At 58.6% G+C, this 57,671-nt stretch carries 47 protein-coding genes, 2 tRNA genes, 1 other RNA gene and 1 pseudogene (2 of these 51 only partly in view); 32 read left to right on the forward strand and 19 right to left on the reverse strand.

From position 1 onward, the window contains the following. Window positions 1-1,627, reverse strand: partial view of a DNA/RNA helicase domain-containing protein gene (locus ACF8K2_RS16160; protein ID WP_392465969.1) — the 5' portion only. It extends 242 nt beyond the left edge of the window; 1,627 of the gene's 1,869 nt are visible here — the first part of the coding sequence; it begins with the start codon at window positions 1,625-1,627; the stop codon falls past the left edge of the window. A gap of 24 nt (window positions 1,628-1,651) precedes the next feature. Beyond that, window positions 1,652-2,035 (reverse strand): nucleotide pyrophosphohydrolase, encoded by a 384-nt coding sequence (locus ACF8K2_RS16165; protein WP_392465971.1) that lies wholly within the window; start codon window positions 2,033-2,035, stop codon window positions 1,652-1,654. Window positions 2,036-2,806: 771 nt separating this feature from the next. Between ACF8K2_RS16165 and ACF8K2_RS16170 the strand changes: the two genes are divergently transcribed. Further along, window positions 2,807-4,102: an AAA family ATPase gene (locus ACF8K2_RS16170; RefSeq protein WP_392465972.1), complete on the forward strand. Its 1,296-nt coding sequence runs from the start codon at window positions 2,807-2,809 to the stop codon at window positions 4,100-4,102. Window position 4,103: 1 nt separating this feature from the next. Beyond that, complete coding sequence (locus tag ACF8K2_RS16175; RefSeq protein ID WP_392465974.1) at window positions 4,104-4,739, forward strand: HNH endonuclease; 636 nt, start codon at window positions 4,104-4,106, stop codon at window positions 4,737-4,739. Between the two features lie 100 nt (window positions 4,740-4,839). On the opposite strand, the gene ACF8K2_RS16180 is transcribed toward ACF8K2_RS16175, so the two are convergent. Both ACF8K2_RS16180 and ACF8K2_RS16185 read right to left on the reverse strand, forming a co-directional pair. Beyond that, window positions 4,840-8,112 carry a DEAD/DEAH box helicase gene (locus ACF8K2_RS16180; protein WP_392465976.1) on the reverse strand — a complete coding sequence of 1,091 codons (3,273 nt, stop codon included), beginning with the start codon at window positions 8,110-8,112 and terminating at the stop codon, window positions 4,840-4,842. A gap of 218 nt (window positions 8,113-8,330) precedes the next feature. Next, window positions 8,331-8,515 (reverse strand): annotated as a pseudogene (locus tag ACF8K2_RS16185) (hypothetical protein); the annotation flags it as partial. 502 nt (window positions 8,516-9,017) lie between these two features. Between ACF8K2_RS16185 and ACF8K2_RS16190 the strand changes: the two are divergent. Both ACF8K2_RS16190 and ACF8K2_RS16195 read left to right on the forward strand, forming a co-directional pair. Continuing rightward, window positions 9,018-9,410 carry a hypothetical protein gene (locus ACF8K2_RS16190; RefSeq protein WP_392465978.1) on the forward strand — a complete coding sequence of 131 codons (393 nt, stop codon included), beginning with the start codon at window positions 9,018-9,020 and terminating at the stop codon, window positions 9,408-9,410. Beyond that, window positions 9,411-10,010: a toll/interleukin-1 receptor domain-containing protein gene (locus ACF8K2_RS16195; RefSeq protein ID WP_392465980.1), complete on the forward strand. Its 600-nt coding sequence runs from the start codon at window positions 9,411-9,413 to the stop codon at window positions 10,008-10,010. It abuts the gene before it with no gap. 465 nt (window positions 10,011-10,475) lie between these two features. Here the strand turns inward: ACF8K2_RS16195 and ACF8K2_RS16200 are convergent, their stop codons facing one another. From ACF8K2_RS16200 to ACF8K2_RS16240, 9 genes are all read right to left on the reverse strand, one after another. After that, window positions 10,476-10,751 carry a hypothetical protein gene (locus ACF8K2_RS16200; protein WP_392465982.1) on the reverse strand — a complete coding sequence of 92 codons (276 nt, stop codon included), beginning with the start codon at window positions 10,749-10,751 and terminating at the stop codon, window positions 10,476-10,478. After that, the gene (locus tag ACF8K2_RS16205) at window positions 10,748-11,728 is read right to left on the reverse strand and encodes an integrase domain-containing protein (RefSeq protein ID WP_392465984.1); all 981 of its coding nucleotides are present in this window, start codon (window positions 11,726-11,728) and stop codon (window positions 10,748-10,750) included. The genes ACF8K2_RS16200 and ACF8K2_RS16205 overlap by 4 nt, the downstream gene beginning before the upstream one ends. 946 nt (window positions 11,729-12,674) lie before the next feature. Beyond that, window positions 12,675-13,931: an integrase domain-containing protein gene (locus tag ACF8K2_RS16210; RefSeq protein ID WP_392465987.1), complete on the reverse strand. Its 1,257-nt coding sequence runs from the start codon at window positions 13,929-13,931 to the stop codon at window positions 12,675-12,677. 187 nt (window positions 13,932-14,118) lie between these two features. Further along, window positions 14,119-14,510: a transfer-messenger RNA gene (gene ssrA, locus ACF8K2_RS16215) on the reverse strand. A 103-nt stretch (window positions 14,511-14,613) separates the two neighbouring features. Then, window positions 14,614-14,910, reverse strand: coding sequence for a hypothetical protein (locus tag ACF8K2_RS16220; RefSeq protein ID WP_186556518.1), 297 nt, complete (start codon window positions 14,908-14,910; stop codon window positions 14,614-14,616). A 105-nt stretch (window positions 14,911-15,015) separates the two neighbouring features. Then, the gene (locus ACF8K2_RS16225) at window positions 15,016-15,276 is read right to left on the reverse strand and encodes a DUF3077 domain-containing protein (RefSeq protein WP_264236898.1); all 261 of its coding nucleotides are present in this window, start codon (window positions 15,274-15,276) and stop codon (window positions 15,016-15,018) included. A gap of 948 nt (window positions 15,277-16,224) precedes the next feature. Continuing rightward, entirely contained in the window at window positions 16,225-19,035 is a 2,811-nt protein-coding gene (locus ACF8K2_RS16230) for an FAD-binding and (Fe-S)-binding domain-containing protein (protein ID WP_392465997.1), read from the reverse strand. Between the two features lie 77 nt (window positions 19,036-19,112). Continuing rightward, a complete protein-coding gene (lldD, locus tag ACF8K2_RS16235) occupies window positions 19,113-20,258 on the reverse strand; it encodes an FMN-dependent L-lactate dehydrogenase LldD (RefSeq protein ID WP_264236901.1) in 1,146 nt (381 codons plus the stop codon). 69 nt (window positions 20,259-20,327) lie between these two features. After that, window positions 20,328-21,998, reverse strand: coding sequence for a lactate permease LctP family transporter (locus ACF8K2_RS16240; RefSeq protein ID WP_186556514.1), 1,671 nt, complete (start codon window positions 21,996-21,998; stop codon window positions 20,328-20,330). A 255-nt stretch (window positions 21,999-22,253) separates the two neighbouring features. Here ACF8K2_RS16240 and ACF8K2_RS16245 point away from each other — a divergent pair, with 255 nt between their 5' ends. Continuing rightward, on the forward strand, window positions 22,254-23,021 hold the full coding sequence (locus tag ACF8K2_RS16245) for an FCD domain-containing protein (RefSeq protein WP_186556513.1): 768 nt from the start codon (window positions 22,254-22,256) through the stop codon (window positions 23,019-23,021). 120 nt (window positions 23,022-23,141) lie between these two features. Here ACF8K2_RS16245 and smpB read toward each other — a convergent pair whose 3' ends face one another. Further along, window positions 23,142-23,624 (reverse strand): SsrA-binding protein SmpB, encoded by a 483-nt coding sequence (gene smpB / locus ACF8K2_RS16250; protein WP_186556512.1) that lies wholly within the window; start codon window positions 23,622-23,624, stop codon window positions 23,142-23,144. 162 nt (window positions 23,625-23,786) lie between these two features. On the opposite strand from smpB, the gene ACF8K2_RS16255 reads away from it, so the two are divergent. Beyond that, window positions 23,787-24,221, forward strand: a complete 435-nt coding sequence (locus tag ACF8K2_RS16255) for a type II toxin-antitoxin system RatA family toxin (protein ID WP_186556511.1) — start codon at window positions 23,787-23,789, stop codon at window positions 24,219-24,221. 66 nt (window positions 24,222-24,287) lie between these two features. Here the strand turns inward: ACF8K2_RS16255 and ACF8K2_RS16260 are convergent, their stop codons facing one another. Beyond that, window positions 24,288-24,818 (reverse strand): outer membrane protein assembly factor BamE, encoded by a 531-nt coding sequence (locus tag ACF8K2_RS16260; protein WP_264236904.1) that lies wholly within the window; start codon window positions 24,816-24,818, stop codon window positions 24,288-24,290. Between the two features lie 97 nt (window positions 24,819-24,915). Between ACF8K2_RS16260 and fur the strand changes: the two genes are divergently transcribed. Beyond that, window positions 24,916-25,320, forward strand: coding sequence for a ferric iron uptake transcriptional regulator (gene fur, locus ACF8K2_RS16265; RefSeq protein ID WP_186556509.1), 405 nt, complete (start codon window positions 24,916-24,918; stop codon window positions 25,318-25,320). Between the two features lie 304 nt (window positions 25,321-25,624). Here the strand turns inward: fur and recN are convergent, their stop codons facing one another. Then, a complete protein-coding gene (gene recN / locus ACF8K2_RS16270; protein ID WP_392466006.1) occupies window positions 25,625-27,298 on the reverse strand; it encodes a DNA repair protein RecN in 1,674 nt (557 codons plus the stop codon). Between the two features lie 191 nt (window positions 27,299-27,489). Here recN and grpE point away from each other — a divergent pair, with 191 nt between their 5' ends. From grpE to ACF8K2_RS16310, 8 genes are all read left to right on the forward strand, one after another. Then, window positions 27,490-28,044 carry a nucleotide exchange factor GrpE gene (grpE, locus tag ACF8K2_RS16275; protein WP_186556507.1) on the forward strand — a complete coding sequence of 185 codons (555 nt, stop codon included), beginning with the start codon at window positions 27,490-27,492 and terminating at the stop codon, window positions 28,042-28,044. A 102-nt stretch (window positions 28,045-28,146) separates the two neighbouring features. Continuing rightward, complete coding sequence (gene dnaK, locus ACF8K2_RS16280) at window positions 28,147-30,075, forward strand: molecular chaperone DnaK (RefSeq protein ID WP_392466009.1); 1,929 nt, start codon at window positions 28,147-28,149, stop codon at window positions 30,073-30,075. A gap of 199 nt (window positions 30,076-30,274) precedes the next feature. Next, on the forward strand, window positions 30,275-31,399 hold the full coding sequence (gene dnaJ / locus ACF8K2_RS16285) for a molecular chaperone DnaJ (protein WP_392466012.1): 1,125 nt from the start codon (window positions 30,275-30,277) through the stop codon (window positions 31,397-31,399). Window positions 31,400-31,412: 13 nt separating this feature from the next. Then, complete coding sequence (dapB, locus tag ACF8K2_RS16290) at window positions 31,413-32,216, forward strand: 4-hydroxy-tetrahydrodipicolinate reductase (RefSeq protein WP_392466015.1); 804 nt, start codon at window positions 31,413-31,415, stop codon at window positions 32,214-32,216. A 331-nt stretch (window positions 32,217-32,547) separates the two neighbouring features. Then, on the forward strand, window positions 32,548-33,684 hold the full coding sequence (carA, locus tag ACF8K2_RS16295; protein WP_186556503.1) for a glutamine-hydrolyzing carbamoyl-phosphate synthase small subunit: 1,137 nt from the start codon (window positions 32,548-32,550) through the stop codon (window positions 33,682-33,684). A 105-nt stretch (window positions 33,685-33,789) separates the two neighbouring features. After that, on the forward strand, window positions 33,790-37,011 hold the full coding sequence (gene carB / locus ACF8K2_RS16300) for a carbamoyl-phosphate synthase large subunit (protein ID WP_186556502.1): 3,222 nt from the start codon (window positions 33,790-33,792) through the stop codon (window positions 37,009-37,011). Next, window positions 37,008-37,490, forward strand: coding sequence for a transcription elongation factor GreA (greA, locus tag ACF8K2_RS16305; RefSeq protein ID WP_186556501.1), 483 nt, complete (start codon window positions 37,008-37,010; stop codon window positions 37,488-37,490). The genes carB and greA overlap by 4 nt, the downstream gene beginning before the upstream one ends. Next, on the forward strand, window positions 37,468-37,917 hold the full coding sequence (locus ACF8K2_RS16310) for an MFS transporter (RefSeq protein ID WP_186556500.1): 450 nt from the start codon (window positions 37,468-37,470) through the stop codon (window positions 37,915-37,917). The genes greA and ACF8K2_RS16310 overlap by 23 nt, the downstream gene beginning before the upstream one ends. 12 nt (window positions 37,918-37,929) lie before the next feature. Here the strand turns inward: ACF8K2_RS16310 and yhbY are convergent, their stop codons facing one another. Further along, a complete protein-coding gene (gene yhbY, locus ACF8K2_RS16315) occupies window positions 37,930-38,238 on the reverse strand; it encodes a ribosome assembly RNA-binding protein YhbY (RefSeq protein ID WP_186556499.1) in 309 nt (102 codons plus the stop codon). 102 nt (window positions 38,239-38,340) lie between these two features. On the opposite strand from yhbY, the gene rlmE reads away from it, so the two are divergent. From rlmE to ACF8K2_RS16395, 16 genes are all read left to right on the forward strand, one after another. Then, window positions 38,341-38,967 (forward strand): 23S rRNA (uridine(2552)-2'-O)-methyltransferase RlmE, encoded by a 627-nt coding sequence (gene rlmE, locus ACF8K2_RS16320; RefSeq protein ID WP_186556498.1) that lies wholly within the window; start codon window positions 38,341-38,343, stop codon window positions 38,965-38,967. Window positions 38,968-39,171: 204 nt separating this feature from the next. Beyond that, on the forward strand, window positions 39,172-41,079 hold the full coding sequence (gene ftsH, locus ACF8K2_RS16325; protein ID WP_186556497.1) for an ATP-dependent zinc metalloprotease FtsH: 1,908 nt from the start codon (window positions 39,172-39,174) through the stop codon (window positions 41,077-41,079). An 8-nt stretch (window positions 41,080-41,087) separates the two neighbouring features. Further along, a complete protein-coding gene (gene folP, locus ACF8K2_RS16330) occupies window positions 41,088-41,939 on the forward strand; it encodes a dihydropteroate synthase (RefSeq protein WP_392466023.1) in 852 nt (283 codons plus the stop codon). Window positions 41,940-41,955: 16 nt separating this feature from the next. Continuing rightward, complete coding sequence (gene glmM, locus ACF8K2_RS16335) at window positions 41,956-43,296, forward strand: phosphoglucosamine mutase (RefSeq protein WP_186556495.1); 1,341 nt, start codon at window positions 41,956-41,958, stop codon at window positions 43,294-43,296. 66 nt (window positions 43,297-43,362) lie between these two features. Next, window positions 43,363-44,118, forward strand: a complete 756-nt coding sequence (tpiA, locus tag ACF8K2_RS16340) for a triose-phosphate isomerase (RefSeq protein WP_392466027.1) — start codon at window positions 43,363-43,365, stop codon at window positions 44,116-44,118. A gap of 4 nt (window positions 44,119-44,122) precedes the next feature. Further along, the gene (gene secG, locus ACF8K2_RS16345) at window positions 44,123-44,515 is read left to right on the forward strand and encodes a preprotein translocase subunit SecG (RefSeq protein WP_264236912.1); all 393 of its coding nucleotides are present in this window, start codon (window positions 44,123-44,125) and stop codon (window positions 44,513-44,515) included. A gap of 21 nt (window positions 44,516-44,536) precedes the next feature. After that, a tRNA-Leu gene (locus ACF8K2_RS16350) sits at window positions 44,537-44,622 on the forward strand. Window positions 44,623-44,720: 98 nt separating this feature from the next. Beyond that, window positions 44,721-44,797, forward strand: a tRNA-Met gene (locus ACF8K2_RS16355). 130 nt (window positions 44,798-44,927) lie between these two features. Further along, window positions 44,928-45,386 (forward strand): ribosome maturation factor RimP, encoded by a 459-nt coding sequence (gene rimP, locus ACF8K2_RS16360; RefSeq protein WP_186556492.1) that lies wholly within the window; start codon window positions 44,928-44,930, stop codon window positions 45,384-45,386. A gap of 59 nt (window positions 45,387-45,445) precedes the next feature. Then, complete coding sequence (gene nusA, locus ACF8K2_RS16365; protein WP_186556491.1) at window positions 45,446-46,927, forward strand: transcription termination factor NusA; 1,482 nt, start codon at window positions 45,446-45,448, stop codon at window positions 46,925-46,927. Between the two features lie 27 nt (window positions 46,928-46,954). Next, window positions 46,955-49,483, forward strand: a complete 2,529-nt coding sequence (gene infB / locus ACF8K2_RS16370) for a translation initiation factor IF-2 (RefSeq protein WP_186556490.1) — start codon at window positions 46,955-46,957, stop codon at window positions 49,481-49,483. A 117-nt stretch (window positions 49,484-49,600) separates the two neighbouring features. Continuing rightward, a complete protein-coding gene (rbfA, locus tag ACF8K2_RS16375) occupies window positions 49,601-50,002 on the forward strand; it encodes a 30S ribosome-binding factor RbfA (RefSeq protein WP_186556489.1) in 402 nt (133 codons plus the stop codon). Between the two features lie 3 nt (window positions 50,003-50,005). Then, window positions 50,006-50,923, forward strand: a complete 918-nt coding sequence (gene truB, locus ACF8K2_RS16380; RefSeq protein ID WP_392466033.1) for a tRNA pseudouridine(55) synthase TruB — start codon at window positions 50,006-50,008, stop codon at window positions 50,921-50,923. 148 nt (window positions 50,924-51,071) lie between these two features. After that, window positions 51,072-51,341 (forward strand): 30S ribosomal protein S15, encoded by a 270-nt coding sequence (rpsO, locus tag ACF8K2_RS16385; RefSeq protein WP_009404303.1) that lies wholly within the window; start codon window positions 51,072-51,074, stop codon window positions 51,339-51,341. A 249-nt stretch (window positions 51,342-51,590) separates the two neighbouring features. Beyond that, complete coding sequence (pnp, locus tag ACF8K2_RS16390; protein WP_392466036.1) at window positions 51,591-53,696, forward strand: polyribonucleotide nucleotidyltransferase; 2,106 nt, start codon at window positions 51,591-51,593, stop codon at window positions 53,694-53,696. Window positions 53,697-53,981: 285 nt separating this feature from the next. After that, window positions 53,982-54,332 (forward strand): BON domain-containing protein, encoded by a 351-nt coding sequence (locus ACF8K2_RS16395; RefSeq protein ID WP_186556486.1) that lies wholly within the window; start codon window positions 53,982-53,984, stop codon window positions 54,330-54,332. Window positions 54,333-54,416: 84 nt separating this feature from the next. Here the strand turns inward: ACF8K2_RS16395 and ACF8K2_RS16400 are convergent, their stop codons facing one another. Then, complete coding sequence (locus ACF8K2_RS16400) at window positions 54,417-54,719, reverse strand: putative quinol monooxygenase (RefSeq protein ID WP_392466038.1); 303 nt, start codon at window positions 54,717-54,719, stop codon at window positions 54,417-54,419. A 60-nt stretch (window positions 54,720-54,779) separates the two neighbouring features. Between ACF8K2_RS16400 and ACF8K2_RS16405 the strand changes: the two genes are divergently transcribed. Beyond that, window positions 54,780-55,193, forward strand: coding sequence for a VOC family protein (locus ACF8K2_RS16405; protein WP_312151264.1), 414 nt, complete (start codon window positions 54,780-54,782; stop codon window positions 55,191-55,193). A gap of 181 nt (window positions 55,194-55,374) precedes the next feature. Here ACF8K2_RS16405 and ACF8K2_RS16410 read toward each other — a convergent pair whose 3' ends face one another. Next, a protein-coding gene (locus tag ACF8K2_RS16410; RefSeq protein WP_392466042.1) for a DUF748 domain-containing protein crosses the window boundary here: on the reverse strand, window positions 55,375-57,671 show its 3' portion. The gene runs 640 nt beyond the window's last position; 2,297 of the gene's 2,937 nt are visible here — the last part of the coding sequence; the start codon falls outside the window, past its right edge; its stop codon occupies window positions 55,375-55,377.

The following is a 57,671-nucleotide window of genomic DNA, read 5'->3' on the forward strand; positions in this document are numbered from 1 at the left end:
CGACTAGGTCTGGCCCGATGATCACCCCGATGTAGTCGACTTCCAAACCTTGGCAGGTATGAATGCAGCCAACCTGCTCGATGGAGTTCTCAGCGATGATCCATAGGCTGCCATCCTGATCCAGGTTCCATTGGCGTTTGTAGTCACCAATGACGATATCAGCAGCGGTGGGGTCTTTCTTGCTCAACCAAGGCCAACAATAGCCCGCGACCACACGAGCTTTGTTTCCGTGGTTTTTCTCGTTGATTGCTTCATGCATCGCCTGAGGTGAGTCGAACACCTTAAACTCGTACTCTTGAGCCTCAAGCATCGGATTTGCCGTCGAGCGAATGCCTAGCGTGTCATCCAGCCATGCCAGGTAACCGTCAGAACCACTGCAGCGAAACTGCGAAGACAGCACGTGTTCTTCAACCACAGCACCCTTGGCTTTTGCAAAGGCGCGTATCGCCTGCTTGCTGCCGATATCGCTTAAGGTTACACGCTGGTCTTCATCAATGAAGAAAATTGAGCATTTCGCTGAGTCAATCAGCTCTTTGATTTGGTTCTCCCCAAGGTTTCCGTAAAGCCCGCTTTTCTCATTCAGCCGGTGAGCTTCGTCCACGATAAGCGCATCGAATGTGTTGGGCTCAGTGTCGATGAATGCCCCAGACCCTGAAAAGAAATTCGAGAAATGGCTGCGCTTGATGGTGCCAACCAGTTTGCTTTCGTAGACCTTGCGTGGGGCAGCATTCTTGGAGACGTATTTGCTCATCAGCTTCAATTCGGTGAGCTTCACCAGCAGATTGATAGCCAGAACAGTTTTCCCGGTGCCCGGTCCACCTTCGATGATCATCACCTTGGGGGCTTGGTCCGAGGCCTCGCTTGCCGCCGCCAGCGCCGACTCAAAAATTGCTTTCTGATCGTCAATCAATACGAACTCGGGTTTGCCTTTCATCAACCCCCCGAGCGCTTCGGCTAGTGCCTTGGAGGGGCGAATTTTTCCTTCGGACAGCTCGTAAAGAATCTCTTTGTTGTCGCCATGACTTATATGCTTTTTCAGAAAGCTTCTGAGTTTACTGAGCTCTTCCGGGCCTTTCAGAAACAGCGGAGCCTTGCTGATGTGGGGCTCGTAGTGAGCAGAATCTATGACGCCGTCGCTGACGTAGTTATGGAGGTAGGCACACGGACGGATTTCGATGCTTTTGTCATACACCGCCTCGTTGAAGCCTTCCAACAGCGCTGCATATGACCACACCTGATAGGACGGGTGAATGGTCTCAATGAGGCCACCACCCAATGCCGTTTTGACGATGGCATCCTTGGTTGTGGCGTTGGCCTTACTCCATTGCTTCAGCTCGATCAGTACGGCCTTTTTTGCCTGGTTTTCGTCGCGACCGGTGAGTAGAAAGTCGATTCGCTTCGACGACTGCGGAATGTGCAATTCAATGGCCAGGCCTGCATCGCTCGGCAGGCCCTCGTCTCTAAGGACCTTGGCCATGTACGTCAGGGATCCTTGCCACGACCTGATTTCCGAGGTGCCAACGTTCTTGCCGGTAGCTTCCTTGTAATGCCTGAGGATCACCTCCTCAATGTCATCGTTATCGTTGTCTTTGAGAAATTGCTGTTTGGTCGCAGCGTAAACGATCACGGGTTGTCCTTAGATGCGCGTTGGTCAGAGTCGGTCGTACTTTTTGCTGTTGCTTTTGGCTTTATCTACGGGGTACTTCTGGCCGTTCGAGGCGAGTTTCCGTGTCACCGCTTCGTTGAGATCAACGCCGAGTACGCTGCTCAGGCGAACCAGGTACATCAGTACGTCCGCCAGTTCATCCTTGACGGCTTGGCCGATTTCGGGATCTGTTGCAGCTGAGATCGAATCGGCATCGCTCATCCATTGGAAAATCTCGCACAGCTCGCCTACCTCGCCAGTGAGAGCAAGGATGAGATTCTTGGGGGAGTGGAACTGCTGCCAGTCGCGATCATCTGCGAACCGCTGTAGGGATGCGGCAAGCTTCACTACGTCAACCAGTGGCGCGGATGAGCTGTCTGAGTCACTCACGGAGTTATCTCTTGGGCGTCGGTGGGGGAAATCTGTAGGAAATCCGGCCTTGGATTGTAAGAGTTTTTGCTGTGTCCGCAGATTTTTTTGATTTTGACCTGATGGCTGCCGGCCAGATTGCTCAGCAGTGCTCGCTATCCGCCGTCTTGCTATGGCAGCAGCGTCGCAACGCCGTTTAATTGTTTACAGGGACTTGAGGGCTGACAGTGGCGCCTGGTTGTAGGCATTCCGGCACGACCTGGGCCTTGAAAGATATGGGGTAAGAGCTTCGTTGGCCCATGGCACTCCTTGCGATAAGGAGGATCGCGTCCACTTTAAATAGGCGGACACCACCGCCCTTAATGCAGGAGTTTGGAAGGAGTGTTCACTGGACGCTTACGCATTTGGGATGGGTCTCATCGCGATATCCAGCTCTTTCGTTGGACTCAGCTTTACGGCGCGATCACCCTCAGTCGAATGGTTGCCCAACCGTGGTCACAAACCGCGCGTGAATCCACGTTAGCGCTCGGCTGGCCTGACGGTCGCTTCTCACCGATCAAAGTCCTGGCCGGCTCTGCATTGCGCCTGGTTTCGAGCAGATACCTCGCGCGCCGAGGAGAGGAATCTTGGGCGCTATCCAAGGGGCCGATGATCAAGCGGTGATGTCATGTTGACATCGATGGCGCGCTAACCATAAATTCCGCTGACGAGCTGTCCCCATAGCCCAGCACTAAATTAAGCAAATTGTGATCGTTCTGCTCGCAGGAGCATATTGATTTATAGGGATGTAGTATGAAGTTCCAGGTTGAGGCAGTTAATGTCGGTAGAGAATTTGTTCAGATTAGCTCTGAAACATATAATTATCACAATGTATACACCTTATTGGTTGGTCGAAATGCGGTAGGTAAGACCAGGGCGTTGAGTAAAATCGCAAACGCATATATTTTTTCAGATAGACGAGAAAACTCAGCTCATGAAGTGGTCGAGTCGCCTAGGTCTGTTTCGCAGCCATCACAAGTGATTGCTGTTTCGAATAGCAGGTTTGACCGGTTCCCAAAGCCGAATCCATATTTTATTAAAGAGCGTGAGCTGAAGGGATATCATTATCTTGGCCTCTCAGGCTTTCGATCATCACCTGGCTCAGTGATATCAAAATCGATAGCTAATTTGATTTCAAGATTTGAAATCGAAAGGGATCGGTCTGTTAGGTTTGACTATATTTTAGATTACATTGGATTCCTTCCGCGCGTTATTCTAGAGCTGAGAATCAATTCAGCGCTTTTGCCACAAAGAAACGGAAACTCGCGAGCGTACTTGGAGGATGCAATTCGTCGTACAGAGAGTGGCTTTAAATACGATTTTGAAAAGGAAATTTTGCCAGCGATTTCGTTTTTTTCTAATGGATTCAAAACAAGTCGAGCTTCGACAGTTAGGTACGATTTCGATACAGGTATGTGGGGTCAAGATGGTGTGGGCGAGTACATGCATATTTTGCCTGTGCTAATTGAGTGCGGGCTTCTCAAGGTTTTCCGAATACATCTCTATGACAAGAAAACAAAAGATAGAGTGCTGCTGGATCATGCTAGCTCAGGCCAGCAATGTATGTTTTTAATGTTCTTGGGAATGTCCTCTTTGATCAAGGATGGCTCACTGATTTGTATAGATGAGCCAGAGATAAGTTTGCATCCAAAATGGCAGTCTGAGTTTATTGGGATCCTTCAGGGGGCGTTTTCAAACTATCGAGGGTGTCATTTCATTATTGCGACACACTCTCCTCAACTAGTTGCGGGCTTGACATCGGAGAATGGGTTCGTCGCAGATTTAGAAACCAGTAATCTTTTGCGCCCAGAGGATTATGCAAAAAAATCAGCTGACTATCAGCTGAGCGAAGTTTTTCATGAGCCCGGCTATAAAAACGAATATCTCATCAGGACTCTTCTCGTTATCCTGTCCAAAGTTAATAAGGGGCAGCCTCTTTCAAGGTTGGATAGGTCAAAGCTTAGGGAGTTGGAATATGTGAGAGACCGTCTAGATGAATCGGATCCAGTGCTTCATCTTCTTGATCAAGTAAAAGTTATGGCTGGTTAACATGATCAAGGTGAATTATGAAGGCGCTATCAAAGACTTTGTTGATGCATATGACAAAGTTGATCATGATCTCTGGAATGGCACTGCTGGGCCAATTTTGGCAGTTCGGAAGTACATTCGTGATCACTACTTGATACAGCAAGGCTATCGGTGTGCATATTGCAAGATTGAGAAAAAAGAAGAGCATGGTTATACATGGGATATCGAGCATATACTAGCCAAGTCTATTTATCCTGAGTTTCTATTTCATCCTGAGAATCTCGCGATCGCTTGTAAGGAGTGCAATAATCCTAAAGATGATCACGATATTTTAGTTGGGGTGAGGTCAGTCTCTTATCCGCGGGGTGTTGGGCGCTATAAAATCATTCATCCTCATTTTGATATTTATGAGGATCATATTGAGATTGCTGTGGTGGATGGAAGGCGTATTTACAGGGTTCTCAATAACGGCAAAGGAAAAGCTACATATGCGCTGTGCAATTTGAGTAGGTTTGACTATAAATATGCCGGTTGGGATTCATTTGATTCGGCAATGGTTGCGGAGTTTTCGCGCTTCCTCGACAATTGCCCGGCTGACGCAAATCCGGCCGAGATCAAGAGAATGCTCGGTCATCTGAGTTTCGTTGAGCGCCACTAGTGGTTCGCAGTTAAATAGGTTCCAGTGTTCAAGGGAACCTATTTGCTAAAACCTGGCACTATCTTGATGTGAGGGATACCTTGGGTACCACCACCGCGGCCTACCCACTGCAAACGATGTCCATATCACACCCAATCGTTTCCTTGAGATATGCCACAGCGGCGGCCAGCACGAGGTTTTGATCAGCAGTACGATTACCAGCAGATAGACCCGGCTGAACAATCAGAATTTCGGCTTCAATGGGTTTGAAGCGTGCTGTCTTGATCAAGTCATTGAGCCTCACCCCATTTCCAGCAAGGTAGCGCGTTGGACGGTGCAGGGAGCGCAGCCGATCCTCACGTCTTTGCATGTGCTTACCGAGTTCAGAAAAGCGCCATTTCCATTTGGCCGACCTGACCGCTTGGGAGCAGACCTCCACGACATCTTTCACGCGTTCGCCTGGGGTGTCTCCTCCGGCATATTTGCAGTGGATCAGCGCAAGTCGTATACGATTATCTTCCTCCTTGAGACAGACAAGATCCGCGGCCTCACCGGCTCCGTCGTCGTCGAAAACGATCTCAAAATCACCCTGGATGAAGTGCTGGGCGGCTTTCCACTGAACAGAGTCAGCACGTGCAATGCCGTCTTTCCAGTAGGATTCTTTTGTGATGTCGACCCCTGCCCAGTCCCAAGCCTCGAAGCGCTCTTCTCCGATTTCAAGATGCCTAGGGTCTTTAGGCTCGATAAGCATGTTGCCGTCCAGCTCACTCAGGTCGACGAACCGTACCAGCGGTGGGTATGAACTCAGATATTGGCTGAGCGCCCCTGACGCTTTCCCTATGGTAAGTTCGACTGCCTCACCGCTTGTCTGTGCGACGACGAAGCCGGTCTCTTCGCCTACCGTTAAGGTGAAATCTGCGAACTGGCCGGCCTCGTCACAGTTCAGGGCAAACCTCATGCTGTTATCTCGCACATCAAGGTATTTCAGATCGACGAACGTGATAGGAAGGCCGTTTGGAAACGCCCGCGTGGTGAGCACGACCCTGTCTTCCGCAATACTCATGATTTCAGCCGGCCACTCGACAGCAAGCACATTCCTGTCGCTTGGAAACGCTGTCACTTCCTTAGGAATGAGGACGTTTGCAATGATGTCATCGACAACGATACTGTCATCGAGAAGTTTGGCGCCAGCCGCAGCGCACCAGTGAACGAACTCCGGTATGGAGCCTTGCTCTCTCGACCAGACCCTCCCTTTGTACGAGCAGCCAACAGAAACGCGCTCTCCATTTTCCCAACCGGTACCACTGACATTGTTCTTAACGGAGCCGCTACGCTCGGCTACACCGAGTGCTACCGCAACGTCGGCGCCTGTGTACATGGCGTAGCTCAAATTACGCCGACCGTGTTTCTTGACGCCCATGTTCTGAAACACCAAGCGGTTTATATGGCCGAGTATCCGAAACATCTGTTCGCCATGGATTAGGTCTGCTTGCCCAGTGACTTCTTCCGCTAGCTCTGGGAACAAAGAACTATGATCAGTTGAAGACAGGAATAGCAGTTCAAGCTCCGGATTGTGGTGGAGGACGAAGAGTGTCCACTCACGGTCGAGAACGCCTTTGGTATTAGTCCAGCGAACCCTGCCTTCGGCGCGGGTGACGAAGTAAAGCGTACGCATTTCTCGGTTGAGCCAGACCCCTTCAATGTGAAGTTGTGGGGAAAGCCCGTGGTGGAACCGCTCGGGAAAAAACTGTTGAGCCCTGTAAGCGGCAGTGCTGAAAACTGGGCGGAGTAATTGAGGCGATAGAGAAATTTTCGAGTCGCCTTCCTCATCCAGACGTTCGGACGCCTGCAGGAACTCAATCAACTCCCTGTGCTCCCGGACAGCATTGGAACTCAGCTCGCTCAGTACCTGATTCCAGTCGGCGTCTTCGCTATATAGGCGCTCCAGTGAGTGGGCGACATCTTGGTCGCCAATGTTGGCCACCACCGTCGCCTCGCCGATGTTCCTTCCTGCCACGCGGGTGAACCGCCCGATAAACTGGAGCGTGATAGCCAAACTCCGATGACTGTCATGGAGCGCAGCCACTTTCAGCTCGGGCAGATCAAACCCTTCGCCCAGCATGTCGACGCAGATCACGACCCGGGACACCCCTGAGCGCAGATCGGCCAGCCTAGCTTCAGTGTCGTTGACCTTTGAATGAATCAGGATTGGCTGAAACTCAGGCGCGAGGTGTCGGTAAAGACGTTCTACGTAGGTTGCACGGACAATACTGCTGCATCGGGCTAAGAGCAGGTGATTAAGCCCCGCGTTCAAGTCACGTCGTAGCGTAGCCAGGGCTGTCACGGCGATCGCTTGGTCGGCTTGGGTGCCACCACTCGGCTGGTGAACAGGCTCGAAATGTATTGGCTTGAAATATCCGTCACGCTGCGCGGCGGCAAGTGAGTAGTTGAAAATCACTTTCCCGTCGACGAGTTCACCGTCTCTGCGAAAAGGCGTCGCAGTAAACTGCAAAATGGGCAGCGAGTGAAACGCTGATCTTAGCCCGCTCCAGGTTTTGGCGGGGACATGATGGGCTTCATCCAGTATCAGTGATTTGCACCGTTGAGCCATCTCAGCAGCGAGCGGGCTACTAGCTTCGAATGCCAGTGAACTAATGGTGGAAACCACCACATTGCATTGGGTGAAGATGTCCAAATCTGCCAGCGTCTTGGGTTTGGATGTGATCAGCCCGACTACTGGATTTTCCACTTCGTTTGGCAGCACCCCCAGAGCGCGCAGCAGTCCCAGACTCTGAAACTTGTTCGCAGTCTGTTGGCGTAGAAGATCCCAAGGAACGACCACAAGTGTGGGCGAATGGCCGTACGCCGTCAGCGTAGCCAGCATCGTTTCAGTCTTTCCGGTGCCGGTGGGCATCACAATCGTTGCAGGCTGTGTATTGAGGCTCCAGTGAGCCCCGATGGCAAAGAGAGCGCCTAACTGGGGCGGTCGCAATCCCTCCTGTCCTGTTGGGACTTGCCCATTGGCGTCACGTTGTTCCGCTCGATATGATAGTTGATTTTGCCAGCTCCCCGCCGCATCGCTGGCTACATCGGCCCACCCAGATTCGAGGACTCGGGCTTTGAGATCGATAAGGAGGCGATGAGTCCTCCAGACGACTTTGTCCTCTCGCAGATGAATGATCCCATCCACTCCGTCGGGCAAAGTCACATTGGGCCGGTTGGTGAGTAGGACGCGGCTACCACACTCAAGCAGCCACAAGCGTTCTCTGATGCGGGGCGACACGTTCACCAAGGTCTCATTGATGACTCGGGTCGTGATAGCTGGCTGTAGCTGATGCCGGATCTTTCCTACAGAGCAGCGTTGCTCGTAAACCACTGGTGGGAGCACAACCATCAGAATCCTCCTTGAATGACCTATCGTTGAGCGCTGCTTTAGGGGAGGATTATAATCTAGATGGCTGAATGATGGCGCGGGTGGCACGCATTCATGTTAACAAGGCTCGTTATTGTAGTGACGGTTATCTCTGAATCCGGGGATTGTTGACAACTTAAACTCTCACCTGCGCTGATTTCAGATTTTCAGATACTTTCTCTGTAAGCACGAGGCTTGGCTCAGGTTGGAATCCTGACACCAGGCTCTGTACGAAATAGATGTCGCAAGCACCGCATAGAACAAGCTAGTGAGAGCATAGCGGCGTAGCTTTTCGCGAATTTGTCTGGCGTGCCACGATATTACGGTTCTCTTTCAGCCAGCCAGACATATGCTTGATGATATTGCGCTGTCGGTGGTTTCGCCGATAAACATGCGAATGATTTAAAAATCACAGTTACCGACCTCCATAATCTTGGTTGAAAGGCATGCGAAAAATCGGCCATCCATAATATTTTAACTGTGGTTTGCACAAAGGTAGAAGTTTTTCCGAAGCATTATAGCCGTACGTTCAAAGATCTCCGAACTTTTACGCCTAATAACTCGATCCAATCACTTGAGTAAGCTAGCTATCTTGTGCCAACTTAAAACAACCTCTGCGTCACCGTAGTGAAAGGTATAGCGCCGGAACAGCGGTTAGAAGGTCGCCGTCAAATTGCCAGTCAAAAATTATCGTTTCCTTTTGATTGCTAGGGGCTTCCGAATAAGTCGCAATCAGTTGCAATTGACCTGAAAGTGTGGCAAATTACCACCCTTAAAAATACGGTTCTTGGAAATCTCGTAGTATATTAAAAAGGACAGAAGCTACCGTGAGTGACTTAAATATTCTTCTCATCACAAGCCTCGCAACCCCCAAAAAAGAAAATTAAATGCTCAATAATCCTTATGTAATAGCTTTGGGCATTCCATTAATACTATTGCTATGTGGTGCGGTAGCCAAAAAACTAGTCCGAGGCGGCGGATGGCGGCAGTCCGATTTCTATTTAGGAGTAGAGCTTGCATTAGCCTCACTAGGCTCAGCAATGGTGTATTTCTATGATTTGCAAAAAATTGTTGAAACTGCTCCGTCTGACAAAATAACTGCAACAGCAACCTTTCTTGCTATCTCTTTCTTTCTTCTGCTCTGGATACTTTCCACACATCAGGACTGGGAAGGAAGAACAGCCAATCCCACTGGGCAGATTATTTGGCTAGGATTGATTTGTAACTTGGTTGGAGTCTCTCTCTTTGCAGCCTTTATCATCATGGTCAAGGGGACTTAAATGAAGCGCAACGAACTTGAAAAAATAGTTCCAGCAGCTATTGCTTTAGGCGCATTAATAGCGCTTATGGTGTATTTCGTTGAGCCTTGGAATGGTATCGATGGGTCGCTGGTTACAATAGTTGCTTTAATGGCATCAGTCTACGCAGCTATATCATCCATATACCTGTCTCGCACCATGCAGAGGAAGAATAAACTTCGCCGGGTTTTTATAATTCATGCAATGGAAGACTCCGGGGAAGCTCAGAAACTTGCCAGCGGTTTAAAAGCGTTAGGGTATAATCCATGGGTTGATGTTGAAGATATTACGCCCGGGCAACGAATTGAGGAGGCTATTAAAAATGGTCTTTCCGAAAGTTCTGCCGCGATATTGATTGTTTCAAGTAATCTTGATTACGACAGTAGGTGGGTGACGCAACAGTTAAAAGCCGCACTTAGTACAATGAGCTCCAAGGATAAGTTTTCAAGTCCAGTAATTCCAGTGCGGCTTGATGACTCAAATCTACCTAATGTTTTATCTGGTATTCATGCAGTGGATTTGCGGGATGAAAAAAGTTTAGAGAGCCTTGATAAAGGATTGAGGCGCGTACTTGGAGCATAATAAGGTATTACTTGAAATGCTCTGAATGCTAATTCAAGAGGATAGCCTGTTGGGCTATTCTCTTTATTTTCTCATGCGTACTTAAATTTTTAATTATCGTTCATGACTCAACCGAACATGAGTGCTCAAAAAGTGAAGCTTAGGCTCTGCATGGAAAACCTAGATGCATCGATGATGCTGCGTTGAAAGCCGTCTCGGAGTTCCTATATGTATACGTAAGCTCCGCTTTCTCGGCTGTTCTCGTCTCGTCTGAACTTGGTTTTAAAGCTCTTAATGCAAACTCTAGTGCTGGAGCACAAAAGCTCGGATCAAAGACTAAAAAGACAAGAATTGATCTAGTTGTCCCATTGCCACAAAAGGAAGAAATAAAGGCTCTTGGCTCTCGCAGGGATCCTGTGTTGGAAGTCTGATGCGCCGCTGACGGTGTCGACGTCGCCCATGTGGCGCGATAGCAGCCGGTCTCACTCAGAGATCGAAAACCCATTTTTTTTGTAAACGACGAGCGAGCAACCTCACCGTCAGCAAGTAGTAATACCGCGTCGCTTCACCGCGTAATTTTAAGCGATGCTTAAGAAACCAAACCACATGCTTTTTTTGCCACGCCCAAGGTACTTCTCGCTGCCAGCGCGCTGCAATTTCGGCCTGGATGATTTTTGCCTGTCGCACGTGGCGCTGCCGGGTTGCGTGCGACCCGCTTAACACGCCAACCAAGAACAACTCCATATCGAACGGCTTGCTCATGCCCGTCCCCCAATGTAGGCCGCAACCACATCGATCCGACTGTGCCCCAGTTCATAGCTGATTTGTCTCCGGGCATCATGATCAAGGTTCCGATCTAACGGGCAACATTGGCCGCCGTTGATAGGCGCGCGGTGTTGAGTGATTTGCTCATAGCGCTCACAGGCATATGCCGCCCGTAGCTCATGGAAGCCCTTGAAGTTGTGTGCATGCAGGACCTCCCGCGCAGGGCGGATGATTTGATGCAGGACATTTAGGTAGCTTTCGTGTGGCGCAATCAGGTTGCGGCTACCCGCAGGTGACACCTGCCGTGCAAACCCAAGTGCGCCTCGAACATGGTCGTCCACCGCAATCCAACGTGGCGCCGAGGCGCCGGCGCGGCCGCCTTTGGTGCCGTCCTGAATGTTTATCCTGCCTACGTCATCAGCCTCGCGGCTTAGCCGTGGCAGATCAGCCAAGATGGCCTCACGCAAGCGCATGCCGGTAGCTCGCGCCAACAAAACAATCGCGGCAGCTCGTAGCTGATGTTGGCTGCACAACGTATTGACGATCTGTTTAACCTGTTCGCGGTCTTGGCCCTGCGGCACCGACTGTCGAACCCCGCTGCGCTGCATACCCAATGCCTTGCTCGGACTGGGCAATTTCACACACTGATCACCGCGCAGCGCCGCCATTGTCCTGTTAACGCTGGATAGGCGGTTTTGTGCGGTGCTGATGGCGAGGCTACCGCACTCAACCGCATTGCGCAGATACGCCGCATAGTCCGCCAATACCTTGCGATCAATTTGCCGCGCATCATTGATACCTGGCCCCTGTCCGGAGCGGCACCACTTCACGAATGCCTGCCAGCGATCACAGTGCGCCTTGACCGTGCCGTAGTGGCCACCGCCAAACATGTCTTTCAGCGCCTGCGGTCCTGCGTAGCTCAATTGCCTGCCGTAGCCGAAATTGCGGCCATTGCGTTTGCCCACCAATGCCATGTCGAATCACCTCATCGTTCGCTCTCCGATCCTCGCCCCACGTCATCCCGCCAAGAATGTTGAGTGTTATCAGGGATCAAGGCCCCTGCGACCTGTGGGGAATGTCCACTACGCGGGACTGGCGGCTCCTTACGTCCGGGAGCAAGGGCATCTCATGATCTGGCCTCCTGAACACCGTTACCGGTGGGCGGGTGGAGGCAGCATTGGCTGACGAGACCAGCGCCTGAAGATCCTGAGCCAAGTGCAAGCAGCAATGCGATGACCGGGGCATGCCTGACTGTCAGTCAGGTGCAGTCCATTCCTTGGTCTGCGGCACCATCATCTACATGGCTGTTGCTGGTGACATCGGCGTTTGTCACGCCGATTGTCACGAGGGGGAATGCCGCAAAGCCATGTGCGATCAGGGCTGCAGCAGTGGTAGAAGTGCCCGTCTCTTTCCAGAGAAAGAGACGGGCACAGGTTGGCGCAAGATTCGGCCAAGCGGATAGGTTGCTGCAGGGCAGCGAGGTATGGTGTATCTGGCGCACGAGCGCAATACGTGTAAGAGCATCCATCACATGGGTAGTGACCGGGCGAGCTGCCGGATGCGAATCGCCCTTGGGGAGAACCACCGCGGGAGCGGCGTGACCTTTAAGGTTCGGGTCACCTGGGGTGCTGTCATCGACAGCCTTTGCACGGCCAGTTCTACGCCTGTGGATAAACCCGGTCAAGGGCCGAAATTCAGCGCTCTTGGGGTCGTGAAAAGCGGTTATCCATTGGTGGAATTCCGTGGTAAATCCCGGACAACGTCGTGGCTTTTAGCTCTTCAAAGTGAGGTCCATCCAAACAGGGCGGCTTTGCAGCCCTGTTTGGATGGACCCGCGCTGAGAAGCGGATAAGCGAGGCTGCTTACCCTGAATCTTGAGCGCTCAGTTGCTGTCGCCGCCGTTATTGCGCCTGTACAGCGCTAGCGGATCGGCACCACGTTCTTGTCTCTGACTTGGCCATACGCTGAGGCAAGCAAGCTACCGGTCGCGGCTTTCTGGATGTAGTCACTCCACCAGGCCATCATCGGGCGCCGTCGCTCAATGTAGTCGGCTCGGTTGTAGGCGCTGCGCACCTCATCCTTGTCGACGTGCGCCAGTGCGACCTCAATGAGTTCCGGATCCCACCCATGTTCATTCAAGATGGTGCTGGCCATCGAACGCATGCCGTGGCTGACCAACCGATCTTGGAAGCCCATACGTTTCAACGCCATGTTGGCGGTCTGGCTATTGGCGTGGGTGCGTGGATTTCTATCGGCCGGAAAGACGTATTCGCGATGGCCGCTGTGAGTCTTCAGTGACTCCAACAACGCGACAGCGTGATCACTCAACGGAATGCTGTGTGGGCGGCGCTTCTTCATACGCTCCGCAGGGATAGTCCAGACACGCCTTTCAAAATCGATGTCTGCCCAGCGAGTAGTCGCCGCCTCGGCGGGGCGAGTCATCGTGTGCAATTGCCATTCGATCAAGCAGCGGGTGGTGCGTTTGATGCTGGCGTTCGCGATCTCCAGCATGAGCTCGGGGAGTTCTTCGGGTGGCAGCGCAGCCATGTTCTCTTTCTTGGGCTTCTTGAATACTGCCCGGATGCCGGTCAGCGGGTTGGCGAAGATCAGGCCGGAGTTTACGCCGTAGGTCATGATCTCGTTTAGCCGCTGGCTAAGACGCTTGACCGTCTCCAGGCTGCCTTTCGCTTCGATTGGACGAAGCAATGCGATCACCATCGGCGCGGTGATTTTTGTGAGTGGTGTCGTCTTCAAATCGGGGAACACGTGCAGCGTGAGCGACCGCCAAATGTCCTCGGCGTAGGCCGGGGTCACCGAGTCTTTTTTGAGCTCGAACCAGGCGGTGGCCACGTTCTCGAAGGTATGTTCCGTTTCTGCGCGCTTGGCTTCATTCAGTGTATTGCGCTGCACCTTCGGATCGATACCTTGGGCGAGCAGCTCGCGCGCTTCGACTGCCTTCTTTCGTGCGTTCGCCAGTGACAGTTCGGGGTAGGTCCCGAAGCCGATGTTGATGCGCTTCTTGGTCACCGGTTCGCGGTAGTTGAAATTCCACAACAACGAGCCGTTGTTGCGTACCCGGAGCTGCAAACCGTTACCGTCCGTGAGGACATAATCCTTGGACGCGGGTTTGACTCCCTTGAGCTGTCGATCGGAGAGGCGGAGGTTTTGAGCAGGCATGAGATTGTCCTCAAGCACTGATTCGGTATTCCAAAGATTAGCACCGGGTGAGGTGGAATACCGCCTGGAATACCCGAACGGCTGGAACTCAAAAACTCTCAAAAGACCGCAAAAGCGCTGGAAGCCGCGTATTTACTGGATCGCAGGCACAAAAAAAGACGTCCGTGGACGTCTTTGATTGATCATTTGGTGGAGCCGGGGGGATTTGAACCCCCGTCCGCCAGTACTCCGCTGTCGGTACTACATGCTTAGCCGTCTCTACTGAGTTAATCCGCAGCCGCCCGAGTGGCAGGGTGCTTTGGACGAGTTGGGTAAGTTTTAGTCGCTTTGCCCCCAACGTGCTACACGACGATCCTGTTCTGTATGACAATCACTTCGGGTTTACAGGCATCCCCTAGTGATTGCTGGAGCCGAAGCTACCAGGAGAGCGGGCTCAGCTGCTTACGCAGCGAGAGCGTAACCCTCGTAGTTTTCGTCATTGGCAACTATAGAAAGTTGCAACAGTGGATTTACGAGTTCTGTTACCAACTCGGCATGCACCTAGAGTTTCGTGACCGGCGTCGAATCCTAATCGGCCCCACACTCAGCTCTAGCTGAACGTGCTTTTCAGCACGCAAGGCGGAGTATACGCCTTTGCGCGGGCGACGTCGACAACTGGTCCTGTCGTCGCCCGTGCCGGGCCTCACGCGCCGCCGCTACCGCCGCTGGTGCCGCTGCCTTTGTCGGTTTTCTCCAGGCGTTCGAGCACTTTGCTGGTAATGGCGATGCATTCTTTGGTGTCGCCGGAGGCCTGGGCGGCCTTGGCTTTGTCGACGTGCTCGGTGAGGGCTTTGTCGAGGCCTTCGGAGGTGGCGCCGGCGGTGGCCATGCTGTCGTCGATTTTCTGCAGGTTCAGGGCGCACAGGTCGTCGGCGGCGAACACGGGGGAAGCCAGCAGGGTGGCCGCCGCGAACAGGGCTGAGAGAGCAGTACCTTTCATGGGTGTCTCCTTCTGCAAGGCCTCTGGAAGGTGGGCCTGAAGGGTGGACTGTGGCGTTTGGGCGTGGGTTCAATCCAAGTGCTGGCTGGCAGATAGGGCGCGCTGTCAGGGCTGGGCGTTGGGGTAGAGTTTGCCCAGTTCGATGTCATCGGCCACGGCCTTGGCGAAGGCGCTGAGGTAGCGGGCTGCGCCGAGGGCCATGTGATCGCCGTTGATCTCGGCTTCGAGGGTGAGGTGGCGGATCAGGCCGAGCATGGTCGAGAGTTCTTCGAAGGCGCGTTCGGCGGGGACGCCGGGCAGGATGCGGTAGAGGTCGAGGAAGGTTTCGCTACCGGCGGTTTTCCAGTTTCTGAGGTCGTGGGTCATCTGATCATTCCTTGATAGCTGCGGGGGAGGGGGTGTTCGGGTTGGGGGTGGCCCGGGTGCAGGTGTCAGAGGGGGTGAGCAGTTTGAGGTGGGGTGGGTCGGGGACGAGTTTTTTCATGGTGCAGTTCCTATATTTCCAACGGGAGCTACCTCCAGAATCCCTCTCACAGGATAAGGGTGGCGGCCATGCGTGGGGTGAGAGACCGGCAAATATAGGAAACCCGGCCAGGCCGAAGCCTGCCCACGCACGACTGCCATAGCAGTACTGCTGTTGGAACCTATAGCCGGGCTCTCACACCCGTTCGCCAAATATGACGACCCGAGGAAATTAGCCCTGATGCTCGTGCTCAACAACAGCGAAACGGCTGTAGCGGTCGTAGGGTAATTCCCAAGCGTGGTTGAGCTGAAGTATTTGGTTGCAGGTTCGGAAATGTCTTACGGCTGGAGGCCGTAGGCGAGGGCTTTGCCCTCGATCGCAGGCAAGCCAGCTCCTACAGGGTTCGCGGCGGCTATGGATGAAGTGTTCATTCAGATTCACGGGGTTCGCGGCGGCTATGGATGAAGTGTTCATTCAGATCCCCGGGGTTCGCGGCGGCTATGGATGAAGTGTTCATTCAGATTCACGGGGTTCGCGGCGGCTATGGATGAAGTGTTCATTCAGATTCACGGGGTTCGCGGCGGCTATGGATGAAGTGTTCATTCAGATCCACGGGGTTCGCGGCGGCTATGGATGAAGTGTTCATTCAGATTCATGGGGTTCGCGGCGGCTATGGATGAAGTGTTCATTCAGATTCATGGGGTTCGCGGCGGCTATGGATGAAGTGTTCATTCAGATTCACGGGGTTCGCGGCGGCTATGGATGAAGTGGTCATTCATAGGCCCGCAAAGGGCCCGGGGCGATCATGGATGATGTGATCATTCAGATCGCCCCACAAACACCGCGCTCGATCAGATACTCCGCGCCCGGGTCACGCGGTCTACCAGATACACCAGCCCGTGATAGTCGATCCCACTGTGGCTCGACAGGCCAATCTCGCAGGTGCGGCTGGTCGAGATGCCTTCGCTGCAATACTGAACCGCATCCTTGAGGCTGCGCAGCGAGTGGGCGTTGAGCTCTGGGGTGGTGAAGCCTTTGTCGCCGGCGAAGCCGCAGCAGTGAATGCCTTCGGGGATCACCACCTGTTTGCTGCAGCGCCGCGCCAGGTCGATCAGCGCCTGGCTTTCGCCCAGGTGCTGGGTGCTGCAGGTGACATGCACGGCCACCGGCTCCTCCTGGGGGGTGAACTCCAGGCGCTCAAGCAGGTGGGTGCGGATGAAGCGCACCGGGTCGTACAGGTCCAGGCGGGTTTCGCCCAGGTCTTGCACCAGGCGCAAGGTGCAGGGGCTGGTGTCGCAGTAGATCGGGTCAAGCCCGCCGCGGCTGGCATGCAGCAGGGCGTTGATCAGCTCCTGGCGCTTGTGCTCGGCCTGCTCGGCGTAGCCTTTGGAGGCGAACGGCTGGCCGCAGCACAGGCTGTCGGCGTTGTCGGGGAACACCACCTGGTAACCGGCTTTCTCCAGTAGGGCGCGGGTCTTGTCGAGCAGCGAACTTTGCTCGCGGTCGGCGTAGGCCGGGCCCATGACACGCGATACGCAGGCGGCCAGGTACACCACCCGTGGCCGGGCGTCGTTGCTTGCCGGGCCGAAGTCGATGGCGCGCAGTGGCTGCGGCATCGCTGGGGTCCACTGCGGCAGGCGGCCGTTGCTGGCTTTGCTCAACGAGGCGCTGATCCGCCCCAGACGTGGCGCGCCGAGCAGCTTGCGTGCGCCGTTGGCGGCGGCCAGGGTAAAGCGCGCGCCGCGCAGGGCGGTGTGGAAGTGCTCGGCCAGCCAGTCAGCGGTCTTCTCGTGCTCGGCGGCCTGGCCGCGCAGTTTCTTCACCAGTTCGCCGGTGTTGATGCCGACCGGGCAGCGCTGGGCGCACAGGCCGGTGGCGGCACAGGTGTCGATGCCTTGGTATTGATAGCTGCGCAGCAGCTCGCGCACGTCTTCGCCGGCGCGCTTCTTGGCCTGGATGTCGCGCCACATGACGATGCGTTGGCGTGGGCTGAGGGTCAGGCCTTTGGACGGGCAGACCGGTTCGCAGAAGCCGCACTCAATGCACTTGTCGACGATCTCGTCGGCCGCCGGCAGGGGCTTGAGGTGCTTGAGGTGGATGGCTGGGTCTTCGCTCAGGACCACGTCCGGGTTGAGGATGCCGTTGGGGTCGAGCAGGCGTTTGAGCTGCCACATCAGTTGGTAGGCGTCATGCCCCCATTCCAGCTCGACGAAGGGCGCCATGTTGCGTCCGGTGCCGTGCTCGGCCTTGAGCGAGCCGCCAAATTCGACTGCCACCAGCTGCGCGACGTCGTCCATGAACGCTTGGTAGCGCGCCACTTCCTGTGCGCTATTGAAGCCTTGGGTAAAGACGAAGTGCAGGTTGCCTTCCAGCGCGTGGCCGAAAATGATCGCCTCGTCATAGTGGTGCTTGTCGAACAGCTGGATCAGCCGGTTGACGCCTTCGGCCAGTTGCTCGACTGGGAAGGTCACGTCTTCGATGATCACCGTGGTGCCGGTTTGGCGTACTGCGCCGACGGCGGGGAAGGTGTCTTTGCGGATCTTCCACAGCAGGTTGTACACGGCCGGGTCTTCGCTGAAGTCGACTTTCTGCTCCAGCGGGAAGTCGGCGATCGAGGCCATGATCAGTTCGAGTTGCTCGTGCAGCAGGCTCTGGCTGGCGGCGCGCGACTCGATCAGCAGGGCGCAGGCGTTGTCCGACAGCGCCTTGACCCACACCGGCATGCCGGGCTTGTCCTGCACCGAGCGCAGGCTGCGGCGGTCGAGCAATTCGACGGCGGACACCGGTTGGCGCTTGAGTACCGTCACCGCCTTGCAGCAGCTTTCCACGGTCGGGAAGACGATCAGTGCCGAGGCCTTGTGCGGGTGGTCGAGCACGGTGTCGTAGGTCACCGCGCTGATAAAGCCCAGGGTGCCTTCGGAACCGACCAGCAGGTGCTGCAGGATATCCAGCGGTTGGTCGTAGTCCACCAGTGCGTTGAGCGACAGACCTGTGGTGTTCTTCAGGCGGTATTTGTGGCGGATCTTGGCCGCCAGTTCGCTGTTGGCGCGGGTCTCGCGGCCGAGCCGGGCGAGTTCGCCGAGCAGCTCGGCGTGGCTCTGTTCGAAGGCGGCGACGCTGGCCGGATCTTCACTGTCCAGGCGGGTGCCGTCGGCCAGTACCAGGCGCAGGCCGGCGAGGGTGTGATAGGTGTTTTGCGCAGTGCCGCAGCACATGCCGCTGGCGTTGTTGGCGACGATGCCGCCGATCTTGCAGGCGTTGATCGAGGCCGGGTCGGGGCCGATCTTGCGCCCGAACGGGGCCAGCCAGGCGTTGGCCTGGGCGCCGATCACGCCGGGTTGCAGGCGGATCTGCTCGCCTTGGCGACGAATCTCCTTACCGTTCCAGTTATCCCCCAGCACGATCAACACCGAGTCGCTGATGGCCTGGCCAGACAGGCTGGTGCCGGCGGCGCGGAAGGTCACTGGCACGCGCTCGCGCTGGGCCAGGTGCAGCAGGCCGACCACTTCGTCCTCAGACTCGACGCGCACTACCAGCTTGGGGATCAGCCTATAGAAGCTGGCATCGGTGCCAAAGGCCAGGGTCGAGGTCGGGTCGTCAAAACGGCGGTCTGCGGGGATCAGGCGCTCGGCATCTCTGAGGAACGCGGCAGGCAAGCTCATGCAATCTCCTCGCGGGGCCGTCGCGTCTGTTGCGCGAGGTGCCCCGGTGATTATCAGGCGGTATTGGGTGCAGGCGTTCAGGCGCCCAGTTCGCGCACCAGCGAATCGCGAGTGATCTCGCTGATCGACTTGGCGCCAGTGAGCACCATGGCGACGCGCATTTCTTTTTCGAACAGCTCGAGCAGGTTCTTCACCCCGGCTTCGCCATGGGTGGCCAGGGCCCAGAGGAAGGCGCGGCCGATCAGCACGCTGTCGGCGCCGAGGGCGATCATGCGCACGACGTCGAGGCCGCTGCGGATGCCGGAGTCGGCGAGGATCTTGATCTCGCCTTTGACCGCATCGGCAATCGCCGGCAGGGCGCGGGCGCTCGACAGCACGCCGTCGAGCTGGCGGCCACCGTGGTTGGACACGACGATGCCGTCGGCGCCGAACTTGACGGCGTCACGGGCGTCTTCCGGGTCGAGAATGCCCTTGATGATCATCGGGCCGTCCCAGAACTCGCGGATCCACTCCAGGTCTTTCCAGGAGATCGACGGGTCGAAGTTGTTGCCCAGCCAGCCGATGTAGTCGGCCAGGCCCGTGGGGTTGCCTCGATAAGTGGAGATGTTGCCTAAGTCGTGCGGGCGGCCCATCACGCCGACATCCCAGGCCCACTCGGGGTGGGTCATGGCTTGCAGCACGCGGCGCAGCGGGCCGTTCTTGCCGCTCATGCCGGAGTGGGCATCGCGATAGCGCGCGCCGGGTACGGGCATGTCGACGGTGAACACCAGCGTCTTGACCCCAGCGGCCTTGGCCCGCTCCAGGGCGTTGCGCATGAAGCCGCGGTCCTTGAGCACGTACAGCTGGAACCACATCGGCCGGTTGATGGCCGGGGCGACTTCTTCGATCGGGCACACCGACACCGTCGACATGGTGAACGGAATGCCGTGGGCGGCTGCCGCACGCGCCGCCTGCACTTCGCCGCGGCGGGCGTACATGCCGGTCAGGCCGACCGGAGCCAGGGCGACCGGCATGCTCAGGGTCTCGCCGAACAGCTGCGTCTGAAGGCTCAGCTCGGACATGTTCTTCAGCACCCGCTGACGCAGGGCGATGCTGGCCAGGTCTTCGACGTTATGGCGCAGGGTGTACTCGGCGTAGGCGCCACCGTCGGCGTAGTGGAACAGGAACGGCGGCAGCTTGCGCTGGGCCGCGGCGCGATAGTCGGTGGAGGCAGAAATGATCATGGAATCTCGCTGCAAAGGTTGAAAGGGGCGGCTGCCGGATGCGCCGTGACGCATCCGGCCCCTGTCACTTTAGTGGTGAACCAGCATGCCGGTGAGCCAGTACGCCTGGACCAGGGTGATCAGGCCGACGATGGTGGCGAAGAACAGGCTGTGCTTGACGGTGAAGCGGAACAGGTCCGATTCCTTGCCGACCAGGCCAGTCGCGGCGCAGGCCACGGCGATCGATTGCGGCGAGATCATCTTGCCGGTCACGCCGCCGCTGGTGTTGGCCGCTACCAGCAGGGTGTCGCTGACCCCGATCTGGTGCGCAGTGGTGGCCTGCAGCGAGCCGAACAGGGCGTTGGACGAGGTGTCCGAGCCGGTCAGGAATACGCCCAGCCAGCCCAGGAACGGCGAGAAGAACGGGAACGCAGCGCCGGTGCCAGCCAGAACCAGGGCCATGGTCGAAGACATGCCCGAGTAGTTGGTGACGAAGGCGAAGGCCAGCACCATGCCGATCGACAGGATCGGCCAGCGCAGCTCCCAGAAGGTCTCTTTAAAAGTGGTCAGACCAGTTTTGAAGTTGATCTTCAGCACTGCCATGGAAATCAGTGCGGAGAGGAAGATCGCCGTGCCGGTGGCCGAGATCGGGTCGAGCTTGAACACCGCTGGCATTGCAGTGGGTGCGGCGACGATCGGGGCGGTCTTAATCACCAGCTGGTCGAGGTGCGGGATGGCGAAGTTGAACACGAAGTTGTACATCGCGCCGCCCGGGGCGAAGGCGGCCTTGAACGGCTTCAGGGTCCAGATGGTCACCAGCACGGTGAGGATCAGGAACGGCGACCAGGCCTTGAAGATTTCACCCAGGCTGTACGGCGAAGGCTGGCTGCCGCTGGACTGGACCACGGCGGCGCCGACGCTGCCCTTGGCTTCGGCGAACGAGCGCTTGGGCTGCCACACTTTCAGGAACAGGGTCAGCGATACCAGGCTGGCCAGGGCCGAGGTGATGTCCGGCAGCTCTGGGCCGATGAAGTTCGAGGTGAAGTACTGGGTCACGGCGAAGCTCAGGCCGGCGACCAGGGCGGCAGGCCAGGTTTCTTTGACGCCGCGCAGGCCGTCCATCATGAACACCAGCCAGAACGGCACGAACAGCGACAGCAGCGGCAGCTGGCGGCCGGTCATGGCGCCGATGTGGAAGGCGTCGATGCCAGTCACTTGGCCGGCGACGATGATCGGGATGCCGAGCGCGCCGAACGCCACGGGCGCGGTGTTGGCGATCAGGCACAGGCCGGCGGCATACAGTGGGTTGAAGCCCAGGCCCACCAGCAGCGCGGCCGTGATGGCCACCGGGGCGCCGAAGCCGGCGGCGCCTTCGAGGAAGGCACCGAAGCAGAAGCCGATCAGCAGCACTTGCAGGCGTTGGTCGTCGGTAATCGACAGCACCGAGCTGCGGATCACTTCGAACTGGCCGCTCTTGACCGTCAGTTTGTACAGGAACACCGCGGCAACGATGATCCAGGCAATTGGCCAGAGGCCGTAGAGGAAGCCATAACCAGCGGCGGCCAGGGCCATGTCCACTGGCATGTTGAAGGCGAAGATCGCTACCAGGATCGACAGCCCGAGCGTGATGCTACCGGCCACGTGGCCTTTGAGGCGGAACACGGCGAGGGCGAGGAAGAAGAATACGATGGGGATGACCGCCGCCAGTGCGGACAGGCCAAGGCTTCCCAGAGGGGTATAGAGTTGTTGCCAGGTTTGCATATGGGGTGGCCCCTAATTGTTGTTGGTCAGCACTGGCATTGGATAATTGGTAAGACCAATTTACAATGTCTGGACGCTAGGTTAAAAGCGTGGCTGCGGCTGTGTCAATTTGTCTCGCGGCAAACTTTGGTCGGATGCCGATGAACGGGCCGTTGTCGGTGGGCGAAAATCGCCAACTGATGCGTGTCGGTTGCGCCTGGATAGGCCAGAATAGGCGCCCCCGAAATCGGTACGGGGGTTTGTGGAGAGCATGTGATGGTTTTTGATCAGGTCCGCCAACGGCGCCTGTCCGACGACATTGTCGAGCGGCTGGAAGGGATGATTCTCGAAGGGACGTTGACCTCGGGTCAGCGTTTGCCGGCTGAGCGCGTTCTGGCTGAACAGTTCGGCGTGTCGCGCCCATCGCTGCGTGAGGCGATCCAGAAGTTGGTGGCCAAGGGTTTGTTGGTCAGCCGCCAGGGGGGTGGCAACTATGTTGCGGCTTCGCTCGGCGCAACCTTCAGCGACCCGTTGCTGCAGTTGCTTGAGCACAGCCCTGAGGCGCAGCGCGATTTGCTTGAGTTTCGCCACACGCTGGAGGCCTCATGCGCCTACTACGCGGCGCAGCGGGCGACCGAGCCTGATCGTGAGCGGCTCAAGGCAGCCTTCGATGCGTTGCAAGATTGCTATTCACGCAAGGACGAAGTCAGCCGGGCGGAGGAGGGCGCGGCGGATGCGAGTTTCCACCTGGCGATTGCCGAGGCCAGCCACAACGCCGTGTTGCTGCATACCATCCGGGGGTTGTTCGACCTGCTCAAGCGCAACGTGGTGACCAACATTGGTGGCATGTATCAGCAGCGTTCAGAGACGCGCGACATGCTCATCAGTCAGCATCGCGAGTTGTACCAGGCGATTGTCGAGGGGCGGGCGGAAGAGGCGCGGGAGGTGTCGAGCCGGCACATTTTGTATGTGCAGGAAGTGCTCGAAGAGGCGCAGCAAGAGGCCCAGCGCGTGGCGCGGGCAGAGCGGCGCAGCGGGCGCTGAGAAGCTGCGCCCCCACAAGCAGCGCATGACCCTGTAGGAGCGGGCTTGCCCGCGAAGGCGGCGGTACATTCACCATCACTATCGCGGGGCAAGCCCCCTCCCACAGCGGGTGAGCAGGAATTAGTCTTCCTTGCCCTTGTTGCGCACCGCACGCTGGATCTCGCGGTTGGAATCGCGCTCGCGCTGGGTATCGCGCTTGTCGAATTCCTTCTTGCCCTTACCTAGCGCGATCTCGCACTTGATCAGGTGCTTGCTCCAGTACAGCGCCAAGGCCACACAGGTGTAGCCTTTCTGCGCCACAGCCGCTTCCAGGCGCTCAAGCTCGCGCTTGTTCAGCAGCAGTTTGCGCGTACGGATCGGGTCGGCGATCACGTGGGTGCTGGCGGCGGTCAGCGGGGTGATGTGGCTGCCGAACAGCCAGGCTTCGCCATCCTTGAGCAGCACGTAGCTGTCGGTCAGGTGCGCCTTGCCGGCCCGCAGGCTCTTTACTTCCCAACCGGACAGGACCAGCCCGGCCTCGAACTTGTGTTCGATGAAGTAATCGTGTCGCGCTTTCTTGTTTTGCGCGATGGTCCCGGTCGGATGTTTCTTTTGCTTAGCCATAGGGGCCGCATTATAGGCAGTCGTCGCGTCGTCGGCTATGGGATTTCGGTGTGCTTGAGCCTGCGGATCGAATCCCGGACAATGCAGGCGCTGTGCAATGCGCAGAACCTGTTTTCGGTGCGCTGAGAAGCGCCGCCGCCCAGCCTTGGAAGTGACGCCTGGATGACAACCCATATTCAACGTTCCGCCCTGCTGCCGTACCCTGCCCAGGCGCTCTACGATCTGGTCAACGATGTGGCCAGCTACCCGCAGTTTCTGCCTTGGTGCTCGGCCTCGACAGTGATCGAGAGCAGCGAAACCCACATGCGGGCGCGGCTGGAAGTGGCCAAGGGCGGCATGAGCCAGCAGTTCGTGACGCGCAATGTGCTGGTGCCGGGGCAGTCGATCGAGATGAACCTTGAAGAAGGCCCGTTCAGCCAGTTGCATGGTGTATGGGTGTTCAAGGCGCTGGGCGACAAGGCCTGCAAGATCAGCCTCGATCTGTCTTTCGACTATGCCGGGCCACTGGTGCGAGCGACCCTCGGCCCGCTGTTCAACCAGGCTGCCAACACCCTGGTCGATGCCTTCTGCCAGCGCGCCAAGCAGCTCAATAGCTGAAGCTTCGGTCAATAGCAGGCACAAAAAAGCCCGGACCTTGCTCCGGGCTTTTTATTAACGCCGCCGTTATTGCGGGTTGGTGTCCAGCGGGGCTGGGGTCGGCACCGGCGTGGTTTCGATGGTGTCGATCTCGCGCTGAATCGACTCCTCGACCGAACCTGGCTTGGCCGGCTTCTCTTCTGGCTGAGTCGGCTGGCCTGGTTGGGCGTTCGGGCTGACAGTGGTGTCACCGCTGCCACCCAGGATCTCCTGGTCGCGGCTGACGCCTGGCATGAAGTCGCCGGACAGGCTCACCAGCTGATCGCTTTCGTTGAAGAAGATGCTCATACGCTCCTGCTGACGCTTACCGCCGCCAGGTTGCAGGCTGTAGAGATAATCCCAGCGATTGGTGTTGAACGTGTCCTGAATCAGCGGGTTGCCCATGATAAACCTTACTTGCCGTCGGGTCATTCCGGGGCGTAATTGGTCTATCATGTCCTGCGTGACGACATTGCCCTGCTGGATGTCGATTTTGTAAACCCCGGGAAACGAGCAACCGGCGAGTGCGAGCAGTCCCACAATGGTGAGGCTGGTTAGCAAGAGCTTGGACTTTTGCATCGGTGGGCGACTTCCACTATCTTGGCTGGACAACGTAAACCCCGATCATACCCGTATTAAGAGAAGCTGCGAAGCAGCATCGGCGAGAAAGCTGACCATGGTTGAAAATAGCGAACTGCGCAAAGCTGGTCTCAAGGTGACACTGCCTCGAGTAAAGATCCTACAGATGCTGGACTCCACCGAGCAGCGTCACATGAGTGCCGAGGATGTCTACAAGGCGCTGATGGAAGCAGGTGAGGACGTCGGTCTGGCGACCGTCTACCGCGTATTGACTCAGTTCGAAGCGGCGGGTTTGGTTGTTCGCCACAACTTCGACGGCGGTCACGCGGTGTTTGAATTGGCTGATGGCGGCCACCACGACCATATGGTCAACCTGGACACCAATGAAGTCATCGAGTTTTTCGATTCGGAAATCGAAAAGCGCCAGAAAGAGATCGTGGCCGAGCACGGCTACGAGCTGGTGGACCACAATCTGGTCCTGTATGTACGTAAGAAGAAGTAACGATTTCGATCGTTATTAAAGCAAAGGCGACCTCAGGGTCGCCTTTGTGCTTTCTGCGGGGCTTGCAAAATTTGCTAGAGGCTAAGGCGCTGAATGAGTACTAGGCCAGAAGGTTGCTGCAAGGTGTCGTCAGGGGGGGGAAGCGGGGCGTGGTAGCAGGTGCGTGGGAGCGGGCTTGCCCCGCGATAGCAGTGGTGCGGTCGCCATCGCTATCGCGGGGCAAGCCCGCTCCCACGATCCTGATCCTGATCCTGATCCCACGATCCCGCTCCCACGATGCCAAGGATTACGTGCCCCTCGCCGATCAGGCTTTACCGCTGACCACCATCTTGCGCGCATGCGCCAGCGATTCCTTGGTCAGGTCAATCCCGCCCAGCATCCGCGCCACTTCCTCGACCCGTTCACGCTTGCCCAGGTTGGCCACTGCGGTATGGGTGGTCTCGCTATTGCGCACCTTGTGCACGAACAGGTGATGATGCCCCTGCGCCGCCACCTGCGGCAGGTGGGTCACTGTCAGCACCTGGCCGCGTTCGCCGAGCCGCCGCAGCAGTTGGCCAACGATCTCGGCGGTAGGCCCGCCAATGCCCACGTCCACTTCGTCGAACACCAAGGTCGGAATTCGCGAGGTCTGGGCGGTGATCACCTGAATCGCCAGGCTGATCCGCGACAGCTCACCACCCGAGGCCACTTTGGCCAGGCCCTTCAGTGGCTGCCCAGGGTTGGCGCTGACCAGCAATTCGATCTGCTCCAGGCCGTGCGGTGACGGCTCGGGGCTGTCAAACGGCGTGAGCTCGATACAGAAGCGCCCGCCAGGCATGCCCAGGCGCTGGACTTCCTGCTCTACCGCCGTGGCCAACTGTTTGGCGGCCTGCTGGCGCAGGGCGCTCAACTCGACAGCTTTGTCCTGATAATGCTGGGCGTAGGCTGCCAGTTCTTCGCCCAGGCGTTCGATGGATTCGTCGCTGGCATTGAGCCCTTCGAGCTCCTCCATCAGGCGCTGCTGCAGGTGCGGCAGCTCGGTGGGGTGCACGCGGTGTTTGCGCGCCAGCGTATAGATAGTATCGAGCCGCTCTTCCAGGGCTTGTAGGCGCATCGGGTCGGCGTCGAAGTTATCGAGGAAGCGGTTGAGCTCGCCAACCGCTTCCTCTACCTGGATCTGTGCGCTGGCGATCAGGGTGGCGGCCTCGCCCAAGGCCTTGGGCGCGCTGGCTACTGCGGTGAGGCGGTTGAGGCTGACGGTCAGTGCGTTGAGCACATTGCCCGAATCGCTCTCGCTGCATTGATCGATGACCTGGCGGCAGATGCCGAACAGCGCCTCGGCATTGGTCAGGCTTTTATGTTCCTGCTCCAGCTGCTCCAGTTCGTTCTCGCCCAGGCCGAGGTTGTCCAGCTCCTCGAGCTGATAGCTGAGCAGTTGTTGGCGGGCGCGTTGCTCGTCGCCCGAGTTGGACAGGCGCTCGAGCTCCTGGCGGGTCTGGCGCCAGCGTTGCGCGGCCAGCTGCACCTGGCGGGACAGGTCGATCGCGCCGGCATACTCATCGACCAGGCGGCGGTGGGTGTCGGTCTTGAGCAGCGATTGGTGCTCGTGCTGGCTGTGGATGTCGATCAACAACTCACCCAGCGCCTTGAGGTCGCCAAGCGGGCAGGGCGTGCCGTTGATATAGCCGCGGCTGCGCCCTTCGGCGGTGATCACCCGGCGCAGGATGCACGGGCCGTCGCTTTCCAGGTCGCGCTCGCTCAGCCATGCGCTGGCTTCGGGGATGTCGACCAAATCGAAGGTGGCGAGGATGTCTGCCTTGTCCGCGCCGGGGCGCACCACGCCGCTGTCGGCCCGGTCACCCAGGGCCAGGCCCAGGGCGTCGAGCATGATCGATTTGCCGGCGCCGGTTTCGCCGGTGATCACACTCATGCCGCGAGCGAGCTCGAGGTCCAGGTGTTCGACGATGGCGTAGTTGTGGATGGACAGGTGGACCAGCATGAGGGCGCTCCCGGAGGGTCATGTCTGGATATTTATACAGTGCTTTTTGCCTGGCTGACAATGCCCGTTTGGAGATTGATTTGTCACCAAGGAAAGCGGCCTGCCCCTTGAACCTGATTTTTACGACCCCATATAGCCGACAGACAAGGCGAGTACGTCTCGCATACCAGAAATTGCGGAGGAGATAGCCAATGGCTGACGAACAGCTGGATCCACAAACCCCTAACACCGAAGAGGCAGGTTCTGAGGATCTCGGTACCCGCGTCCAGGTGCTCGAGGAGCAGCTGGCCGCCGCCAAGGACCAGTCCCTGCGCGTTGCCGCAGACCTGCAGAACGTGCGTCGCCGCGCTGAGCAGGATGTCGAGAAGGCGCACAAGTTTGCCCTGGAGAAGTTTGCCGGCGACCTGCTGCCTGTGATCGACAGCCTGGAGCGTGGCCTGGAGCTGTCCAGCGCCGACGACGAAACCATCAAGCCGATGCGCGAAGGTATCGAGCTGACCCTGAAGATGTTCCACGACACCCTCAAGCGCTACAACCTTGAAGCTGTCGACCCGCACGGCGAGCCGTTCAACGCCGAGCATCACCAGGCCATGGCCATGCAGGAAAGCCACGAGGTCGAGCCCAACAGCGTGCTCAAGGTGTTCCAGAAGGGTTATCTGCTCAATGGCCGCCTGCTGCGCCCCGCCATGGTGGTGGTCAGCAAGTCGCCTGCTGCAGCTCAACCTTCGATCGATGAAAAGGCTTGAAATCCTCTGGGGCGTCCCCATTTAGGTGTCAAGCATTCAAGTATTACCGCAGTTGGCCAATGTAGTCGCTGCTAGCTAATTCAAAGTTTCGGGAGAGTTAACATGGGTAAAATCATCGGTATCGACCTGGGGACCACCAACTCGTGCGTCTCCATCCTGGAAAACGGTAACGTCAAGGTTATCGAGAACGCCGAAGGCGCGCGTACTACCCCTTCGATCATCGCCTACGCTAACGATGGCGAGATCCTGGTGGGTCAGTCGGCCAAGCGCCAGGCGGTCACCAACCCGCACAACACCCTGTACGCGGTAAAGCGTCTGATCGGTCGCCGCTTCGACGAAGAAGTCGTGCAAAAAGACATTCAGATGGTCCCGTACAAGATCGTCAAGGCTGACAACAACGACGCCTGGGTCGAAGTCAACGGCCAGAAAATGGCGCCGCCACAGATCTCTGCCGAGATCCTGAAAAAGATGAAGAAGACCGCCGAAGACTACCTCGGCGAGCCTGTCACCGAAGCGGTCATCACCGTTCCGGCGTACTTCAACGACAGCCAGCGTCAAGCCACCAAAGATGCCGGTCGCATCGCCGGTCTTGACGTAAAACGTATCATCAACGAACCAACCGCTGCTGCACTGGCTTACGGTATGGACAAGGCCAAGGGCGATCACACCGTGATCGTTTACGACCTGGGCGGTGGTACCTTCGACGTTTCGGTCATCGAAATCGCCGAAGTCGATGGCGAGCACCAGTTTGAAGTTCTGGCCACCAACGGTGACACCTTCCTCGGTGGTGAAGACTTCGACATTCGCCTGATCGACTACCTCGTCGACGAGTTCAAGAAAGAAAGCGGCATGAACCTCAAAGGTGACCCGCTGGCCATGCAGCGCCTGAAAGAAGCTGCGGAAAAGGCCAAGATCGAGCTGTCCTCGAGCCAGCAGACCGACGTCAACCTGCCTTACATCACTGCAGATGCCACCGGTCCTAAGCACCTGAACGTGAAGATCTCCCGCGCCAAGCTGGAGTCGCTGGTAGAAGACCTGGTGCAGCGCACCATCGAGCCTTGCCGCATCGCTCTGAAAGATGCCGGTATCGACGTGGGTTCGATCAACGACGTGATCCTGGTCGGTGGTCAGACCCGTATGCCGCTGGTGCAGAAAGCGGTTACCGATTTCTTCGGTAAAGAAGCACGTAAAGACGTCAACCCGGACGAAGCGGTTGCCATGGGTGCTGCCATCCAGGGCGCGGTTCTGGCCGGCGACGTCAAGGACGTACTGCTGCTGGACGTCAGCCCGCTGACCCTGGGTATCGAAACCATGGGCGGCGTGATGACTGCGCTGATCGAGAAGAACACCACCATCCCGACCAAGAAGTCGCAGGTGTTCTCCACCGCTGACGACAACCAAGGCGCTGTGACCATTCACGTGCTGCAGGGTGAGCGTAAGCAGGCTGCGCAGAACAAGTCGCTGGGTAAATTCGACCTCGCCGACATTCCACCAGCACCACGTGGCGTGCCGCAGATCGAAGTAACCTTCGACATCGACGCCAACGGCATCCTGCACGTAGGTGCCAAGGACAAGGCAACTGGCAAGACCCAGTCGATCGTGATCAAGGCCAACTCCGGTCTGTCTGATGAAGAAATTCAACAGATGATCCGCGACGCTGAAGCGAACTCGGAAGAAGACCGCAAGTTCGAAGAGCTGGCCGCTGCCCGTAACCAGGGTGATGCGCTGGTCCACTCGACGCGCAAAATGGTCGCTGACGCCGGTGACAAGGTTACCGCTGAAGAGAAAACCGCGATCGAAGCTGCCGTGGTTGCCCTGGAAGCCGCTGTCAAAGGCGACGACAAGGCTGCGATCGAAGCCAAGGTCGAGGAACTGTCCAAGGTCTCCGCACCGGTTGCTCAGAAGATGTACGCCGAGCAGGCAGCTGAGCAGCCTCAGGGCGGCGCCCAGCAGCAGGCCGAGCCGGAAGCCAAGCACGATGACGTGGTTGACGCCGAGTTCGAAGAAGTGAAAGACAACAACAAGCAGTAATCCCTGCAAGTTGTCGCCCAGCCACCGCCGTAGGGTGGTGAGCTGGTAGGATGTCGCCGCGCGGGGGCTTGCTCCCGCGTTGGCGTATCTGTAATTCGAGAATTTTTACAGCATCTGTCAGCGGCCATTTTAGTCGGCGGCAGGCAGGAGCTGATGGCGCGGCGCGGATGCCGAACGCCCAACAAGGTGCAAATGACCTATGTCCAAGCGTGATTATTATGAGGTCCTGGGTGTCGAGCGCGGCGCCAGCGATGCAGATCTCAAGAAGGCTTATCGTCGTCTGGCGATGAAGTACCACCCGGATCGCAATCCGGATGACAAAGAGTCCGAAGACAGATTCAAGGAGGCCAACGAGGCCTACGAAGTGCTGTCTGATGCGAGCAAGCGCGCAGCGTTCGATCAGTATGGTCACGCCGGTGTCGACCCGAGCATGGGTGGCGGCGGTCAGGGCTTTGGCGGTGCCAACTTCTCCGATATCTTTGGCGATGTGTTCAGTGACTTCTTCGGTGGTGGTCGCGGCGGTGGACGTGGCGGCGCGCAGCGCGGCAGCGACCTGCGCTACACCCTGGAGATCAATCTGGAAGAAGCGGTGCGCGGTACCACGGTCAATATCCGGGTGCCGACACTGGTCAACTGCGAGCCATGTGACGGCAGTGGCGCGAAGAAGGGTTCGACCCCTTCGACTTGCCCAACCTGCGGCGGTATTGGCCAGGTGCGCATGCAGCAGGGCTTCTTCTCGGTGCAGCAAACCTGCCCGCGCTGCCATGGCCAGGGCAAGATCATCACCGACCCGTGCAATTCCTGCCATGGCGAAGGCCGTGTCGAGGAATACAAGACCCTGTCGGTCAAGGTGCCGGCCGGCGTCGATACCGGCGACCGTATTCGCCTGTCGGGCGAAGGCGAGGCGGGTGCTCACGGCGGCCCGACTGGCGATCTGTATGTCGTGATCAACGTGCGTGAGCACGCGATCTTCCAGCGCGACGGCAAGCACCTGTACTGCGAAGTGCCGATCAGCTACACCGACGCTGCCCTGGGTGGCGAGCTGGAAGTGCCGACCCTCGATGGTCGGGTCAAGCTGAAGATCCCGGAAGGCACCCAGACCGGCAAGCAGTTCCGTCTGCGCGGCAAGGGCGTAGCCCCTGTACGTGGTGGTGCGGCCGGCGACCTGCTGTGCCGCGTGGCGGTGGAAACCCCGGTCAACCTCAGCCGTCGTCAGCGTGAGCTGCTCGAAGAGCTGCGTGACTCGCTCGAAGGTGATAGCTCCCATTCGCCCAAGGCCAGTGGTTGGTTCGAGGGTGTGAAGCGCTTCTTCGGCGATCTCTGAGAAGGAATAGGCTATGCGACGTATTGCGGTAATGGGTGCAGCGGGGCGGATGGGTAAGACCCTGATCGAAGCTGTGCAGCAAACCCCGGGTGCCGGCCTGACGGCGGCGATCGATCGCCCGGATAGCTCGCTGGTCGGCGCCGATGCAGGTGAGCTGGCGGCGCTGGGTCGGATTGGCGTATTGCTGTCCGACGACCTGGCCAAGGTCGTCGAAGAGTTCGACGTGCTGATCGACTTCACTCACCCTTCGGTGACCCTGAAGAACCTGGCGTTCTGCCGCAAGCACGGCAAGGCGATGATCATCGGCACGACCGGCTTCTCTGTCGAAGAGAAGCAGTTGCTGGCCGAGGCGGGCAAAGAGATTCCGATCGTCTTCGCGGCCAACTTCAGCGTTGGCGTCAACCTCAGCCTCAAGCTACTGGATATGGCGGCGCGCGTGCTGGGTGATGACGTCGATATCGAGATCATCGAAGCTCACCACCGGCACAAGGTCGATGCACCTTCAGGGACTGCGCTGCGCATGGGTGAAGTGGTTGCCAATGCGCTGGGTCGTGACCTGCAGGAAGTGGCGGTGTATGGTCGTGAAGGCCAGACCGGTGCGCGTGATCGCAAGACCATTGGCTTCGCCACTGTGCGCGCTGGTGATGTAGTAGGTGATCACACCGTGCTGTTCGCGGCTGAAGGCGAGCGCCTGGAGATTACCCACAAGGCCTCCAGCCGCATGACCTTCGCCAAGGGTGCGGTGCGTGCCGCGCTGTGGCTGGATGGCCGCGAGCCGGGGCTGTACGACATGCAGGACGTGCTCGAGCTGCGTTGATAAGAGCGAACTGATCAGCCGTTCGTGGGAGCGGGCTTGCCCCGCGATAGTGCCAGTAGGGGCGCAGGTGCTTCCTGTATTGGCGCGATCGCGGGGCAAGCCCGCTCCCACGAGCGCCCAGGGTGAGCATCAGGTCTGTCGCAATCCTGTGTTTTAGAGACACATATGCGGTAGACCGAAAACCCTCATTCCTGTAAGCTACAGCTTTAGTGTGTCCACTAAAAGCGCGCAGAGAAATTCAGCACATGAAGCGGGGTGACGTGTCCATACGTCACTCCGCTTTTTTGCAACCTGCGATCGCCCTTTCAGGCTTGATTTACGGGAGGTCTTCTTGACTAAGCCAGCCATACTCGCCCTTGCCGATGGCAGCATTTTTCGCGGTGAAGCCATCGGAGCCGACGGGCAGACCGTTGGTGAGGTGGTGTTCAACACCGCTATGACCGGCTACCAGGAAATCCTTACAGACCCTTCCTACGCCCAGCAAATCGTTACCCTGACTTACCCGCACATCGGCAACACCGGTACGACTCCGGAAGACGCCGAATCCAACCGCGTCTGGTCTGCCGGCCTGGTCATCCGTGACCTGCCGCTGGTGGCGAGCAACTGGCGTAAGACCCAGTCGCTGTCCGAGTACCTGAAAGAACACAACGTCGTCGCCATCGCTGGCATCGACACCCGCCGCCTGACCCGCATCCTGCGTGAAAAGGGCGCCCAGAACGGTTGCATCCTCGCCGGTGACAACATCAGCGAAGAAGCCGCCATCGCCGCTGCTCGCGGCTTCCCAGGCCTGAAGGGCATGGACCTGGCCAAGGTCGTTTCCACCAAAGAGCGCTACGAGTGGCGCTCCAGTGTGTGGGAGCTGAAAACCGACAGCCACCCGACCATCGAAGCTGCCGACCTGCCGTACCACGTGGTCGCGTTCGACTACGGCGTCAAGCTGAACATCCTGCGCATGCTGGTCGCCCGCGGCTGCCGCGTGACTGTGGTGCCAGCCCAGACCCCGGCCAGCGAAGTGCTGGCGCTCAACCCGGACGGCGTGTTCCTGTCCAACGGCCCTGGTGACCCCGAGCCGTGCGACTACGCCATCCAGGCAATCAAGGAAATCCTCGAAACCGAGATTCCGGTATTCGGCATCTGCCTCGGCCACCAGCTGCTGGCCCTGGCGTCCGGCGCCAAGACCGTGAAAATGGGCCACGGTCACCACGGTGCCAACCACCCGGTCCAGGACTTGGACACTGGCGTGGTCATGATCACCAGCCAGAACCACGGTTTTGCTGTTGACGAAGCCACCCTGCCGGGCAACGTTCGCGCCATTCACAAGTCGCTGTTCGATGGCACCCTGCAGGGTATCGAGCGCACCGACAAGAGCGCGTTCAGCTTCCAGGGCCACCCTGAAGCGAGCCCTGGCCCGACCGACGTCGCGCCACTGTTCGATCGTTTCACCGATGCCATGGCCAAGCGCCGCTGAGCATCCTGCTTCAAGGCCCCGGGCCGGCTCGCGCCGCGCCCGGATGCGCCTGACCCAGATTGTTCAAAGCGGCTTGCCGACTGACCCCGGATTTGAGTGACCACCATGCCAAAACGTACAGACATCAAAAGCATCCTGATTCTCGGTGCCGGCCCGATCGTGATCGGCCAGGCCTGTGAATTCGACTACTCCGGCGCCCAGGCCTGCAAGGCCCTGCGCGAGGAAGGTTTCCGCGTCATCCTGGTGAACTCCAACCCAGCCACCATCATGACCGACCCGGCCATGGCCGACGCCACCTACATCGAGCCGATCAAGTGGCAGTCGGTGGCCAAGATTATCGAGAAAGAGCGTCCGGACGCCGTTCTGCCGACCATGGGTGGCCAGACCGCACTGAACTGCGCCCTGGACCTGGAGCGCCACGGCGTTCTGGAGAAGTTCGGCGTAGAGATGATCGGTGCCAACGCCGACACCATCGACAAGGCTGAAGACCGTTCGCGCTTCGACAAGGCCATGAAGGACATCGGCCTGGAATGCCCGCGCTCCGGTATCGCCCACAGCATGGAAGAGGCCAATGCGGTCCTCGAGAAGCTCGGCTTCCCATGCATCATTCGCCCGTCGTTCACCATGGGTGGCACTGGCGGTGGTATCGCTTACAACCGTGAAGAGTTCGAAGAAATCTGCACCCGTGGTCTGGACCTGTCGCCGACCAAAGAGCTGCTGATCGACGAATCGCTGATCGGCTGGAAAGAGTACGAGATGGAAGTGGTCCGCGACAAAAAGGACAACTGCATCATCGTCTGCTCGATCGAAAACTTCGACCCGATGGGCGTGCACACTGGTGACTCGATCACCGTTGCTCCAGCGCAGACCCTGACCGACAAGGAATACCAGATCATGCGCAACGCCTCGCTGGCGGTGCTGCGTGAAATCGGTGTCGAAACCGGCGGTTCCAACGTGCAGTTCGGTATCTGCCCGAACACCGGCCGCATGGTCGTCATCGAGATGAACCCGCGCGTATCGCGTTCGTCCGCCCTGGCTTCCAAGGCCACCGGCTTCCCGATCGCCAAGATCGCCGCCAAGCTGGCCATCGGTTACACCCTCGACGAGCTGCAGAACGACATCACCGGCGGCCGCACCCCGGCGTCCTTCGAGCCGTCGATCGACTACGTCGTCACCAAGCTGCCACGCTTTGCCTTCGAGAAATTCCCGAAAGCCGACGCGCGCCTGACCACCCAGATGAAATCCGTGGGTGAAGTCATGGCCATCGGCCGTACCTTCCAGGAGTCCCTGCAGAAAGCCCTGCGTGGCCTGGAAGTCGGTGCCTGTGGTCTGGACCCGAAAGTCGACCTGGCCAGCCCGGAAGCTGCCGGCATCCTCAAGCGCGAGCTGACCGTGCCGGGCGCCGAGCGTATCTGGTACGTCGCTGATGCCATGCGTTCGGGCATGACCTGCGAAGAAATCTTTGCCCTGACCGGCATCGACATGTGGTTCCTGGTGCAGATGGAAGATCTGATCAAGGAAGAAGAGAAGGTCAAGACCCTGGCCCTGTCGGCCATCGACAAGGACCTGATGCTGCGCCTCAAGCGCAAAGGCTTCTCTGACCAGCGTCTGGCCAAGCTGCTGGGTATCACCGACAAGAACCTGCGCCGTCACCGCCACAAGCTCGAAGTGTTCCCGGTGTACAAGCGCGTCGACACCTGCGCCGCCGAGTTCGCCACCGACACCGCCTACCTGTACTCCACCTACGAGGAAGAGTGCGAGGCCAACCCGTCCACCCGCGACAAGATCATGATCCTGGGTGGCGGCCCGAACCGTATTGGCCAAGGTATCGAGTTCGACTACTGCTGCGTACACGCGGCTCTGGCGCTGCGTGAAGACGGTTACGAGACCATCATGGTCAACTGCAACCCGGAAACCGTCTCCACCGACTACGACACCTCCGACCGCCTGTACTTCGAGCCGCTGACGCTGGAAGACGTGCTGGAAGTGTGCCGCGTCGAGAAGCCAAAAGGCGTGATCGTCCACTACGGCGGCCAGACCCCGCTGAAACTGGCGCGTGCCCTGGAAGAAGCCGGCGTACCGATCATCGGTACCAGCCCGGATGCCATCGACCGTGCCGAAGACCGTGAGCGCTTCCAGCAGATGGTTCAGCGTCTGAACCTGCTGCAGCCGCCAAACGCCACCGTGCGCAGCGAAGACGAAGCCATCCGCGCTGCTGGCAGCATCGGTTACCCGCTGGTTGTGCGCCCGTCGTACGTACTGGGCGGCCGCGCCATGGAAATCGTCTACGAACTGGACGAGCTCAAGCGCTACCTGCGTGAAGCGGTACAGGTGTCGAACGACAGCCCGGTACTGCTCGACCACTTCCTCAACTGCGCCATCGAGATGGACGTGGATGCGGTGTGCGACGGCACTGACGTGGTGATCGGCGCAATCATGCAGCACATCGAGCAGGCCGGCGTTCACTCCGGCGACTCGGCGTGCTCGCTGCCACCCTACTCGCTGAGCAAGGAAGTGCAGGACGAAGTCCGCGTACAGGTCGCCAAAATGGCCCTGGAGCTGGGCGTTGTCGGCCTGATGAACGTGCAGTTGGCCCTGCAGGGCGACAAGATCTACGTGATCGAAGTCAACCCGCGCGCCTCGCGTACCGTGCCGTTCGTGTCCAAGTGCATCGGCACTTCCCTGGCCATGATCGCTGCCCGGGTAATGGCCGGCAAAACCCTGAAAGAGCTGGGCTTCACCCAGGAAATCATCCCGAACTTCTACAGCGTCAAGGAAGCCGTCTTCCCGTTCGCCAAGTTCCCGGGGGTTGACCCGATCCTCGGCCCTGAGATGAAATCGACCGGTGAAGTCATGGGTGTCGGTGACACCTTCGGTGAAGCGTTCGCCAAAGCCCAGATGGGTGCCAGCGAAGTGCTGCCGACCGGTGGTACTGCGTTCATCAGCGTGCGTGACGACGACAAGCCACAAGTGGCTGGCGTTGCCCGCGACCTGATCGCCCTGGGCTTCGAAGTGGTTGCAACTGTCGGCACCGCCAAGGTTATCGAAGCGGCTGGCCTGAAGGTGCGCCGTGTGAACAAGGTGACCGAAGGTCGTCCGCACGTGGTCGACATGATCAAGAACGACGAAGTGTCGCTGATCATCAATACCACCGAAGGCCGCCAGTCGATCGCTGACTCCTACTCGATTCGTCGCAATGCGCTGCAGCACAAGATTTACTGCACAACTACCATTGCGGCCGGTGAAGCCATCTGTGAAGCGCTGAAATTCGGCCCTGAAAAGACCGTTCGTCGCTTGCAGGATCTGCATGCAGGACTCAAAGCATGAGCATTACCAAGTACCCGATGACCGTCCAGGGCGCTCGCGCCCTGGAAGAAGAGCACCTGTTCTTGAGCAAGACCGAGCGTCCGCGCTTGAGTCAGGCTATTGGCGAAGCCCGCGAACTGGGCGATCTCAAGGAAAACGCCGAATACCATGCCGCCCGTGAGGAGCAGGGCATGGTCGAAGCGCGCATCCGCGACATCGAAGGCCGTCTGCAGAACTCGGTGGTGATCGATATCACCACCATTCCGCATACTGGCAAAGTGATCTTCGGTACCACCGTGCTCTTGGCTAACGCCGAGACCGGTGAAGAAGTGACCTACCAGATCGTTGGTGAAGACGAAGCCGATATCAAGCAGGGCAAGCTCTCTGCTGGCGCACCCATCGCCCGAGCCATCATTGGCAAGGAAGAGGGTGATGTTGCAGCGGTCAAGACACCTAGCGGTGTGGTCGAGTACGAGATTGTCGAAGTCAAGCACATCTGACCGGCGCCAGCGCGCGCCATCCCTCGAGGGGATCCTCTGGCAGCTGGCCCAGGTATTCTGGGTCGGCGGCTTGTGGGTGTTCCATGTGGGCTTGGTGCCGGCGCTCAAGGTCAGTGGCCTGGCGCCGTTGCTGGTGCACGACGTGGCTGCGCAGATCGACCGTTGGTTGATTGGCGTGGCTTGGCTCGGGTTGATGACCCAGCTGGCGGTGTTGGCGAGGGTGGAGGGCCTGGCGGCCTGGTGGCGGCAATTTCGCGGCCAGATGCTGCTGCTTGGCTTTGCTGCCTGCGTCAGCTACTACACGCTACGCTACGGGATATCCGTGGGCGAACGTTGGCAGATGTTCTGCTTTTTGGTGCTGGGCTTCTCCGGCATCGTGCTGGTGGCCCAGCCGGTCCCGGTCAGGGCGCGCAAGGCGCGCCACTGATCGGAGCCACCGTTACTTGAAGCGGTGGATGTTCGACAGCTGCTTGTTCGGTTGCGGGTTCTTGCGGTAGATCAGCGCTTTTTTGCCGATGGTCTGCACCAGTTCGGCGCGGCCGGCCTTGCACAGCCCGGCGATGGCGGCGGCACGTTCTTCGCGATCCTCGGAGCGAATTTCGACCTTGATCAGCTCATGGTCGGCCAGGGCGCGTTCCAATTCGGCGATAACGCCTTCGTTCAGGCCGTTGCCGGCAACGATCAAGACCGGCTTCAGGTCGTGACCAATAGACTTGTACTGCTTCTTCTGCTCGTTATTGAGCGGCATAATCTGACCCTTTTCGTCTGATTCTGTAAAATTGGTAGCCATTTTACCCGAGGGCCTGTGGCTCCGCCCAGTCAATCACGACGCTAATCATCGAGGTGCCCCGTGGTACAGCGTTCTAAAAGCAGCCATAACTGGCTGAGAGAGCATTTCAACGATCCTTTCGTCAAGCAGGCGCAGAAGGATGGCTATCGCTCGCGTGCGAGCTACAAACTGCTGGAGATCCAGGAAAAGGACAAGTTGATCCGTCCTGGCATGAGCGTAATCGACCTGGGCGCGGCCCCGGGTGGCTGGTCGCAGGTGACCAGTCGTCTGATTGGTGGCCAAGGTCGGTTGATCGCCTCCGACATCCTGGAAATGGACTCGATCCCGGATGTCACCTTCATTCAGGGCGACTTCACCGAGGACGCGGTGCTGCAAAGCATCCTTGAAGCGGTCGGCAATTCACACGTGGACCTTGTGATTTCCGATATGGCCCCCAATATGAGTGGTACGCCTGAGGTGGACATGCCGCGGGCCATGTTCCTCTGCGAGTTGGCACTGGACCTGGCGACCCGGGTTCTGCGTCCAGGCGGAGATTTCCTGATCAAGATCTTCCAGGGCGAAGGTTTTGATGTGTACCTCAAGGACGTGCGCAGCAAGTTCGACAAGGTGCAGATGCGCAAGCCGTCCTCCTCGCGGGATCGATCCCGTGAGCAATACCTGCTCGGCAGGGGCTTCAAAGGGGCGTGAAATGGCACTTGGCGTGGTGGGTGATAGTTAATTCCAATCAGCCGCCGCGTCAGGATTGTCCGAACTTCGTGTAGTCTAGGTTTCACAAAGGGTTACAGACGGCACCTGCGGATGCGTGGGTAATGTAGTAAGTTAGGGCGGTGAATATCATGCGAGGCACGGCTGCGTCGTGCGCCGACCTCAGAGGGTAGCTAATTGAACGACATGGCAAAGAATCTGATCCTGTGGTTGATCATCGCGGCCGTCCTGGTGACGGTGATGAACAACTTCTCCAGCCCGAACGAGCCGCAAACCCTCAACTACTCTGACTTCATCCAGCAGGTCAAAGACGGTAAGGTCGAGCGAGTCACGGTCGACGGTGCCGTCATTACCGGCAAGCGCACCGATGGCGACAACTTCAAGACCGTACGTCCGGCCATCGCCGACAACGGCCTGATTGGCGACCTGGTCAACAACAATGTTGTTGTCGAAGGTAAGCAGCCTGAACAGCAAAGCATCTGGACCCAACTGCTGGTAGCCAGCTTCCCGATCCTGGTGATCATCGCGGTGTTCATGTTCTTCATGCGCCAGATGCAGGGCGGTGCGGGCGGCAAGGGCGGGCCGATGAGCTTCGGCAAGAGCAAGGCGCGCCTGCTTTCCGAAGACCAGGTCAAGACTACCTTGGCTGACGTCGCCGGTTGCGACGAGGCCAAGGAAGAAGTTGGCGAACTGGTCGAGTTCCTGCGCGATCCGGGCAAATTCCAGCGTTTGGGCGGTCGTATTCCACGCGGCGTGCTGATGGTTGGCCCGCCAGGTACCGGTAAGACCCTGCTGGCCAAGGCTATCGCCGGTGAAGCGAAGGTGCCGTTCTTCACTATTTCCGGTTCCGACTTCGTCGAAATGTTCGTGGGTGTTGGCGCAAGCCGCGTTCGTGACATGTTCGAGCAGGCCAAGAAGCACGCGCCGTGCATCATCTTCATCGATGAAATCGACGCCGTCGGTCGCCACCGTGGCGCCGGCATGGGCGGCGGTCACGACGAGCGCGAGCAGACCCTCAACCAATTGCTGGTCGAGATGGACGGCTTCGAGATGAACGATGGCATCATCGTTATCGCTGCCACCAACCGTCCAGACGTGCTCGACCCGGCGCTACTGCGTCCTGGTCGCTTTGACCGCCAGGTGGTGGTAGGGCTGCCGGATATCCGTGGTCGCGAGCAGATCCTCAAAGTGCATATGCGCAAGGTGCCGATTGGCGAGAACGTCAACCCTGCCGTTATTGCACGTGGTACTCCGGGCTTCTCCGGTGCCGACCTGGCCAACCTGGTCAACGAAGCGTCGCTGTTCGCTGCTCGTTCGAGCAAGCGGGTAGTTGAAATGAAGGAGTTCGAGCTGGCCAAAGACAAGATCATGATGGGCGCCGAGCGCAAATCCATGGTCATGTCCGAGAAGGAAAAGCAGAACACCGCTTACCACGAAGCAGGTCACGCCATCGTTGGTCGTGTCGTGCCTGAGCATGACCCGGTCTATAAGGTCTCGATCATTCCACGTGGCCGTGCGCTGGGTGTGACCATGTTCCTGCCTGAGGAAGACCGTTACAGTCTGTCCAAGCGTGCGCTGATCAGCCAGATCTGCTCGCTGTACGGCGGCCGTATCGCCGAAGAAATGACCCTGGGCTTCGATGGCGTCACCACTGGTGCCTCCAACGACATCATGCGTGCCAGCCAGATTGCGCGGAACATGGTCACCAAGTGGGGCCTGTCCGAGAAGTTGGGCCCGCTGATGTATGCCGAGGAAGAAGGCGAGGTGTTCCTGGGTCGCAGTGCAGGTTCCCAGCACGCCAGCGTGTCGGGCGAAACCGCCAAGCTGATCGACTCCGAGGTGCGCAGCATCATCGACCAGTGCTATGCCACGGCCAAGCAGATTCTCACCGAGAACCGCGACAAGCTTGACGCAATGGCCGAAGCCCTGATGAAGTACGAAACCATCGATGCCGACCAGATCGACGACATCATGGCCGGTCGTACACCACGCGAGCCTCGTGACTGGGATAACGATGCCGGCACCTCCGGCAACCAGGCTTCCCAGGGTGATCGACCGGAGTCGCCGATCGGCGGTCCTGCGGCTCAACACTAAGGGTTATCATGACCTCACAGCTGTACCCGACCCGGTTGCCTTGCGGCAACCGGGTTCTTGATTTGTCCCGTACCCATGTCATGGGTATTCTCAATATCACCCCTGATTCCTTCTCCGACGGTGGCCGTTTCAGCCAGCGCGATGAAGCCCTGCGCCATGCCGAAGCCATGGTCGCGGCAGGTGCCACCTTGATCGACATCGGCGGCGAGTCCACTCGTCCAGGTGCCCGGGCAGTGTCTGTCACCGAGGAGCTCGAGCGCGTGGCGCCGATGGTCGAGGCGATCAACAGTCGCCTGGATGTGGTTATCTCGGTCGATACCTCTACCCCAGCAGTGATGCGCGAGTCGGCCCGTCTGGGCGCTGGCCTGATCAACGACGTGCGCGCGCTGGAGCGCGATGGTGCGTTGGACGCCGCCGCGGCGACCGGCTTGCCGGTGTGCTTGATGCACATGCGCGGTGACCCGGATAACATGCAGGACAACCCCCACTACGACGATGTCACCGTCGACGTGACGCGCTATCTTGAACAGCGTATGGCGGCCTGCGTGGCGGCCGGAATCAGCGCCGAGCAGATCGTCCTCGACCCGGGCTTTGGTTTTGCCAAGACCCTCGAGCACAACCTGAGCCTGTTCAAGCACATGGAGGCGCTCTATCGCCTCGGTCGCCCGCTGTTGGTGGGCGTGTCGCGCAAGAGCATGATCGGCCTGACCCTGGATCGTCCGGTCGGTGATCGGTTGTATGGCAGCTTGGCCCTGGCAGCCCTGGCCATGACCAAGGGTGCAAGCATCCTGCGTGTGCACGATGTGGCTGAGACAGTCGATGTGGTGCGCATGATCGCCGCCGTGCAGAACGCCGAATAAGAACACTGGAGTTCCTATGAGCAGAAAATACTTTGGTACCGATGGTATCCGTGGCCGCGTTGGCGAATATCCGATTACTCCGGACTTCATGCTCAAGCTGGGCTGGGCGGCAGGCATGGCCTTCCGCAAGCAGGGTGCTTGCCGGGTGTTGGTGGGCAAGGACACGCGGATTTCTGGCTACATGTTCGAATCTGCGCTGGAGGCCGGTTTGTCTGCGGCCGGTGCCGATGTGATGTTGCTCGGGCCGATGCCAACTCCGGCGATCGCCTACCTGACTCGCACCTTCCACGCCGAGGCGGGGATCGTTATCAGTGCTTCGCATAATCCTCATGATGACAACGGCATCAAGTTCTTCTCCGGTCAGGGCACCAAGTTGCCCGACGAAGTCGAGATGATGATCGAGGAGCTCCTCGACCAGCCGATGAATGTGGTCGAATCGAGCAAGCTGGGCAAAGTTTCCCGGATCAACGATGCCGCGGGTCGCTACATCGAGTTCTGCAAGAGCAGCGTCCCGAGCAGCACCAGCTTCGAAGGTCTGAAGCTGGTGATCGATTGTGCTCACGGTGCTACCTACAAAGTCGCGCCAAGCGTGTTCCGCGAGTTGGGCGCCGATGTCACGGTGCTGCACGCACAGCCCGATGGCCTGAACATCAACCTGAACTGTGGCTCGACCCATATCGAGTCGCTGCAGGCTGCGGTGTTGGTCGGTCATGCCGATTTGGGCATCGCCTTCGATGGTGATGGCGATCGGGTGCTGATGGTTGACCATACCGGCGCTATCGTCGATGGCGACGAACTGCTGTTCATCATCGCCAGGGACCTGCAGGAGCGCGACAAGCTGCAGGGTGGGGTGGTAGGTACCCTGATGAGCAACTTGGGTCTGGAACTGGCCTTCAAGGAGCTTGATATCCCCTTCGTGCGCGCCAAGGTTGGCGACCGCTACGTGATGGCCGAGCTGATCGAGCGTGAGTGGATCCTCGGTGGGGAAAACTCCGGGCACGTGGTGTGCTGTAACCACACCAGCACCGGTGATGCGATCATTGCCGCGCTGCAGGTGCTGATGGCGCTCAAGCGTCGTGGCGAGAACCTCGCCCAGGCGCGTCAGGCGGTGCGCAAGTGCCCTCAGGTGCTGATCAATGTGCGCTATGGTGCCGGTGCCGACGATCCGTTGGAAAACCCTGCGGTGAAAGAAGCCAGTGCCAAGGCTACTGAGGCGATGGCCGGTCGCGGCCGGGTGCTGCTGCGCAAGTCCGGCACCGAGCCGCTGGTGCGGGTGATGGTCGAAGGCGATGATGAACATCAGGTCCGTGGCCATGCCGAAGCCTTGGCCAAGCTGGTTGCCGAAGTTTGTGCGTGAAAGACCCTTGCCAGCGCAGTTCGGGTTGGGTAAGATCTGCGCCCACTTTGACCGACGAGGTAAAGCATGCGTCGCCCCATGGTAGCTGGTAACTGGAAGATGCACGGTACCCGCGCCAGCGTCGCTGAGCTGACCCAGGGCTTGGGCAATCTGTCCCTGCCGAGCGGTGTAGAAGTTGCGGTTTTTCCTCCCACCTTGTTCATCAATCACGTGATTGATGGGTTGGCTGGTAAAGGAATTATCGTTGGAGCACAGAATTCTGCTGTACAGTCCGAACAGGGCGCGCTGACCGGCGAAGTTGCACCGAGTCAGTTGGCTGAAGTGGGTTGCAAGTTGGTGCTGGTCGGGCACTCTGAGCGTCGCCAAATCATTGGTGAAAGCGATGAAGTGCTCAACCGCAAGTTTGCAGCCGCTCAGGCAAGTGGTTTAACGCCAGTGCTTTGCGTAGGGGAAACCCTCGAAGAGCGTGAGGCAGGCAAGACGCTCGAAGTTGTAGGGCGTCAACTAAGCAGTATCATCGATGAGTTCGGTGTTAAGGCTTTTGCCAATGCTGTAATCGCCTATGAGCCTGTATGGGCCATTGGTACGGGTTTGACGGCCTCGCCTCAACAGGCTCAGGATGTGCATGCTGCCATCCGTAAGCAGTTGGCGGCAGAGAACGCCGAAGTTGCCGAGCATGTGCAGCTTCTCTACGGCGGCAGCGTGAAGGCGGCCAATGCGGCCGAACTGTTCGGCATGCCGGATATCGATGGGGGGCTCATTGGTGGAGCGTCCCTGAACGCAGACGAATTCGGTGCAATTTGTCGCGCCGCAGGAAACTGAACAAATGATGGAAACAGTCGTAGTTGTTTTTCATCTGTTGGCTGCACTGGCACTGGTAGTGCTGGTATTGCTGCAACAGGGTAAAGGTGCGGAAGCAGGTGCATCTTTCGGCGCAGGTGCTTCTAATACTGTGTTCGGAAGCCAAGGTTCTGCTACCTTCCTGAGTAAATTTACTGCTATACTCGCTGCCACTTTCTTTTTAACTGCACTTGGGTTAGGATACTTCGCGAAAGAGCAAGCTCACCAGCTGACTCAAGCAGGTCTGCCAGATCCAGCAGTTTTGGAAGTTAAAGAGCAGAAGCCGGCAGTAAATGATGATGTACCGGTGCTCCAGGAGCAGAAGAGCGAAACCACCAACACTGGTGATGTACCTCCTCCGAGCCAAGAGCAGAAGTAACGGGTTTCAAGAAGTAGTATTGCCGAGGTGGTGGAATTGGTAGACACGCAACCTTGAGGTGGTTGTGCCCATAGGGTGTAGGGGTTCGAGTCCCCTTCTCGGTACCAATTGAAGCAAGAGAGCCCGCTTTAGCGGGCTTTCTTGTAGGTGGAGGTCGGATTGACCCAGTAGCGGGTTCAGTCTTATACTTTCGCCCCAGCTTTGTCGCGGGGTGGAGCAGCTTGGTAGCTCGTCGGGCTCATAACCCGAAGGTCGTTGGTTCAAATCCAGCCCCCGCAACCAGCTTCAGCGGAGCCCCTTTTCAGGGGCTTTTTGCTAGCCGAACAGTTTTAGGCGTCGTTGTCCAACGGCGCTTTCAGGGATGGGCGCTTTGCCCATTTTTTATTTGCACAGCATGCACGAGGGGGTTCAGGTGTCGAGCAAGCTAGAACAGTTGCAGGCCTTGTTGGCCCCGGTTGTCGAGGGTCTGGGCTATCAGTGCTGGGGGATCGAGTTCATCTCCCAGGGCAAGCATTCGGTGCTGCGTATCTACATCGACAAGGAAGGCGGAATCCTGGTGGACGACTGCGAAGCAGTCAGCCGACAGGCCAGCGCGATCCTCGATGTGGAAGATCCGATTACTTCCGAATACACCCTTGAAGTGTCCTCTCCTGGCATGGATCGCCCGCTGTTCACGCTTGAACAGTTTGCCTCGCATGCCGGCGAGCAAGTGAAGATCAAGCTGCGTTCACCCTTCGAGGGTCGTCGTAACTTCCAGGGCCTTCTCCGCGGCGTGGAGGAGCAGGATGTGGTCGTCCAGGTAGACGATCAAGAGTTCCTGTTGCCGATCGACTCGATCGACAAGGCCAATATTATTCCCAGTTTTGACTGAGACGTGCCGGACCCGGCGGACTATCCGGGCCCAATGGCTTGCGCAAGGCGAGGCGTACGATGAGCAAAGAAGTACTGCTGGTTGTTGAATCGGTATCCAACGAAAAGGGTGTACCGCCCGGCGTCATTTTCGAGGCGCTGGAAGTGGCTCTGGCCACTGCAACCAAAAAACGTTTTGAGGACGAAGTCGACCTGCGTGTGGAAATCAACCGCCACACCGGTAGCTACGAGACCTTCCGTCGCTGGACCGTGGTCGACGAAGCCGATCTTGATGATCCGGCGATCGAGACCTGGTTGGACAAGATTCACGAGACCCACCCTGAAGCCAAGGTCGGTGACGTGATCGAAGAGAAGATCGAGTCTATCGAATTCGGTCGCATCGCCGCTCAGACCGCTAAGCAGGTCATCGTGCAGAAGGTCCGCGAGGCCGAGCGTGCGCAAGTGGTCGACGCTTACCGCGAACGTGTTGGCGAGATCATCTCCGGCACCGTGAAGAAGGTCACCCGCGACAACGTCATCGTCGACCTGGGCAACAACGCCGAGGCGTTGCTGGCTCGCGAAGACATCATTCCACGCGAGACTTTCCGGGTTGGCGTGCGCCTGCGTGCGCTGCTCAAGGAAATCCGCACTGAGAACCGCGGTCCGCAGCTGATCCTGTCGCGTACCGCGCCGCAGATGCTGATCGAACTGTTCCGCATCGAAGTGCCGGAAATCGCCGAAGGCCTCATCGAGGTCATGGCCGCTTCCCGTGATCCGGGTTCGCGCGCCAAGATCGCCGTTCGCTCCAAGGACAAACGCATCGACCCGCAAGGCGCCTGCATCGGCATGCGTGGTTCGCGTGTCCAGGCGGTGTCCGGCGAGTTGGGCGGTGAGCGTGTGGATATCGTCCTGTGGGACGAGAACCCCGCGCAATTTGTCATCAACGCCATGTCGCCGGCTGAAGTCGCGGCGATCATCGTTGATGAGGATGCCCACGCCATGGATATCGCCGTGGCCGAGGACAACCTGGCCCAGGCCATCGGTCGTGGTGGTCAGAACGTTCGCCTGGCAAGCCAGCTCACCGGCTGGACCCTGAACGTGATGACCGAGAAGGACATCCAGGCCAAGCAGCAAGCCGAGACTGGCGACATCCTGCGCAACTTCATCGACGAGCTGGAAGTCGACGAAGAGCTCGCCCAGGTGCTGGTCGACGAAGGCTTCACCAGCCTGGAAGAAATTGCCTACGTACCGTTGGAAGAAATGCTCAACATCGATGGCTTCGACGAGGATATCGTCAACGAGCTGCGCGCTCGTGCCAAGGACCGCCTGTTGACCAAAGCCATCGCTACCGAGGAAAAACTGGCAGACGCCCATCCGGCCGAAGACCTGCTCTCGCTTGAGGGTATGGACAAGGACCTGGCGGCCGAACTGGCGGTGCGCGGCGTGGTTACCCGCGAAGACCTGGCCGAGCAGTCGATTGACGACCTGCTCGACATCGACGGCATCGACGAAGAGCGTGCCGGCAAGTTGATCATGGCCGCCCGAGCCCACTGGTTCGAGTAATTAGGCGCGGCCTGAGGAGAGAAGTGCATGACGCAAGTCACGGTGAAAGAATTGGCCCAAGAGGTCGCTGCACCGGTTGAGCGCCTGCTGCAGCAGATGCGTGAGGCAGGTCTGCCGCACACCGACGCCGGTCAGGTAGTGACCGACAATGAGAAGCAGGCTTTGCTGGCTCATCTGAAGAGCAGCCACAAGGCAAAAGTGGAAGAGCCGCGCAAGATCACCTTGCAGCGCAAAACCACCAGCACCCTGCGTGTCGCCGGTAGCAAGAGCATCAGCGTAGAAGTACGCAAGAAGAAAGTTTTCGTTCAGCGCAGCCCGGAAGAGATCCAGGCTGAGCAGAACCGCGAGCTGGAAGAGCGCCGCGCCGCTGAAAACGCTGCACGCGACAAGGCTAACGCCGAAGCGCGTCAGCGCGCCGAGGAGCAATCCCGTCGCGAAGCGCCACAAGCCGCTGTTGCCAGCAAGCCTGAGGCCGCGCCTGCCGCTGCCCCGGTGGCTGCTGCCCCAGCTGCGGCCCAGGAGCCTGTGAGCGAAGAAGCCGCAGTCCGCGCAGCCGAGCGCAAGAAAGAAGAAGCGCGTCGCACCGAAAACCGCACCCGCGATGAAGATCGTCGTGGCGGTCGTGGTGAAGCGCCGCGCGTCTCGATCAAGGTCAAGGTCAAGGAGAAAGAAAAAGCTCCGACGCCTCGTGCCGCTCCGCGTACCACCGAAGAAGAAAGCGATGGCTTCCGTCGCGGTGGCCGTGGCAAGGGCAAGCTGAAAAAGCGCAACGCGCATGGCTTCCAGAGCCCGACCGGTCCAGTCATCCGTGACGTGACCATCGGCGAGACCATCACGGTTTCCGACCTGGCCAACCAGATGTCCGTCAAGGGCGCTGAAGTGGTCAAGTTCATGTTCAAGATGGGTACTCCGGTCACCATCAACCAGGTGCTCGATCAGGAGACCGCTCAGCTGGTCGCCGAAGAGCTCGGCCACAAGGTCACCCTGGTCAGCGACACTGCCCTGGAAGATTCCCTGGCCGAATCGCTGAAGTTCGAAGGTGAGAGCGTACCGCGTGCTCCGGTTGTGACCGTCATGGGTCACGTTGACCACGGTAAGACCTCGCTGCTCGACTACATTCGTCGTGCCAAGGTTGCCGCTGGCGAAGCCGGTGGTATCACCCAGCACATCGGTGCTTACCACGTCGAAACCGACCGCGGTATGGTCACCTTCCTCGACACCCCAGGTCACGCTGCGTTTACCCAGATGCGTGCCCGTGGTGCCAAGGCGACCGACATCGTCATCCTGGTGGTGGCGGCGGACGACGGCGTGATGCCGCAAACCCGCGAAGCCGTTCAGCATGCCAAGGCAGCTGGCGTTCCGCTGGTCGTTGCAGTGAACAAGATCGACAAGCCGGGTGCCGACCTCGATCGCATTCGTAACGAGCTGTCCGTCGAAGGCGTGACCTCCGAGGACTGGGGTGGTGACACTCCATTCGTCAAGGTTTCGGCGAAGATGGGTACCGGTGTCGACGAGCTGCTCGAAGCCGTACTGCTGCAAGCCGAGATCCTCGAGCTCAAGGCCACCCCAACCGCGCCTGGCCGTGGTGTCGTGGTCGAATCGCGCCTGGACAAGGGCCGCGGCCCAGTTGCCACCATCCTGGTTCAGGACGGTACGCTGCGTCAGGGCGACATGGTCCTGTGCGGTTCGAACTATGGCCGCGTTCGCGCCATGCTCGACGAGAACGGCAAGCCTGTGAAAGAAGCCGGTCCGGCCATTCCAGTCGAGATCCTCGGCCTGGACGGCACGCCGGAAGCCGGTGACGAGCTGTCGGTAGTGGCTGACGAGAAGAAGGCCCGTGAGGTCGCTCTGTTCCGTCAAGGCAAGTACCGTGAGGTCAAGCTGGCCCGTGCTCACGCTGGCAAGCTGGAAAACATCTTCGAGACCATGGGTCAAGAAGAGAAGAAGACCCTCAACATCGTCCTCAAGACCGATGTTCGTGGTTCTCTCGAAGCGCTGCAGGGCTCGCTCGGCGGCCTGGGCAACGACGAAGTGCAGGTGCGCGTGATTGGTGGTGGCGTCGGTGGTATCACCGAGAGCGACGCCAACCTGGCCCTGGCGTCCAACGCGGTGCTGTTCGGCTTCAACGTGCGTGCCGATGCCGGTGCACGGAAGATCGTCGAGCAGGAAGGTCTGGATATGCGTTACTACAACGTGATCTACGACATCATCGAAGACGTCAAGAAAGCCCTGACCGGCATGCTCGGCAGCGATGTTCGCGAGAACATCCTGGGCGTCGCCGAAGTGCGTGACGTGTTCCGTTCGCCGAAGTTCGGCGCCATCGCTGGCTGTATGGTCATCGAGGGTACCGTTCACCGCAACCGTCCAATCCGCGTTCTGCGCGAGGACGTGGTGATCTTCGAAGGCGAGCTGGAATCGCTGCGTCGCTTCAAGGACGACGCGGCCGAAGTCCGCTCGGGCATGGAGTGCGGTATTGGCGTCAAGAGCTACAACGACGTCAAGGTCGGCGACAAGATCGAAGTCTTCGAGAAAGTCCAGGTGGCTCGTACCCTGTAAGGGTCGAGCTGGCAGAAGCCCCGCCCCAGGGCGGTTGGCAACGCCTCTGCAGGTAGCGCCCGGTCCGGCTTCAAGCCTGGCCGGGCGTTTGCCGCTTTAAGTTACAGGTAGCAAAGAATGGCAAAAGAATATAGCCGTACCCAACGCATTGGCGATCAGATGCAGCGTGAGCTGGCCGAGCTGATCCGCCGTGAAGTCAAAGACCCGCGCGTCGGCCTGGTGACCATCACCGCCGTCGACGTCAGCCGTGACCTGGGCCATGCCAAGGTGTTCATCACAGTCATGGGCCAGGAAGATGCCCCCGACGCGATCAAACAGTCGGTCAAGGCGCTGAACAGCGCCGCCAGCTTCCTGCGCCTGCACCTGGGGCGCTCGATGCAACTGCGCAGCGTGCCGCAACTGCATTTCCATTTCGATGAAAGCGTCAGCCGCGGTGTGCACCTGTCGGCACTGATCGAGCGTGCAGTGGCTGAAGACCGTCTGCATCAGGGTTCCAACGAGCCGGACACCAAGGAGTAACGGGTGGCCCAGGTCAAACGAATCCGCCGCAACGTCAGCGGCATCATCCTGCTCGACAAGCCATTGGGGTTCACCTCCAACGCCGCCTTGCAGAAGGTCCGCTGGTTGCTCAATGCCGAGAAGGCCGGCCATACCGGTAGTCTCGATCCCCTGGCCACCGGCGTGTTGCCGCTGTGCTTCGGTGAAGCGACCAAGTTCTCCCAATACCTGCTCGATTCCGATAAAGGTTACGAGACGGTCATGCAGTTGGGGCAGACTACCAATACCGCCGATGCCGAAGGCGAAGTCTTGCAGACTCGCGAGGTGACCGTTGGTCGCGCCGATATCGAGGCCTTGTTGCCACGTTTTCGCGGCCCGATCAGCCAGATCCCGCCGATGTACTCGGCGCTCAAGCGTGACGGTCAACCGTTGTACAAATTGGCCCGTGCAGGAGAGGTAGTGGAGCGCGAGGCGCGTTCTGTTACTATTAACCGCTTGGAGCTGCTCGAGTGCGAAGGCACCCGTGCGCGCCTGTCGGTTGGTTGCAGCAAAGGCACCTATATCCGCACCCTGGTGGAGGATATCGGTGAGGCGCTGGGCTGTGGTGCCTATGTCGCCGAGCTGCGTCGAACCCAGGCTGGCCCCTTCGAGCTGGCACAGACCGTGACCCTCGAGGAGCTCGAACAAGCCCATGCCGAAGGTGGCAATGAAGCGCTAGATCGCTTCCTGATGCCGTCCGATAGCGGGTTGCAGGACTGGCCGCTGGTGCATCTATCCGAGCACAGTGCGTTCTACTGGCTGCATGGCCAGGCAGTACGTGCGCCGGATGCGCCGCAGTTCGGCATGGTCCGGGTACAAGATAACAATGGTCGCTTCATCGGTATCGGTGAAGTGAGCGAAGACGGGCGCATTGCGCCGCGTCGCTTGATTCGGTCGGAATGACCGATACCAGCTGCGTAAGCCTCGGCTGACACAGGTGGATACGAGGATGGCTGTCAGTAGGCACGGTCACACCTCTTTTTATTAATACAGGGTTCGTCCCTGGCCTATTGGACCCCGCTTGCGGGATCCGTTTATCTGGAGATGCCAAATGGCCCTCAGCGTTGAAGAAAAAGCTCAAATCGTTGCCGACTATCAGCAAGCCGCCGGCGACACCGGTAGCCCGGAAGTGCAGGTTGCTCTGCTGACCGCCAACATCAACAAACTGCAAGGCCACTTCAAGGCCAACGGTAAAGACCACCACTCGCGTCGTGGCCTGATCCGTATGGTTAACCAGCGTCGTAAGCTGCTGGACTACCTGAAGGGCAAAGACACCACTCGTTACAGCGCCCTGATCGGTCGTCTGGGTCTGCGTCGCTAATAGCGGCCTGGCCAGTGGTGTGCATGGCGTGTCGCATTCTTCGGCAGTGCTGCTTGGCAGCGCTACCGTCGGACACGCTACGCGTATCTTCGAGGTTGGCAGCCTGGCATCGCTGAGCGGTTTATCCGCCCAGCAGCCAGGCTCCCAGCCTCGATTTGTATCTGGACGGTCAATGGGGCCGATTCCCCGTTCTGCCCAAGAATTCGTAAGAAACCAGTTCCCCCAGAGCCACTGAAAAGGTAGGAAACCGTGAACCCGGTAATCAAGAAATTCCAGTTCGGTCAATCGACCGTTACGCTCGAAACCGGCCGCATTGCCCGTCAGGCATCCGGCGCCGTGCTCGTCACCGTCGACAACGACGTCACCGTTCTGGTGACCGTGGTCGGTGCCAAGCAAGCTGATCCAGGCAAGGGTTTCTTCCCGCTGTCTGTTCACTACCAGGAAAAGACCTACGCCGCGGGCAAGATCCCAGGTGGTTTCTTCAAGCGTGAAGGCCGTCCTTCCGAGAAAGAGACCCTGACCTCGCGCCTGATCGACCGTCCGATCCGTCCGCTGTTCCCAGAAGGCTTCATGAACGAAGTGCAGGTTGTCTGCACCGTCGTCTCCACCAGCAAGAAGACCGATCCGGACATCGCTGCGATGATCGGTACCTCGGCTGCCCTGGCGATCTCCGGCATTCCATTCGAAGGCCCGATCGGCGCCGCCCGTGTTGCTTTCCATGAGAGCACCGGCTACCTGCTCAACCCAACCTACGAGCAACTGGCCGCTTCGAGCCTGGACATGGTCGTCGCCGGTACTGCCGACGCTGTCTTGATGGTTGAATCGGAAGCCAAAGAGCTGACCGAAGACCAGATGCTGGGCGCTGTGCTGTTCGCCCACGATGAGTTCCAGGCCGTTATCCAGGCTGTCAAAGAGCTGGCTGCCGAAGCTGCCAAGCCGACTTGGGACTGGAAACCTGCCGTTGCCAACACCGAGCTGCTCAACGCTATCCGCGCTGAGTTCGGCGACGCCGTTTCCCAGGGCTACACCATCACCGTCAAGGCCGACCGTTATGCGCGCCTGGGCGAGCTGCGCGATCAAGCGATCGCCAAGTTCTCCGGCGAAGAAGGCCAGCCTTCTGCCTCCGAAGTCAAAGAAATCTTCGGTGAGATCGAGTACCGCACCGTTCGCGAAAACATCGTTAACGGCAAGCCACGTATCGACGGTCGCGACACCAAGACTGTACGTCCGCTGAACATCGAAGTCGGCGTTCTGCCAAAGACTCACGGTTCGGCCCTGTTCACCCGTGGCGAAACCCAGGCCCTGGTCGTTGCGACCCTGGGTACTGCCCGTGACGCCCAGTTGCTGGACACCCTCGAAGGCGAGAAGAAAGACCCCTTCATGCTGCACTACAACTTCCCACCGTTCTCGGTAGGTGAGTGTGGTCGTATGGGCGGTGCTGGCCGTCGCGAAATCGGCCACGGCCGTCTGGCCCGTCGTTCGGTTCAGGCCATGCTGCCTGCTGCTGACGTGTTCCCGTACACCATCCGTGTCGTTTCGGAAATCACCGAATCCAACGGCTCGAGCTCCATGGCTTCGGTCTGCGGCGCTTCGCTGGCCCTGATGGACGCTGGTGTACCGATGAAGGCGCCGGTTGCCGGTATCGCCATGGGGCTGGTCAAGGAAGGCGAGAAGTTCGCCATCCTCACCGACATCCTCGGTGACGAAGACCACCTGGGCGACATGGACTTCAAGGTAGCCGGTACCGCCAAAGGTGTTACCGCGCTGCAGATGGACATCAAGATCAACGGCATCACCGAAGAGATCATGGAAATCGCCCTGGGCCAGGCCCTGGAAGCGCGCCTGAACATCCTCGGCCAGATGAACCAGATCATCGGTCAATCGCGTACCGAGCTGTCGGCCAACGCTCCGACCATGATCGCGATGAAGATCGACACCGACAAGATCCGCGACGTGATCGGCAAAGGTGGCGCGACCATCCGTGCCATCTGCGAAGAGACCAAGGCTTCGATCGACATCGAAGACGACGGCTCGATCAAGATCTTCGGCGAAACCAAGGAAGCGGCTGAGGCAGCACGCCAGCGCGTTCTGGGTATCACCGCTGAGGCCGAGATCGGCAAGATCTATGTGGGTAAGGTTGAGCGCATCGTCGACTTCGGCGCGTTCGTCAACATCCTGCCTGGCAAAGACGGCCTGGTGCACATCTCGATGCTCAGCGATGCGCGTGTCGAGAAAGTCACCGACGTGCTGAAAGAAGGTCAGGAAGTTGAAGTACTGGTACTGGACGTGGACAACCGCGGCCGTATCAAGCTGTCGATCAAAGACGTTGCCGCGGCCAAGGCTTCGGGCGTTTAACAGCACAGCTGTAGCGTAAGAAAAGGACCCTTCGGGGTCCTTTTTTTTGCCCTGGATTTTACCGCTGGTGCTCTGGCAGCAAACCCTTGGTGTACTTGCATCTTGCACGCAGGTTTATCCCGCTACATGCAAAATGCACGATACCTACTGCTGGGTAAAAATACTAAAGTATTGATTTATAAGGATTTTATTGAACGCAAAAACCTGGCACAGCCCCTGCAATAGTATCTTCACCTGACGCCAAAAGACCTGGCGCAGACCTTTCGAACAACAGGAGTGTCTCGTATGAAGAAGTTCGCCATTGCTGCCGCTGCTGCAACCGCTCTGACCCTGACCATGGCTAACGCGGCCTTTGCCCAGCAGCCAACCCAGGCGCCTATGATGCTGGCGGCTGGTGAAGTCACCAAGGCCAAGGAAGAGACCAAGGACACCTGGATCACCACCAAGGTGAAAGCTGATCTGCTGACTGAAAAAGGGATTCCAGGCAGTGACATCAAAGTCGAGACCAACAAAGGGGTAGTTTCTCTGTCCTCGGATGTAGCTATCACCGAAGCCCAGAAAACGACCGCTGTTGCGATTGCCAAGAAAATCAAAGGCGTTCAAGCCGTTTCGGCTGACGGCCTGAAAGCCGAATAAGGATTGTCCCGACGGCCACAAGGATTTGGCCACCCACACAAAAACCCCGGCTCAGGCCGGGGTTTTTATTTGCCTGGTGGGCTTTCAACTCACCGGGTTACGCGCCACTACATCACTTTCAAAACACGTTTGATCGACAATCAACGGCTCTACCAGCGGCCGGCTGTCGCGAAAGTGCGCGGTTTGCGTGTGTGCTTCATAAGCTGCGTCGTCGCAGTAGATCTCGTAGAGATAGATCACATCGGGGTCGAGGCGATCCTGAGATACGTCGAACACCAGGCAACCAGGCTCAGTCGCGACGGAGGCAGCAGCGTTGGCTGTGATTGCGCTAAGGAAAGCTTCCGCGCTGCCGGGTTTGACACGGGTCTTGATGAACAGGCTATACACAGGACGTCCTTTTTGTTTTAAATTCTGTTTTGAATTGTATACAAAAATGGAGCCCTGCCAATGTCCGAATTACCTGCCCGCCCTGGTCGACTCAACGGTCTGCGCCACATTGCCCTGTTGGTACCCAATCTGGAGGAGTGCGAGCGCTTTTATGTCGATGTACTCGGTATGGAAGTGCTGCACCGAGCCAACGAAGACCTGGTCTACCTGACCTGCGGCAACGACAACCTATCGTTGGGGCGTGGCGCTGGGGCTGCCAACGGGCTGCAGACTTTGGATCACTACGGGTTCATTGTCGACAGCGTGGAAGAGTTGGACGCCTGGTACCAGTATTTCAAAGCGCACGGGGTCACCCTGCTGGATAGGCCTTTCAATCATGGCGATGGCGCGCGCAGTTTCCATTTGCTCGATCCTGCGGGCAATAAAGTGCAGCCGCTGTATCACCCGGCAGTATCGGGGCAGCGGTTGGTCTAGGCGGGAGGAAGCCGCAGGGTTGCGATTTGAGTTGTCTGTTTTGGGGCTGCTTTGCAGCCCATCGCGGGCCAGCCCGCTCCTACAGGGACTGCGCCGCTCTGTAGATGCGGGCTTGGTGGGGCACCGGAACGCCGCGAAGGGCTGCACAGCAGCCCCAAAACAGACGATACCAGCTCGAGTGCTACTCAGCGTCTAGATGCATCGGCGTGATCACCCGGCCATCGCTCTCGGCTTTACCCAGGGTGGTATCGATGAAGTACACCCGGTCATCCTCAAGCTTGCCCTTGTCCACCAGGTAATCTTTGATGTTGCCGGCGCGTTCCTGGCCCAGCTGACGCAGCAGCGCAGCGCTTTCCGCCCACGACTTGATCACCGCTTCGCGCAGCTTGGCCGTACGTTCATCGCGGCTCAGTTCCTGCCATTCGCCCGGGGGCTGCTGTTTCAAGCGCGTGCGGTAGATGCCTTCGAGCATGGCCGGCTTGTCGCTGTCATCTACCACCAACATGGAGGCGTTGGCCGGTACCTTGTCACCACGGCGCTGGAGGATCTTGTACCAAGTAGCCTGGTACTCGCGCTCCAGACGCTGTTCGGCGATCAATGGGCCGTCGCTGGTCTGGGCGCTGGTGCCTTCGATTTCCAGGCGCAGTTCCGGGCGCTCTTTAAGGGCGGAGGCCAGCTTGTCCAGGGCCGACTGGGCGTCGCCACTCAAGTCGCTGGAACCTGGAGCAAAGGCCACGGTGCCGAGGTCTTCCGAACCGCCGCCGGCGACCAGCCCACCAATGAACTTGAACGGCGCCTGGGCTGCACGCAGCACCAGGTTGCGCAGGGTCTGCCAGACGATTGGCATGACGCTGAACTGGGGATTATTAAGGTCGCCGGTGACCGGCAGCTCGATCGAGATCTTGCCTTCGGTATCCTTGAGCAGCGCCACCGCCAGGCGGATTGGCAGGTCCACGGCATCCGGGCTGTCGACTTTCTCACCCAGTTGCAACTGCTCGACCACCACTTTGTTCTCGGCTTTGAGCTGGCCGTTGGTGATCAGGTAGTGCAGGTCGAGGTTCAGCCGCCCCTTGCGGATGCGGAAACCTGCGAACTTGCCGGAGTAGGGCGTCAGGGTGGTCAGCTCGACCCGTTTGAAGCTGGTAGCGATGTCCAGGCTGGCCATCGGGTTGAATGGATTGAGCGCACCTTTGATGGTGACCGGGGCATAACGGTCGACCTTGCCCTTGATGTCGACTTTCGCCGGAGCCGGCTTGCGGTTGTCGATGGTGCCAACCTGGCCATTGAGCTGCTGCACCGCCGTGGCGAAGTTGGGGGTCAGGGTCAGGTCGGCGAAATTCGCCGAGCCATCGTTGATGTCGATCTGCCCGATGTGAATCCCCAGCGGCTTGTCGTTACTGGCCGCTGCCGGCTTGGCTTGGGCAGTACTGGCGCTACCGGCCGGTTGTGGAATCAGCAGGTCATCGACGTTGGTGGTGCGATCTTCGTTGATGATGAAGCGCGCATACGGCTGCAGCAGATTGACCTTGTCGATCGACAGGGCATCACCATGCACATAGGACAGACCGTCGAGGTTCAGTTGCTGCCATTTGACGAAGTCGCGGTTCTTGATCGTATCGAGGGTGTGCAGTTGGTTGACCTGGGCCTTGCCGCCGACGCTGAAAGCCAGCGGCTCGGTGCTCTTGAGGTCGACCTTGAGGTTGCTCGAGAGCATGCCACTGCGCAGTTCCAGGCGAATGAACGGGCTGATGTAGGCCTGGGCCACCCGCAGGTCGATATCGCTGGTAGTGACATCGAGCTTGGCCGTTACCGGTGCCAGGTTGACTTGGCCTGCGGCCTGCAGCTTGCCTTGCTTGCCGACGCCAGTGTCGAGCTTGAGGGTGAAGGGCGACTTGTTGAGGCTGTCGAAACCCTGCAGGTCAACATTGAGCGGACCGACGTCCAACGCTACCGGCTCTTTCTGGCTGCGGTCAGCCAGATGAATCATGTAGTTGCGCGCCTGTACATCCTTGAGCAACACCTGCCAAGGCTTGCTCGGCTCTGCCGCGGCTTTTTCCTCGCTGCTGGGTTCAGCAGCAGCAGGCTCGGCTTTTTCTTTTGGACTGGCCTTGGTCGGCTGGCTGGCGAATAACTTCTGCCAGTCGAGCTGGCCATCTTTTTCCAGTGCTGCCCAGGTTTCCAGTTTCTCACTACGGATTTTGCCGACGGTGACCAACTGCTTGGCCAGGTCGATAGAGGTGTCGCTGACCTCAAGGTTCGCCAGGCGGGCCAATGGGCGGCCGTCCGGGGCCTTGATGGCGAACGGGGCGATGCGCACCGAGGTGTTGTCCAGCAACAGCTCGGTTTCCTTCGCCAGGTTGAGCTTGTAGTGGGTGTCGAGGCTGATTACGCCGTCTTCCAGGACCAACGGCACAGCATCGCGCACGTAGGGCCACCAGGCTTTCATCTTGCCGTCGGTGATCTTCAAGGTGCCTTCGG

The organism is Pseudomonas sp. xss_2 (genome assembly GCF_043104195.1).
Classification (GTDB): Bacteria; Pseudomonadota; Gammaproteobacteria; order Pseudomonadales; family Pseudomonadaceae; genus Aquipseudomonas; species Aquipseudomonas urmiensis.

Bases quoted from the DNA above. Each gene is read 5' to 3' on its own strand.
- ACF8K2_RS16170 (WP_392465972.1), top strand. From the start codon at position 2,807: ATGAAGTTCCAGGTTGAGGCAGTTAATGTCGGTAGAGAATTTGTTCAG.
- ACF8K2_RS16175 (WP_392465974.1), top strand. From the start codon at position 4,104: ATGATCAAGGTGAATTATGAAGGCGCTATCAAAGACTTTGTTGATGCA.
- ACF8K2_RS16180 (WP_392465976.1), bottom strand. From the start codon at position 8,112: ATGGTTGTGCTCCCACCAGTGGTTTACGAGCAACGCTGCTCTGTAGGA.
- ACF8K2_RS16190 (WP_392465978.1), top strand. From the start codon at position 9,018: ATGCTCAATAATCCTTATGTAATAGCTTTGGGCATTCCATTAATACTA.
- ACF8K2_RS16195 (WP_392465980.1), top strand. From the start codon at position 9,411: ATGAAGCGCAACGAACTTGAAAAAATAGTTCCAGCAGCTATTGCTTTA.
- ACF8K2_RS16200 (WP_392465982.1), bottom strand. From the start codon at position 10,751: ATGAGCAAGCCGTTCGATATGGAGTTGTTCTTGGTTGGCGTGTTAAGC.
- ACF8K2_RS16205 (WP_392465984.1), bottom strand. From the start codon at position 11,728: ATGGCATTGGTGGGCAAACGCAATGGCCGCAATTTCGGCTACGGCAGG.
- ACF8K2_RS16210 (WP_392465987.1), bottom strand. From the start codon at position 13,931: ATGCCTGCTCAAAACCTCCGCCTCTCCGATCGACAGCTCAAGGGAGTC.
- ACF8K2_RS16220 (WP_186556518.1), bottom strand. From the start codon at position 14,910: ATGAAAGGTACTGCTCTCTCAGCCCTGTTCGCGGCGGCCACCCTGCTG.
- ACF8K2_RS16225 (WP_264236898.1), bottom strand. From the start codon at position 15,276: ATGACCCACGACCTCAGAAACTGGAAAACCGCCGGTAGCGAAACCTTC.
- ACF8K2_RS16230 (WP_392465997.1), bottom strand. From the start codon at position 19,035: ATGAGCTTGCCTGCCGCGTTCCTCAGAGATGCCGAGCGCCTGATCCCC.
- lldD (WP_264236901.1), bottom strand. From the start codon at position 20,258: ATGATCATTTCTGCCTCCACCGACTATCGCGCCGCGGCCCAGCGCAAG.
- ACF8K2_RS16240 (WP_186556514.1), bottom strand. From the start codon at position 21,998: ATGCAAACCTGGCAACAACTCTATACCCCTCTGGGAAGCCTTGGCCTG.
- ACF8K2_RS16245 (WP_186556513.1), top strand. From the start codon at position 22,254: ATGGTTTTTGATCAGGTCCGCCAACGGCGCCTGTCCGACGACATTGTC.
- smpB (WP_186556512.1), bottom strand. From the start codon at position 23,624: ATGGCTAAGCAAAAGAAACATCCGACCGGGACCATCGCGCAAAACAAG.
- ACF8K2_RS16255 (WP_186556511.1), top strand. From the start codon at position 23,787: ATGACAACCCATATTCAACGTTCCGCCCTGCTGCCGTACCCTGCCCAG.
- ACF8K2_RS16260 (WP_264236904.1), bottom strand. From the start codon at position 24,818: ATGCAAAAGTCCAAGCTCTTGCTAACCAGCCTCACCATTGTGGGACTG.
- fur (WP_186556509.1), top strand. From the start codon at position 24,916: ATGGTTGAAAATAGCGAACTGCGCAAAGCTGGTCTCAAGGTGACACTG.
- recN (WP_392466006.1), bottom strand. From the start codon at position 27,298: ATGCTGGTCCACCTGTCCATCCACAACTACGCCATCGTCGAACACCTG.
- grpE (WP_186556507.1), top strand. From the start codon at position 27,490: ATGGCTGACGAACAGCTGGATCCACAAACCCCTAACACCGAAGAGGCA.
- dnaK (WP_392466009.1), top strand. From the start codon at position 28,147: ATGGGTAAAATCATCGGTATCGACCTGGGGACCACCAACTCGTGCGTC.
- dnaJ (WP_392466012.1), top strand. From the start codon at position 30,275: ATGTCCAAGCGTGATTATTATGAGGTCCTGGGTGTCGAGCGCGGCGCC.
- dapB (WP_392466015.1), top strand. From the start codon at position 31,413: ATGCGACGTATTGCGGTAATGGGTGCAGCGGGGCGGATGGGTAAGACC.
- carB (WP_186556502.1), top strand. From the start codon at position 33,790: ATGCCAAAACGTACAGACATCAAAAGCATCCTGATTCTCGGTGCCGGC.
- greA (WP_186556501.1), top strand. From the start codon at position 37,008: ATGAGCATTACCAAGTACCCGATGACCGTCCAGGGCGCTCGCGCCCTG.
- yhbY (WP_186556499.1), bottom strand. From the start codon at position 38,238: ATGCCGCTCAATAACGAGCAGAAGAAGCAGTACAAGTCTATTGGTCAC.
- ftsH (WP_186556497.1), top strand. From the start codon at position 39,172: ATGGCAAAGAATCTGATCCTGTGGTTGATCATCGCGGCCGTCCTGGTG.
- folP (WP_392466023.1), top strand. From the start codon at position 41,088: ATGACCTCACAGCTGTACCCGACCCGGTTGCCTTGCGGCAACCGGGTT.
- glmM (WP_186556495.1), top strand. From the start codon at position 41,956: ATGAGCAGAAAATACTTTGGTACCGATGGTATCCGTGGCCGCGTTGGC.
- tpiA (WP_392466027.1), top strand. From the start codon at position 43,363: ATGCGTCGCCCCATGGTAGCTGGTAACTGGAAGATGCACGGTACCCGC.
- secG (WP_264236912.1), top strand. From the start codon at position 44,123: ATGATGGAAACAGTCGTAGTTGTTTTTCATCTGTTGGCTGCACTGGCA.
- nusA (WP_186556491.1), top strand. From the start codon at position 45,446: ATGAGCAAAGAAGTACTGCTGGTTGTTGAATCGGTATCCAACGAAAAG.
- infB (WP_186556490.1), top strand. From the start codon at position 46,955: ATGACGCAAGTCACGGTGAAAGAATTGGCCCAAGAGGTCGCTGCACCG.
- rbfA (WP_186556489.1), top strand. From the start codon at position 49,601: ATGGCAAAAGAATATAGCCGTACCCAACGCATTGGCGATCAGATGCAG.
- rpsO (WP_009404303.1), top strand. From the start codon at position 51,072: ATGGCCCTCAGCGTTGAAGAAAAAGCTCAAATCGTTGCCGACTATCAG.
- ACF8K2_RS16395 (WP_186556486.1), top strand. From the start codon at position 53,982: ATGAAGAAGTTCGCCATTGCTGCCGCTGCTGCAACCGCTCTGACCCTG.
- ACF8K2_RS16405 (WP_312151264.1), top strand. From the start codon at position 54,780: ATGTCCGAATTACCTGCCCGCCCTGGTCGACTCAACGGTCTGCGCCAC.